At 71.6% G+C, this 57,671-nt stretch carries 50 protein-coding genes (2 of these 50 cut by a window edge); 27 read left to right on the top strand and 23 right to left on the bottom strand.

Features of this window, described 5'->3' with window-relative positions; genetic code table 11:
- The 9 genes from add to U870_RS0116935 all read left to right on the top strand — a co-directional run.
- Positions 1–856 carry the 3' portion of an adenosine deaminase gene (gene add, locus U870_RS0116975; RefSeq protein WP_025158571.1) on the top strand. It extends 263 nt beyond the left edge of the window, so 856 of the gene's 1,119 nt are visible here — the last part of the coding sequence; its start codon lies off the left edge, out of view; it ends in the stop codon at positions 854–856.
- 10 nt (positions 857–866) lie between these two features.
- On the top strand, positions 867–1,580 hold the full coding sequence (locus U870_RS0116970) for a GntR family transcriptional regulator (protein ID WP_025158570.1): 714 nt from the start codon (positions 867–869) through the stop codon (positions 1,578–1,580).
- Between the two features lie 142 nt (positions 1,581–1,722).
- On the top strand, positions 1,723–2,745 hold the full coding sequence (locus U870_RS0116965) for a BMP family ABC transporter substrate-binding protein (RefSeq protein ID WP_025158569.1): 1,023 nt from the start codon (positions 1,723–1,725) through the stop codon (positions 2,743–2,745).
- A 25-nt stretch (positions 2,746–2,770) separates the two neighbouring features.
- Positions 2,771–4,300: an ATP-binding cassette domain-containing protein gene (locus U870_RS0116960; RefSeq protein WP_025158568.1), complete on the top strand. Its 1,530-nt coding sequence runs from the start codon at positions 2,771–2,773 to the stop codon at positions 4,298–4,300.
- Positions 4,297–5,385, top strand: coding sequence for an ABC transporter permease (locus U870_RS0116955; RefSeq protein WP_025158567.1), 1,089 nt, complete (start codon positions 4,297–4,299; stop codon positions 5,383–5,385). The genes U870_RS0116960 and U870_RS0116955 overlap by 4 nt, the downstream gene beginning before the upstream one ends.
- Positions 5,382–6,383, top strand: coding sequence for an ABC transporter permease (locus U870_RS0116950; RefSeq protein WP_025158566.1), 1,002 nt, complete (start codon positions 5,382–5,384; stop codon positions 6,381–6,383). Before U870_RS0116955 ends, U870_RS0116950 begins: the two co-directional genes overlap by 4 nt.
- Positions 6,380–7,588, top strand: a complete 1,209-nt coding sequence (locus tag U870_RS0116945; RefSeq protein ID WP_025158565.1) for an acyl-CoA dehydrogenase family protein — start codon at positions 6,380–6,382, stop codon at positions 7,586–7,588. Before U870_RS0116950 ends, U870_RS0116945 begins: the two co-directional genes overlap by 4 nt.
- A gap of 2 nt (positions 7,589–7,590) precedes the next feature.
- On the top strand, positions 7,591–8,964 hold the full coding sequence (locus tag U870_RS0116940) for an NtaA/DmoA family FMN-dependent monooxygenase (protein WP_025158564.1): 1,374 nt from the start codon (positions 7,591–7,593) through the stop codon (positions 8,962–8,964).
- A gap of 157 nt (positions 8,965–9,121) precedes the next feature.
- Complete coding sequence (locus tag U870_RS0116935) at positions 9,122–9,577, top strand: iron chaperone (RefSeq protein WP_025158563.1); 456 nt, start codon at positions 9,122–9,124, stop codon at positions 9,575–9,577.
- A gap of 39 nt (positions 9,578–9,616) precedes the next feature.
- Here the strand turns inward: U870_RS0116935 and U870_RS0116930 are convergent, their stop codons facing one another.
- Positions 9,617–11,155 (bottom strand): DUF7059 domain-containing protein, encoded by a 1,539-nt coding sequence (locus U870_RS0116930; RefSeq protein ID WP_025158562.1) that lies wholly within the window; start codon positions 11,153–11,155, stop codon positions 9,617–9,619.
- A 31-nt stretch (positions 11,156–11,186) separates the two neighbouring features.
- Here U870_RS0116930 and U870_RS24930 point away from each other — a divergent pair, with 31 nt between their 5' ends.
- Both U870_RS24930 and U870_RS0116920 read left to right on the top strand, forming a co-directional pair.
- A complete protein-coding gene (locus U870_RS24930) occupies positions 11,187–11,462 on the top strand; it encodes an acylphosphatase (protein ID WP_025158561.1) in 276 nt (91 codons plus the stop codon).
- A gap of 342 nt (positions 11,463–11,804) precedes the next feature.
- Positions 11,805–12,722, top strand: a complete 918-nt coding sequence (locus U870_RS0116920) for an aminodeoxychorismate lyase (RefSeq protein ID WP_025158560.1) — start codon at positions 11,805–11,807, stop codon at positions 12,720–12,722.
- Positions 12,723–12,881: 159 nt separating this feature from the next.
- Here U870_RS0116920 and U870_RS24445 read toward each other — a convergent pair whose 3' ends face one another.
- Positions 12,882–14,021, bottom strand: a complete 1,140-nt coding sequence (locus U870_RS24445) for a hypothetical protein (RefSeq protein ID WP_162819173.1) — start codon at positions 14,019–14,021, stop codon at positions 12,882–12,884.
- Positions 14,022–14,520: 499 nt separating this feature from the next.
- Between U870_RS24445 and U870_RS0116910 the strand changes: the two genes are divergently transcribed.
- The gene (locus tag U870_RS0116910) at positions 14,521–14,856 is read left to right on the top strand and encodes a hypothetical protein (protein WP_025158558.1); all 336 of its coding nucleotides are present in this window, start codon (positions 14,521–14,523) and stop codon (positions 14,854–14,856) included.
- 178 nt (positions 14,857–15,034) lie between these two features.
- Here U870_RS0116910 and U870_RS0116905 read toward each other — a convergent pair whose 3' ends face one another.
- The gene (locus U870_RS0116905; protein WP_025158557.1) at positions 15,035–16,924 is read right to left on the bottom strand and encodes a thioredoxin domain-containing protein; all 1,890 of its coding nucleotides are present in this window, start codon (positions 16,922–16,924) and stop codon (positions 15,035–15,037) included.
- A 54-nt stretch (positions 16,925–16,978) separates the two neighbouring features.
- Between U870_RS0116905 and U870_RS0116900 the strand changes: the two genes are divergently transcribed.
- Positions 16,979–17,812: an aldo/keto reductase gene (locus tag U870_RS0116900; RefSeq protein ID WP_025158556.1), complete on the top strand. Its 834-nt coding sequence runs from the start codon at positions 16,979–16,981 to the stop codon at positions 17,810–17,812.
- 37 nt (positions 17,813–17,849) lie between these two features.
- Positions 17,850–18,266: a hypothetical protein gene (locus U870_RS0116895; RefSeq protein WP_240183739.1), complete on the top strand. Its 417-nt coding sequence runs from the start codon at positions 17,850–17,852 to the stop codon at positions 18,264–18,266.
- A gap of 146 nt (positions 18,267–18,412) precedes the next feature.
- On the opposite strand, the gene U870_RS0116890 is transcribed toward U870_RS0116895, so the two are convergent.
- Genes U870_RS0116890 through U870_RS0116880 form a run of 3 tightly spaced genes read right to left on the bottom strand, consistent with a single transcriptional unit; the run spans position 18,413 to position 20,939 of the window.
- On the bottom strand, positions 18,413–19,978 hold the full coding sequence (locus tag U870_RS0116890) for a long-chain-fatty-acid--CoA ligase (RefSeq protein ID WP_025158554.1): 1,566 nt from the start codon (positions 19,976–19,978) through the stop codon (positions 18,413–18,415).
- Positions 19,979–20,034: 56 nt separating this feature from the next.
- Complete coding sequence (locus U870_RS0116885) at positions 20,035–20,325, bottom strand: transcriptional regulator (protein ID WP_025158553.1); 291 nt, start codon at positions 20,323–20,325, stop codon at positions 20,035–20,037.
- Between the two features lie 5 nt (positions 20,326–20,330).
- Positions 20,331–20,939 (bottom strand): hypothetical protein, encoded by a 609-nt coding sequence (locus U870_RS0116880; protein ID WP_025158552.1) that lies wholly within the window; start codon positions 20,937–20,939, stop codon positions 20,331–20,333.
- 76 nt (positions 20,940–21,015) lie between these two features.
- On the opposite strand from U870_RS0116880, the gene hrpA reads away from it, so the two are divergent.
- Positions 21,016–24,888, top strand: coding sequence for an ATP-dependent RNA helicase HrpA (gene hrpA, locus U870_RS0116875; protein ID WP_025158551.1), 3,873 nt, complete (start codon positions 21,016–21,018; stop codon positions 24,886–24,888).
- A gap of 98 nt (positions 24,889–24,986) precedes the next feature.
- Here hrpA and U870_RS0116870 read toward each other — a convergent pair whose 3' ends face one another.
- The 4 genes from U870_RS0116870 to U870_RS0116855 form a co-directional block, all read right to left on the bottom strand.
- The gene (locus U870_RS0116870) at positions 24,987–25,775 is read right to left on the bottom strand and encodes an SDR family oxidoreductase (protein WP_240183738.1); all 789 of its coding nucleotides are present in this window, start codon (positions 25,773–25,775) and stop codon (positions 24,987–24,989) included.
- A gap of 82 nt (positions 25,776–25,857) precedes the next feature.
- Positions 25,858–26,664 (bottom strand): amino acid ABC transporter ATP-binding protein, encoded by an 807-nt coding sequence (locus tag U870_RS0116865; RefSeq protein ID WP_052357781.1) that lies wholly within the window; start codon positions 26,662–26,664, stop codon positions 25,858–25,860.
- Positions 26,661–27,659, bottom strand: a complete 999-nt coding sequence (locus U870_RS0116860) for an amino acid ABC transporter permease (protein ID WP_025158548.1) — start codon at positions 27,657–27,659, stop codon at positions 26,661–26,663. The genes U870_RS0116865 and U870_RS0116860 overlap by 4 nt, the downstream gene beginning before the upstream one ends.
- 5 nt (positions 27,660–27,664) lie before the next feature.
- Positions 27,665–28,573: an ABC transporter substrate-binding protein gene (locus tag U870_RS0116855; protein WP_029947760.1), complete on the bottom strand. Its 909-nt coding sequence runs from the start codon at positions 28,571–28,573 to the stop codon at positions 27,665–27,667.
- A gap of 218 nt (positions 28,574–28,791) precedes the next feature.
- On the opposite strand from U870_RS0116855, the gene U870_RS0116850 reads away from it, so the two are divergent.
- Positions 28,792–29,340, top strand: a complete 549-nt coding sequence (locus tag U870_RS0116850) for a GNAT family N-acetyltransferase (RefSeq protein WP_025158546.1) — start codon at positions 28,792–28,794, stop codon at positions 29,338–29,340.
- Between the two features lie 109 nt (positions 29,341–29,449).
- Here the strand turns inward: U870_RS0116850 and U870_RS0116845 are convergent, their stop codons facing one another.
- The 4 genes from U870_RS0116845 to U870_RS0116830 all read right to left on the bottom strand — a co-directional run bounded on the left by U870_RS0116845 (position 29,450) and on the right by U870_RS0116830 (position 34,177).
- Positions 29,450–30,931 (bottom strand): aromatic amino acid ammonia-lyase, encoded by a 1,482-nt coding sequence (locus tag U870_RS0116845; RefSeq protein ID WP_025158545.1) that lies wholly within the window; start codon positions 30,929–30,931, stop codon positions 29,450–29,452.
- Complete coding sequence (locus tag U870_RS22730) at positions 30,931–32,130, bottom strand: NtaA/DmoA family FMN-dependent monooxygenase (protein WP_275886607.1); 1,200 nt, start codon at positions 32,128–32,130, stop codon at positions 30,931–30,933. Before U870_RS22730 ends, U870_RS0116845 begins: the two co-directional genes overlap by 1 nt.
- Positions 32,131–32,241: 111 nt before the next feature.
- The gene (locus U870_RS0116835; protein WP_025158544.1) at positions 32,242–33,264 is read right to left on the bottom strand and encodes a PLP-dependent cysteine synthase family protein; all 1,023 of its coding nucleotides are present in this window, start codon (positions 33,262–33,264) and stop codon (positions 32,242–32,244) included.
- A gap of 79 nt (positions 33,265–33,343) precedes the next feature.
- A complete protein-coding gene (locus U870_RS0116830; protein ID WP_025158543.1) occupies positions 33,344–34,177 on the bottom strand; it encodes a sulfurtransferase in 834 nt (277 codons plus the stop codon).
- Positions 34,178–34,239: 62 nt separating this feature from the next.
- Here U870_RS0116830 and U870_RS0116825 point away from each other — a divergent pair, with 62 nt between their 5' ends.
- Positions 34,240–34,791: a TetR/AcrR family transcriptional regulator gene (locus U870_RS0116825; protein ID WP_025158542.1), complete on the top strand. Its 552-nt coding sequence runs from the start codon at positions 34,240–34,242 to the stop codon at positions 34,789–34,791.
- 87 nt (positions 34,792–34,878) lie between these two features.
- Complete coding sequence (locus U870_RS0116820; protein WP_025158541.1) at positions 34,879–36,318, top strand: DHA2 family efflux MFS transporter permease subunit; 1,440 nt, start codon at positions 34,879–34,881, stop codon at positions 36,316–36,318.
- A 150-nt stretch (positions 36,319–36,468) separates the two neighbouring features.
- Here U870_RS0116820 and U870_RS0116815 read toward each other — a convergent pair whose 3' ends face one another.
- Both U870_RS0116815 and U870_RS0116805 read right to left on the bottom strand, forming a co-directional pair.
- On the bottom strand, positions 36,469–37,458 hold the full coding sequence (locus U870_RS0116815; protein WP_025158540.1) for a ribonucleotide-diphosphate reductase subunit beta: 990 nt from the start codon (positions 37,456–37,458) through the stop codon (positions 36,469–36,471).
- Between the two features lie 125 nt (positions 37,459–37,583).
- A complete protein-coding gene (locus U870_RS0116805) occupies positions 37,584–40,058 on the bottom strand; it encodes a ribonucleoside-diphosphate reductase subunit alpha (RefSeq protein ID WP_025158539.1) in 2,475 nt (824 codons plus the stop codon).
- Between the two features lie 309 nt (positions 40,059–40,367).
- On the opposite strand from U870_RS0116805, the gene U870_RS0116800 reads away from it, so the two are divergent.
- Entirely contained in the window at positions 40,368–41,579 is a 1,212-nt protein-coding gene (locus U870_RS0116800) for an MFS transporter (RefSeq protein WP_025158538.1), read from the top strand.
- Positions 41,580–41,821: 242 nt separating this feature from the next.
- On the top strand, positions 41,822–42,592 hold the full coding sequence (locus U870_RS0116795; RefSeq protein WP_240183737.1) for an endonuclease domain-containing protein: 771 nt from the start codon (positions 41,822–41,824) through the stop codon (positions 42,590–42,592).
- Positions 42,593–42,672: 80 nt separating this feature from the next.
- Here U870_RS0116795 and U870_RS0116790 read toward each other — a convergent pair whose 3' ends face one another.
- Both U870_RS0116790 and U870_RS0116785 read right to left on the bottom strand, forming a co-directional pair.
- Positions 42,673–43,653 (bottom strand): aldo/keto reductase, encoded by a 981-nt coding sequence (locus tag U870_RS0116790; protein ID WP_025158536.1) that lies wholly within the window; start codon positions 43,651–43,653, stop codon positions 42,673–42,675.
- A 59-nt stretch (positions 43,654–43,712) separates the two neighbouring features.
- Positions 43,713–44,882 (bottom strand): hypothetical protein, encoded by a 1,170-nt coding sequence (locus U870_RS0116785; RefSeq protein ID WP_025158535.1) that lies wholly within the window; start codon positions 44,880–44,882, stop codon positions 43,713–43,715.
- A 97-nt stretch (positions 44,883–44,979) separates the two neighbouring features.
- Here U870_RS0116785 and U870_RS23275 point away from each other — a divergent pair, with 97 nt between their 5' ends.
- A complete protein-coding gene (locus U870_RS23275; protein WP_025158534.1) occupies positions 44,980–45,579 on the top strand; it encodes a TetR/AcrR family transcriptional regulator in 600 nt (199 codons plus the stop codon).
- Between the two features lie 42 nt (positions 45,580–45,621).
- On the opposite strand, the gene U870_RS0116775 is transcribed toward U870_RS23275, so the two are convergent.
- Together U870_RS0116775 and U870_RS0116770 are read right to left on the bottom strand one after the other, a co-directional pair.
- Positions 45,622–46,416, bottom strand: coding sequence for an alpha/beta fold hydrolase (locus U870_RS0116775; protein ID WP_052357794.1), 795 nt, complete (start codon positions 46,414–46,416; stop codon positions 45,622–45,624).
- 8 nt (positions 46,417–46,424) lie between these two features.
- Positions 46,425–47,120 (bottom strand): TetR/AcrR family transcriptional regulator, encoded by a 696-nt coding sequence (locus U870_RS0116770; protein WP_025158532.1) that lies wholly within the window; start codon positions 47,118–47,120, stop codon positions 46,425–46,427.
- Between the two features lie 58 nt (positions 47,121–47,178).
- On the opposite strand from U870_RS0116770, the gene U870_RS0116765 reads away from it, so the two are divergent.
- From U870_RS0116765 to U870_RS0116750, 4 genes are all read left to right on the top strand, one after another.
- The gene (locus U870_RS0116765) at positions 47,179–47,934 is read left to right on the top strand and encodes an SDR family NAD(P)-dependent oxidoreductase (RefSeq protein WP_025158531.1); all 756 of its coding nucleotides are present in this window, start codon (positions 47,179–47,181) and stop codon (positions 47,932–47,934) included.
- A gap of 51 nt (positions 47,935–47,985) precedes the next feature.
- Complete coding sequence (locus U870_RS0116760) at positions 47,986–49,143, top strand: acyl-CoA dehydrogenase family protein (RefSeq protein ID WP_025158530.1); 1,158 nt, start codon at positions 47,986–47,988, stop codon at positions 49,141–49,143.
- Positions 49,144–49,248: 105 nt separating this feature from the next.
- Positions 49,249–50,361 (top strand): aminopeptidase P family protein, encoded by a 1,113-nt coding sequence (locus tag U870_RS0116755; protein ID WP_025158529.1) that lies wholly within the window; start codon positions 49,249–49,251, stop codon positions 50,359–50,361.
- Positions 50,358–51,644: a DUF445 domain-containing protein gene (locus U870_RS0116750; protein WP_025158528.1), complete on the top strand. Its 1,287-nt coding sequence runs from the start codon at positions 50,358–50,360 to the stop codon at positions 51,642–51,644. The genes U870_RS0116755 and U870_RS0116750 overlap by 4 nt, the downstream gene beginning before the upstream one ends.
- Before the next feature lie 109 nt (positions 51,645–51,753).
- On the opposite strand, the gene U870_RS0116745 is transcribed toward U870_RS0116750, so the two are convergent.
- Complete coding sequence (locus U870_RS0116745) at positions 51,754–52,137, bottom strand: DUF3054 domain-containing protein (RefSeq protein ID WP_025158527.1); 384 nt, start codon at positions 52,135–52,137, stop codon at positions 51,754–51,756.
- A gap of 102 nt (positions 52,138–52,239) precedes the next feature.
- Between U870_RS0116745 and U870_RS0116740 the strand changes: the two genes are divergently transcribed.
- A complete protein-coding gene (locus U870_RS0116740; protein WP_025158526.1) occupies positions 52,240–55,122 on the top strand; it encodes an aminotransferase in 2,883 nt (960 codons plus the stop codon).
- A gap of 24 nt (positions 55,123–55,146) precedes the next feature.
- Here U870_RS0116740 and U870_RS0116735 read toward each other — a convergent pair whose 3' ends face one another.
- A complete protein-coding gene (locus U870_RS0116735) occupies positions 55,147–56,028 on the bottom strand; it encodes a LysR family transcriptional regulator ArgP (RefSeq protein WP_025158525.1) in 882 nt (293 codons plus the stop codon).
- Positions 56,029–56,099: 71 nt separating this feature from the next.
- Between U870_RS0116735 and U870_RS0116730 the strand changes: the two genes are divergently transcribed.
- Positions 56,100–56,699: a LysE/ArgO family amino acid transporter gene (locus U870_RS0116730; RefSeq protein WP_025158524.1), complete on the top strand. Its 600-nt coding sequence runs from the start codon at positions 56,100–56,102 to the stop codon at positions 56,697–56,699.
- Positions 56,700–56,766: 67 nt separating this feature from the next.
- Here the strand turns inward: U870_RS0116730 and U870_RS25070 are convergent, their stop codons facing one another.
- Positions 56,767–57,671 carry the 3' portion of an Ig-like domain-containing protein gene (locus U870_RS25070; protein ID WP_025158523.1) on the bottom strand. It continues 1,015 nt past the right edge of the window, so 905 of the gene's 1,920 nt are visible here — the last part of the coding sequence; its start codon lies off the right edge, out of view — the gene reads right to left on this strand; the stop codon is at positions 56,767–56,769.

Genomic DNA, 57,671 nt, shown 5'->3' with positions numbered 1-57,671 from the left:
TCTCGGAGCGTTCCTGCGCTTCCTGGACTGGGAGTGCGGGCTGGTGCGCACCCCCGAACAGGCGGCGCGGCACGCGTACACCTTCGCCGCCCGGCAGACCGCCTCCGGCATCCGCTATACGGACGCGATCATCAATCCGACGCACTGGAGCGCGTGGGAGGGACGCATCCCCGCGCTCTTCGACGCGCTGGCGGCGGGCATCGACGAGGCGGAGCAGGACGGTCTCGCGCCCGTGCGGCTGGCCTACTCCCTGCTGCGGCAGCAGTCGGCGAGCGCCGGCCGGGAGGCGGCGGAATGGCTGGCGTCCACCCACCCCCGGCACGTCGTGGCGCTGTCGATCGACGGCGACGAACGCGACTCCGGACGGGTGAGCGCCCGCTTCGCCGACGCGTTCGCGATCGCCCGCGACGCCGGGTTGCGACGCACCGTCCACGCGGGCGAGTCGAGCGGGCCGGAGGGCGTCAGGGACGCGCTCGACCTGCTGCACGCCGAGCGGATCGACCACGGCATCCGCGCGGTCGAGGATCCGGAGCTGCTGCGTCGGCTGGCGGACGAGCGCATCCCCGTGGGCGTGTGCCCGCGGTCGAACATCGTGCTCGGCATCTACGACGACTGGGCGCAGCACCCGCTGCTCGTGCTGCGCGACGCCGGTGTGCACGTGACGGTCAACACCGACGACCCCGGACTGCTCGGCACCACCCTGGAGGCCGACTGGGCCGTCTGCGCCGACGCGTTCGGCCTCGGTCGCGACGACCTGGCGGGCTTCGCCGCAGCGTCGATCACCTCCTCCTTCGCCGACGACGACACGAAGCGCCGAATGACGGACGAGCTGGCCGCGACCCTCGCCGCCGGATAGGTTCGGGACCGTGACCGACCGACGACTGCACAACGAGCTGCTGCGCGAGGTGCGGGAGGCGGCCGCCGCGAACGCCCCGCTGCCCGGCGAGCTGGAGCTGACCGCGCGGCTCGGCTGCACCCGCCAGCAGCTGCGGAACGCGCTGGCGGAGCTGGAGCGGCAGGGCATCCTGCGCCGTCGGCAGGGGGCCGCGACCACGGTCGATCCCGTCGCGCTGCGGATGAGCGTGCGGCTCGAGGACCAGTTCGAGCACACCGTGCTGCTCTCCCGGATGGGGTACCGCGCCGACGTCGAGATCCTCGACTCCGCGATCGTGCCCCTCCCGGAGCGGATCGCCGCGCTGCTCGATGTGGAGTCCGGCCATCCCGCGCTGCGGAGCGTCAAGCGCTGGCGGGCCGACGGCGAGCCGGCGATGCTCGCCTCCGGATACCTGCTGCTTCCCGACGCGACCGAGCGCGAGCTCGACGAATCGGTGTTCACCGCGGTCGGACAGGTCTGGGGCGAATCGCTGGTGTGGGAGGTCGCCACGCCCGGCGCCGCCGCCCTCGGCGGCCGGGAGGCGGAACTGCTCGGGCGGCCAGAGGGGACGCCGGTGCTCACCTTCGAGCTGATCGGCGTCTCGGTGAGCGGCCGGAGGCTGTTCTACGCGTTCGAGCACCACCTCCCGGAGGTCGTGCGCTATTCGTTCGCGCGCACCGTGCGACCGCCGTGGGACGCCGTCTGACGTCTGCCGACGGGCTCTGTGGCGTTTCGTTACGCGGCGCATCGCGGTCGGAGCGGGCAGCCGTGCACACTTATCGACAAGTTGCACCGCACCCGTCCCGCGACCTCGCTCCCCCGCGATCCCCGAAAGGCTCTCGACCCCCATGAAGCTGCGCTCCCTGCTCGCCCCGCTGCTCGCCGTGCCCCTCGTGGCCGTGCTCGCCGCCTGCTCCTCCGGCGCCAGCGCCGGCTCGACGTCCGCCGCCGCGGACAAGCCCAAGGTCGCCGTCGTGCTCGGCGGCCTCGCCAACGACGGCGGCTTCAACCAGTACGCCGCCGACGCGGCCCACGCCCTCGAGAAGAAGGGCGAGATCACCGCTCAGATCCGCGAGTCGGTCACCAGCTCCTCCGACGCCGAGGCGGCCTTCCGCCAGTACGCCTCGCAGGGGTACGACCTGATCATCGGCTGGGGCCTCGACTTCAGCAACTCGGTGTTCACCGTCGCGAAGGAGCTGCCGAAGGCCCACTTCGTCGCCACCGGATCCGCCGACATCCTGGACAAGGCCACCGCCAACGTCGAGACCTGGACCTACGCCAGCGACCAGCAGGGCTACCTGACCGGCTGGGTCGCGGGAAAGACCGGCCTCTCCCCCCTCGGCGTCGTCGACGGCCAGCTCGCGCCGTTCAACGAGACCTCCTACAAGGCGCTGTCGGTCGGCCTGAAGGCCGCCAACCCGGAGGCCACCGAGCTGAAGCCGATCTTCACCGGCAGCTGGGAGGATCCGACCCTCGCGAACCAGGCCGCGAAGGCCCAGATCGCGGCCGGCGCCAAGCTCATCGTCACCGGGGCCGAGGGCTACACCTCGGGTGTCCTCTCTGCCGCAAAGGCCGGCGGCATCGCCACCCTCGGCGCCTCCAGCACCTCGTCCTCCGACGCGAAGGCCGTGAACGTCGGTCTGGTGAAGCTGGACTTCACCCCCACCCTGGAGGAGATCGTCGGGCACCTGAAGAAGGGTGACTTCGGCACGCACTCGTACACCTCCACCATCGCCAACAGGGGCCTGATCTTCGCCGACATCAACGCGGTCGACGCCGCTCCCGGCCTGCCCACCGACATCGCCGCGCAGGTCGACGACCTGGCGAAGAAGCTCGCCAGCGGCGAGGTCACCATCCCGGCCATCGGCTGACGACCAGGCAGACCGCAGCCACACGATGACCACCTCCCTCGCCCTCCTGGGCGCCTCCAAGTCGTACGGAGGCGCCCAGGTGCTGCATGCCGTCGACCTGACCGTGCAGCCCGGCAGCATCCACGCCCTCGTCGGCGAGAACGGCGCGGGCAAGTCCACGGCCCTCAAGATCCTCGCCGGTCTGGAGCAGCCGACCGCGGGCACGGTGACCGTGGACGGCGAGGCCGTGGCCTTCTCCGGACGTGCCTCGTCGATCCGACACGGGATCGGTCTCGTGCCGCAGCAGCTCAGCCTGATCCCCGAGCTCACCCTCGCGGAGAATCTCATCCTCGGGCAGCCGGAGCGACTCGCCCGACGCGGTCGCGCCGCCCGTCTGCTGCGGGAGGCCGCGGGCTCGGCGGGACTCGCCATCGAGCCCGACGTGCGCGTGCGCGAGCTCGGCCTCGCGCAGCGCCAGCTCGGCGAGCTCGCCATCGCACTGGCCCAGGGGGCACGCATCCTGCTCCTCGACGAGCCGACCTCAGCGCTCGGCCCGTTCGAGACCGCCGCGCTCTTCGACCGCGTGCGCTCGCTCGCGTCCGCCGGCTACGCCGTGCTGCTGATCACCCACCGGCTCGACGAGGTGCGTCTCGTCGCCGACACCGTGACCGTGCTCTCGCACGGTCACGTCACCCTCTCCTCCCCGGTCGCCGACGTCTCCGACGACGACCTCGTCCGGGCGATGGTCGGCAGCGTTCCCCCGGTGCCGCGCCGCGCGCACGCGATCACCGGCACGGCGCGTCTCGAACTGACCGCGGCGACGACGGGAACGGCGGGCAGCGGTATCGACGGCGTCAGCCTGACCGTGCGCGGCGGCGAGGTCGTCGGTGTGCTCGGCGTCGCCGGGAACGGTCAGACCGCGCTCGCGGAGACCGCCGCCGGAATCCTCCCCCTCCGCTCCGGTGCGGTCGCGGTCGACGGCGCCGCGATCGCCGGCCGGCCGGACCGCGCCGCCCAGGCCGGCCTCGCCTACGTGCCCGAGGTCCGCATCGACGCCCTGCTGCCCGACGCCCCGCTCACCCGCTCCGCGGTGCTGCGCAGCCTCGGGCTGCGCGGCCGGTTCCTGCGGCGCGGACGCATCGACACCCGTGCGGTGCGCAGCTTCACCACGGCGCTCCTCGAACGCCACGATGTGCGCCCCCGCGACCCCGACCTCCCCGCCGGCGCGCTCTCCGGGGGCAACCAGCAGAAGCTCCTCGTCGGACGGGAGCTCGACGGAGCACCCGCCGTCGCCGTGCTGCACGGCCCGACGCAGGGTCTCGACCTGCACGCCAGCGCCGTGATCCGCGGCGAGGTGCGGGCGGCGGCCGCGGCAGGGACCGCCGTGCTGCTGGTCAGCGCCGACACCGACGAGATCCGGGATCTCGCCGACCGCATCCTCATCCTCTCGAAGGGACGCATCGTGGACAGTCTCGACGCCGCCGACTTCGACAGCGCCCGCGTCGGGCGCGGCATGGCCGGACTCGGCACGGTCGGGCCCGGGACGACCGGCACCGGCGGGGAGGCCACGACGTGACCGCCCTCGTCCCGTGGCTGCGCCGCCGCCGTGAACCGATCGTCGCCGCCCTCTACATCGTGTCCGGCTTCGCCATCGTGCTCGTCCTGGTCGTCGCCACCGGCGGGGACCTCGGCACGGCGCTCGGCGGCTGGTTCACCGGCGCCTTCGGTGATGGCTACAACCTCACCCAGACCCTCTCGAACGCCACCCCGCTCACCCTGGTCGCCATCGGCGTCTCCGTCGCCCTGCGCGCGGGCGTCGTCACCGTCGGAGCCGAAGGGCAGCTGATCGTCGGCGCCATCCTCTCGACCGTCGTCGCCCTCCTGCTCGGCCCGGAGGCCAGCCCCGCCCTCGCGCTGCCGCTCGGCGCGGCCGCGGGCGTCGTCGGCGGGATGCTCTGGGCGCTCCCGGCGGCCGTCGCGAAGATCCGCTGGAACGTCAACGAGATCCTCTTCACCCTGCTCGCCAACTACCTCGCCGTCTCGCTGCTGACCTACCTGCTGCGCACGGCGCTGCGGGACCCGGCGACCAACGCCAGCCCGCAATCGCCGCCCCTGCCGCTGCCGTCGCAACTCCCGCAGCTGCCGGTGAGCGGACGCATCCACGTCGGCATCGTCATCGTCGCGCTGATCCTGCTCGGCGCCTGGTGGTGGTCGCGCACGCGGCAGGCGTTCGTGCTCGAGGTCTACGGGTCGCGCCCGGTGCTCGCCGCGCGACTCGGGCTGACGCCGCGCTCCGCCGTGCTCATCGCCCTCCTCGTCTCGGGCGCCGCCGCGGGCCTCGCGGGATGGATGCAGGTCGCCGGCGTCACCCAACGGCTCGAACCCTCGGTCTCGGGAGGCATCGGCTTCGCCGGGCTCGCCGTCGCCGTGCTCGGCCGGGGCAACCCGCTCGGGATCGCGCTGGCCGCCATCGTGTACTCCGCGCTCGGCACCGGGGCCGCCGGCGTGCAGATCGCCACCGGGACGACGCCGACCGCGATCGGCACCGTCACCCAGGGCATCCTGCTGCTGACGGCGGCCCTGGCGCTCGCGGCGCTGCACCTCGGCCGGCGCGAGAAGGCCGCGACCGTCGCCGCCCGGGCGGAGAAGGTGGCCGCATGAGCGCCGTCGAGTTCTGGACCGTCGTGCTCTCCGGCGCGCTCGCGCTCTGCGCGCCGATCGTCATCGCCGGGCTCGGCGAGATCTTCCTGGAACGCACCGGCGGCTTCAACGTCGGCATCGAGGGGATGATGCTCGTCGGCGCGGTGTTCGGTGTGCTCGGAGCCCACCTCGGCGGCGTCTGGGTGGGGGTGCTCGCGGGGATCCTCGCCGGCCTCCTCCTGGGGCTGCTGATGGGGGTCGCCTCGGCCGTCGCGAAGGCCGACATCGTCATCGTCGGCATCGCGATCGGGCTCCTCGGCGCGGGGCTGAGCGTGTTCCTCTACCAGGCGCTGAATCCGGCCGGCTCGACCAACCAGACCGTGGAGACCCAGCCGCCGCTGCACCTGCCGCTGATCGAGGCCCTCCCGGTCATCGGTCCGGGGCTCGCCCACGCCGGCGTCTTCTTCTACCTCTCCCTGGTGCTCGTCGTGCTCTCCTGGCTGGTGCTCGACCACACCCGGTTCGGGCTGCGGCTGCGCGCGGTCGGCGATGACGAAGGGGTGGCGCGCACCCGCGGCATCTCGCCGACGGGCTTCCGGCTCGGCGCCGCCGTCATCGCCGGCGGGTTCGCGGGGCTGGCGGGCGCGACCGTGCCTCTCGCCGGCATCGGGACCTTCTCGCCCGGGATGACCGGAGGCGCCGGCTTCGTCGCGCTCGCGGTCGTGATCATCGGCCGCCGCACTCCGTTCGGCCTGGTCGCCGGCGCGCTGCTGTTCTCGTTCTTCAACTCGCTGGCGCTGCTCGCCCAGACGCAGAGCCTCGGCCTGCCGGTCGAGCTGTTCCAGGCGCTCCCCTACCTGGCGACCCTCGTCGTGCTCTGCGTCGTGTCCCGCCGCGTCGGGCGGCGTCGCCGCGCCGTCACCCGCGGCACCCCGGCCACCGCGGCCGCGGCGACCACCGTCGTCGACGCCTCCGCCCCCACCCCCGAAACCGCACCCGAGCCCGAAGGAGCCCGATGACCGCCCCGACCACCGCTACCCCGAGCGATCCCGCCCTAAACAGCCCGATCCCGAGCCGCCCGGCCCCGACCGGCCTGTACGACCTCCCCGACGCCGAGCGCGACCTGCTCGATCGGATCGGAGCACTCGCCACCGGCTTCGAGGCCGAAGCGGCCGAGCACGACGCGCGCGCCGAGATCGCGGTCGACAGCCTCGCCGCCCTGCACGAGGCCGGCCTCAGCCGGGCGACCCTCCCGGCGCACCTGGGCGGCGAGGGGATCAGCTACCAGGCGTTCGGCGAGGTCGTCCGGGTGCTCGCTGCGGCCGACCCGTCGATCGCCACCATCGTGACGATGCACACCGGTGCGGGTGTCGGACTCGCCGAGCTGACCCGCGAGAAGAAGGGCTCGTTCTTCGCCGACGAGTTCCTCGCGGGCAAGCGCTTCGCCAACGCGCTCTCGGAGCCGACCAGCGGCAACCGCTTCCTGAACCCGCAGCAGGCCGCGCGACCGACGGAGGGCGGCTGGCTCCTCGACGGCGCCAAGCGCTTCGTCTCCGGCAGCGAGATCGCCGACTACCTGCTGGTCAACGCCCTCGTCGACGACGCCCCCACCTTCTTCGCCGTCGTGCCCGACGAGACGGTGACCATCATCCCGATCTGGGACACCCTCGGCCTGCGCGGCACCCGCAGCCAGCTCCTGTCGTTCAGCGACACGCTCCTGAGCGAGGAGAACCGCGGCCGTGCGCCCGGACCCGGCGACTTCGCCGCGGTCCCTGCCGGGCTGCCCGCGATCTCCCTCGGCATCGCCGACGCCGCCCTCGCCGCACTGGTCGATCACGCGAAGAACCGCTCGATCCTCGGCCGGCCGCTCTCGCACCAGCAGTGGATCCAGCACGAGGTCGCCGATGCCCAGTCGCGGCTCGAGGCGGTGCACGCCTTCTTCCAGCGCACGCTCGCCGAGGCCGACGCCGGCCGCCCGCAGTTCTTCCCGAACCTGTCGCGCTCCAAGTACCTGGCGAACAAGATCGCGGTCGAGGTCGCCCAGCTCGGCGTCCGAGTCGGCGGCGCCTCCGGCTACCTCACGCAGTCGCCGATCCAGCGCCACCTGCGCAACGCCCAGGCCGGACAGCTCATGGCGTACTCGACGGAGGTGCTCGCCGGCGAGATCGGCAAGGAGGTGCTCGGCGTCGTCGAGACCCCCGCCGAGAACGACGAGGTGGCCTGACCATGGCCGACCGGCAGCGGATGATCTTCAACGCCTTCAACATCTTCTCCGTCTCGCACCACGACCAGGGGATGTGGGCCTGGCCGGGCAGCAAGCAGCTGGACTACAACTCGGTCGACTACTGGGCCGACATCGCCCGGCTGCTGGAACGGGGGCGCTTCGACACCCTGTTCTTCGCCGACGTGCTCGCGCCCTACGAGGCGTTCGAGAACTCGCGCGAGCGCGCGGTCTACAGCGGCATGCAGTTCCCGATCAACGACCCGGGCGAGCTCATCCCGGCCCTCGCGTACGCGACCGAGAATCTCGGCTTCGTGCTCACCCAGAACATCCTCCAGGAGCCGCCATACGCGTTCGCGCGCAAGATGTCGACACTCGACCATCTGACCCGCGGCCGCATCGCGTGGAACATCGTCACCACCTTCCTTCCCGGCGCCGGCCGCAATCTCGGCCTCGCCGGCCTCCCGGAGCACGAGGACCGCTACGCCCGCGCCGACGACTACGTCGACGTGGTCTACAAGCTGTGGGAGGCGAGCTGGGAGGACGACGCCGTCGTGCGCGACCTCGCCCGCAAGCAGTACTCGGACCCGGCGAAGGTGCACGAGATCAACCATGTCGGCCCGTTCTACGACGTGGTCGGCCCGCACCTCACCGAGCCGTCGCCGCAACGGACGCCGTTCCTCATCCAGGCGGGGGTCTCGCCGCGCGGCCGCGACTTCGCCGGGCGCAACGCGGAGGGCCTGTTCATCAACGCGCTCAGCCCCGCCGAGGCCGCGCCGGTCGTCGCCGACGTGCGCGCCGCCGCCGTGCGGCACGGACGGCGGGCGCAGGACGTGAAGCTGTTCGGCATCCTCGGCTTCGTCGTCGGGAGCACCGAGGAGGAGGCGAAGCGCCTCCACGAGGAGATCACCGACTTCCAGAGCATCGACGCCAACCTCGCGAAGCAGAGCGTCTTCCTCGGCTACGACTTCGGGCAGCTCGACCCGAAGGAGCCGATCGGCGAGATCGCGAAGCGGCCGGAGGGCCAGGAGGGGATCGTCGCCAAGCTGATCGCGATGTCCCCGCGATCCGACTACACGATCGGGGAACTCGTCCGCTGGTTCGGCAACCTGCGGGTCGTCGGCACCCCGGAGCAGATCGCCGACCACGTCGAGGCCTGGCAGGACGCCGGAGTCGACGGGATGAACGTGCAGTACGTCGTCTCCCCCGGCTCCTTCGAGGACTTCGTCGGCCACGTGACGCCCGAGCTCCAGCGTCGCGGCATCATGCAGTCCGAGTACCGCGCGGGCACGCTGCGCGAGAAGATCTTCGGCAACGGCCCCTACCTGCCCGAGGAACACCGCGCCCGCGGTTTCCGCCGCGCCGCCTTCGGCGCCTGACCCCACCCGATTTGGACCGAATGTCGAGTATCGCGCGCCGAAACCCGACATTCGGTCCACATCGCAGGGGGTGTGGAGGTGGTGAGCAGGATCCGAGAAGCGGAGCGCGCTCGGATGCGGGAGGCTGGGGTCACCAGAACCCGCAGGAGGAGACACCATGAGCCCCGCACAGTCCGACGACGACGGCTTCACCGCCGAGGAGCGCGCCGCCATGAAGGAGCGCGCCCAGGAGATCAAAGCCAAGCGCGCGTCGAAGAAGCTCTCGAAGGAGGAACAGGCGGCCGCCGACGCCGCCGAGGTCCAGGCGAAGATCGCCGAGATGACACCCGAGGAGCAGGTCATCGCCCGGCGGTTCCACGAGCTGGTCGCCGAGCACGCGCCCGCGCTCGTACCCAAGACCTGGTACGGGATGCCGGCCTATGCCAAGGACGGCAAGAACATCGTCTTCTTCCAGCCCGCCACAAAGTTCAAGGCGCGCTACTCGACGATCGGTTTCAACGACCCGGCGCAGCTCGACGAGGGGACGATGTGGGCGACCGCATTCGCGGTCGTCGAGCTGACCCCGGCCGACGAGAAGATCATCGCCGCGCTCCTGGAGAAGGCGGCCGGCTGACGGTCAGCGTTCAGCCCTCGGCCCGTGCTGCTCGGCAGGTCACCCCTCGGCCGGGAGCGTGAGCAGGCCGTCGACCAGCATCCCGCGCACCGCGGGCAGCAGGTCGTCGCGGAGGTCGGCTTCGTCCACCTCCAGCAGCTGGGCGAGGGCCGCGACGATCGCGGCGACGCTCAGCTCGCCGTCGCTCGCGCCGACCAGAGCCGCGAGGCCGGTGTCGGCCGAGACGGTGCGACCAAAACCGCCGCCCTGGCGGAGCAGGATCGCGGTGGGAGCGTCGGAGCCGGGCCAGAGGTGACGTTCCTCGGTCACATCGCCCGCGACCACCAGTCTCAACGCGGCGAGCGTGTCGTCGTCGAGCGCGGACTGGAGGTCGTGGGCCGCGAGCGCCGCATCCAGCGCCACCCCGAGGCCGGCCTCGTTTGCGCCCAGCGAGCCGTGGATGCGCTCGAAGCGCCGCAGGGTCGGCACCCCGTCCGAGCGGCGCAGGAGCAGGTAGCCGAACCCGACCTCACGCACTCCGCGCGTCTCGAAGTCGTCGAGCCAGGCGCCGAGCAGCGTGTCGAACGCCTCGGTGCCGGGCCGGGTGCCGCCGTCACGGATCCAGGTCTCGGCATAGCCCGGTGCGTCCTCCGTGTCGCGCTCGATCACCCACGCGTCGAGCGGTGTCTCGGAGGCATCGATCCAGCCGCGCACCCGGTCGAGCGCGTCGGCGAAGCCGTGGTACTCCCAGTTGCCGAGCAGCTGCGCGACCCCGCCAGGCTCCAGGTGGGCGCCGCACCCGTCGATGAACGCGGCCACCAGCGCATCCCCGACCATCCCGCCGTCGCGGTACTCGTACGCCGGAACGCCGTCGACCCGCGGTGTGATGACGAACGGCGGATTCGACACGATGTGATCGAACCGCTCCCCCGCGACCGGCTCGAACATGCTGCCGAGCCGGAAATCGATCCCCTCGACCCCGTTGAGCTCCGCGTTCAGCGCCGCGAGCTCGAGGGCGCGGGGAGAGATGTCGGTCGCGACCACGCGCTCCGCGTGCCGGCGGGCGTGCAGGGCTTGGATTCCGCACCCCGTGCCGAGGTCGAGGGCGCTCCGGGCGGGTCGCTGCAGCATCAGGCCGCTCAGGGTCGTGGAGGCGCCTCCCACCCCGAGCACGTGATCCTCGGGGAGCGCGTGGCCGAGGGCCAGCTCGCCCAGGTCGGAGACGATCCACCACTCGGCCGGCCCGAGCGCGTCGACGAACGCGTACGGGCGCAGGTCGACGGCGGGAGCGACGCGGCCGCCGTCCCGGCGCAGCAGCCCGAGGGCCGCGGCTCCGGCGACGCCGAGCGACGGAAGCGCGGCCTCCGCCTCCGGCTCCGGCACGGCGCGACCGAGGACGAAGAGCCGCGCGAGCGTGCCGAGCGGCGACGGCTCGCGGCGGCCGAGCATCCGTTCCGGCGGGACGCGCTGGCCGCGGTGCAGAGCCTCCGCCGCCTCCTCGCCCCAGAGATCCGTCAGCTCGGCGACGCCGAACCGCGCGCCGGTCAGGTCGGAACGGAGTGCCGCAATCTCTGCGGCGCGGTCGGCGGGTGACGTCACCGCACCATTCAAGCAGGAGCAGAATGAGCGTGTGATCCGCAAGAGAGCGATCGTGAACGGGACCGTGCAGGGCGTCGGCTTCCGCTGGGCGGCGCGCGAGCAGGCGCAACGCCTCGGCGTCGTCGGCTGGGCGCGCAACCGCGCCGACGGCAGCGTCGAGGCGGAGGTCGAGGGCGCCCCCGAGACCGTCGAGCGGATGCTCGCCTGGCTCCGCCAGGGTCCGCCGGGCTCCGCGGTGACGGGCGTCGCCGTCACGGACGCCGCGCCCGAGGGCGACGACGGCTTCCGCATCTGCCACACCGTCTGACCGCGCCGCCCGCGCCGCGCGAGCGCGCGCCGCGGTCGCTGCGCGCGCGACCGCTGCCGTTCGGGACATCCACGGCGCGGCGCCGCACCGCGCTCGTCCCGAACCGCCGCGTTCGTCCCGAACCGCCGCGCTCGTCCCGAACCGCGCGCGACCGCGCGACGCGGTCGCTGCGCGCGCGACTGCTGCCGTTCGGGACATCCGCGGCGCGGCGCCGCACCGCGCTCGTCCCGAACGGCAGCGCTCATGTGCGACGGCGCCGCGGGGGGTGGGGTGGGGGGTGGCCACACGGCGCGCGCCCCAGGGCGCCCTGGCGCACGCGGCGGAGCGGTGGACAATGTATGCATGACCCGTGCGACCCTCCTGACCGTGACCGCGCCGACCCGTGCCGCCTCGGCGGACGAGCACGGGGCGGACCGTGCCGCCGGCGACGCCGGCTTCGTCCTCGCCGACTTCGGCGCACCACAGGTCCGCATCACCGACCTCGGCATCACGCGCGGCGACGGGGTGTTCGAGACCATCGCCGTGATCGACTGGCACCCGCAGGCGCTGGAACCGCACCTCGGACGGCTGGCCCACTCGGCGGCGCTCCTCGACCTCCCCGAACCGGATGCGGCGGTGTGGCGGGAGGCCGTCCTCGCGGGCGTGGCGGACTACCGGTCCCGCAACGGTGACGGCGGCGAACTGTTCGCCAAGCTCATCCTGACCCGCGGCATCGAGGGCGAGGGCCGGCCGAGCGGGTGGGTGTTCGTGGACGAGGGCGAGGACTTCTCGCAGCAGCGCCTCGGCATCCGCGTCGTCACGCTCGACCGCGGCTACCGTCACGACGTGGCGGAGACGTCCCCGTGGCTGCTGGCCGGAGCGAAGTCCCTGTCGTACGCGACCAATCGCGCCGCCGGCCGGGAGGCGGTCCGCCGGGGCGCCGACGACGTGATCTTCGTCAGCTCCGACGGATACGCGCTGGAGGGGCCGACCTCGAACGTCATCGTGCTCGCGGACGGCGTCGTGCGCACCCCGCAGACGGACCAGGGCATCCTGGCCGGCACCACCCAGGCGGCCGTATTCGACTTCTTCGAGGAGCGGGGCCACCCCACCGAGTACCGCCGCATCTCCGCGGACGAGCTGCGCGACGCGGAGGCGCTGTGGCTCGTCTCCAGCGTGCGCCAGGCCGCACCGATCACGGCGCTCGACGACCGCGAGTACCCGGTCGACGCGGCGCTCACGGCCGACCTGAACGCGTACCTGCTCTCCCGCACCGACTGACGCGGCTGCCCGCACCCCGCGGTACGCCGCGCCGTCGCACTGTGACTGCGCCGTCGCGGTACGTCCGCGCCGCGTCGCCACGCAGCAGACGCGCCGAGGCACGGCAGTCGCGCCCCGATCCCGGCACGGGAGCAGGACGGCCCGGGAGCGGCCCGGCTCTCAGGCGGGCGGCACCGGCGGAGCGGGTGGCACCGACGGAGCGGGCGGAGGTTCTGTCGACGGCGCCAGACCCGGCGCCGATTCCGCCGGCGCGGGCGGCGCCGACGCGGGCGGCGCCGACGCGGGCGGCGCCGGCGCGGGCGGCGCCGGCGGAACAGGCGGCTGCTGTCCGGCCGGAGGGTGCGCCGGCAGTGAGGGACCCGGCATGCCTCCCGGCCATGGTTGCCCAGGCGCGGGAGAGGGGAAGCCCGTCGCGGAGACACCCGGCCCCGTGGCTCCATAGCCCGGCAAACCGTGTCCTGGAGCTCCGTGACCTGGAGTCCCCTGAACGGACGCCCCATATCCCGGCGCACCATACCCCGGTGCGCCATGCCCCGGTGCGCCATACCCGGGAGCGCCATACCCGGGAGCACCCTGAACGGGCGCCCCATACCCCGGCGCCCCGTACCCCGGCGCCCCATACCCGGGTGCCCCATACCCCGGCGGCGGGGCTGGACGGCGCTCGCGGGGCGCACGCGGCTCGAAGGCGCGGACGACGATCGGGATGACCGCCATGACGACGGCGACGAGTGCGGTGGCACCTGCGGCGCGCGACCACCAGTCCGGCCACTCCGGCTCGGGGAACGCCGCCAGCGCGGCCAGGAGGAGCGTGGTGAGCCAGACGAACGCCAGGGTGACGATCGCCGAGACTCGCGTGACGGTCTTCGTCGCCGCGGCGACGAAGCGATGGCCGTACAGCTGGGTGATCAGCACGGCGGCGCGCAGGAGGACCACCACGGCGAGGAATGCGAAGAACTGAAGGGTCCAGACCCGGCCGCTCGCCGTGTCCGCAGGCTGAAGCCAGCCGTTCCAGATCTTGAGGAGCCCGATCGCGACGAGCACGACGTTGACGATCACGGATACGGGCAGATACCACGCGTTCGGCCCGTCGCCGACGGCCGCGTCCAGCATCACAGCACCGGCGAACGCGGCGACGAGGAACAGCGTGAGCCAGGCCCGCCCTGCGACGTTCGCTTGATCCCCCACGATGATGAAGAAGCCGCCGATCACGGCGGCCGCGACGAGCATGGCGATCGTGAGCAGGAGCGCGAGCGTCCTCGTGCGCGAACGGCCGCTCGTGGGCGTCTCTGTCGTGGTCATCATCTCTCCCTGCGAGGACGGGCGCCCTCTTCCCGTGCACATGCCTGTCGAGCACGCGTCGCCCCGGGCGCGTATCGCGCACGGTGCGCCCGAGGATCCGGCATCGCCGAGGATCCGGGATCGCCGGGATTCCCGGGATTCCAGCTTCGGCGACGGATCAGCGCGCGCGATCCCGAGCCGCCGATGTTGCGTAGCGGCGCCCAGGGAAGCCGTACCCCCGGCGGTCGCGCTCAGCACGCTCCGCCGCCGCCGGCGCGCGGATCCCGCTCCGCAGCCGGCCGCACGACGCCCGGGAGCGGCCACGTCCGCCTGATCGCCCGGGTCCCAGCCCGGGAGCAGCCTGGCCCGGAAGCGTCCCGGCCCGGGAGCGGCCCGGCCCCTTTCCGCGAGGTAGACCCCTCGTTACGCCCCGATTCGCGAGCGTCGTCGGCGCCGTCTAGGCTGAACCCACCGTTCCGGCGAGGAGGCCGGATCCACCGTCAGCGGAGGGAGGTCGCCCGTGACCGAGCATGTGCCCCGGAGCATCGAAGTGCTGCGCCAGCAGGCGCGCGACGAGCTCTCCGCGATCATCGAGCACCGCTGCCGGGCCGGGGAGGATCCCTGGCATTTCATCCCGGACCTGCCGAGCGTCGACGAGCAGGTCGTCATCTCATTGCGGGCCACGGCGATCGAGGCGTTCGACCTCGGCGAACAGCAGTCGAGGGCGCACCATCCCGCGGCCGGGCGCGACACCTTCACGCGGTTCGAGTACGGGGTGCTGCGCCGCATCGCCCTGGAGCACCCGGAGCTGAGCGAGGCCGTGTGGGGGATGCTCGACAAGCTCGAGCGCGCGTGACGGGCGCCGGCACGACCTCCCGCACGACCTCCCATGCACGGCCTCCCGCTGATTCCGGAGCGGAACCGGGACACGCCGCTCCGTTCGCCGTCGTTCCGGCGTTCCGGAGCCGATCGGCACAGATCTCCGGAATCACTCCACCGCGCGCGGACGGACGGGCGCCCTCGGGCGCGGCCGCTCAGCGACTGAGGGCCGCGGGTGTCGTGGTGGGCAGGCGGCAGACGAAGTCGCGGCACAGGTAGGCGGTCGGCAGGCCGTCGCGGGAGGTGCGGCCGGCGAAGAGGTCGAAGCCCTCGGCGGCGAAGGCCGCGGCCCCGGGTTCGTCGACGAGCGCGACGACCGCGGCGGGATGCGTGCGGACCACCCGCAGCAGACCCTCCGGATCGGCAGGCCCGGACGGATGCGCGCCCGGGTCCTCGCCCGCCGGGAGCACCGCCACCAGCTGCACGGCGTCGGCGGCGAGTCGGGACATCAGCGCCAGGGCGGCGCCGAAACCGCTCGGGGTGTGCACCGCCTGCCCGGCGACCAGCCGCATCCCCTCGCGCGCCGCGCGCTCGTACCGCCGCTCGCCCGTGAGCAGGAACAGTGTGTGCGCGGCGCCCGCCACCGCGGACAGCCCGGAGGGATAGGCGCCCTCGGACGGGTCGACCCGCACGGCCAGGCCGGTCGCGGCGAGCACCGGGTCTCCGCCGCCGGGGGCCTCGAACGGGCAGGAGGCGTCGCCCGACGCCCTCGGCGAGGCGAGGCACAGGTCGACGAGGTCGCGCGCGGCGACCGCCGGAGCGACCGCCCCCGACGCGAGGGATAGTTCCAGCAGTCCCGCCGCCAGCGCGCCGTAGTCCTCGAGGGTCGCCTCCGCGTCGGAGAGCCGGTCGCCCAGCGACACGCGCAGCAGGGTTCCGTCCTCGCGACGGTGGCGGTGCAGCAACAGGGTGGCGGTCTCGGTCGCCGCGACGATCCAAGCCGGCCGATTGAGGATCCGCGCTGCGCGGGCCAGCGCACCGATCACCAGGCCGTTCCACCCGGTCAGCACCTTGGCGTCGACCGGGGGCGCCTCCAGCCGTCCCCGCTCTGCGGGAGGCCGACGGTAGTACTCCCCCTCCACCCGTGCGCCGTCGATCACGCTCTCGGAGTCCTGTGCCGACGCGAAACCGCCGCCGGGCCGCCGCAGCACGCCGAGGAGGAAGGCGGCGATCCCGTCGGCCGTGCGTTCGGCCCAGGCCTCGCCCGTCTGCTGCCAGGCCGTCGCGTACGCGTCGAGCAGCAGGGCGTTGTCGTAGAGCATCCGCTCGTAGTGCGGATCGCTCCAATCGCGCCGGGTCGCGTAGCGGAAGAACCCGCCGTCGACCGGATCGCGCAGCGGCGACTCCGCCATCCGCCGCAGCGTCCGGTGGGCGAGCGCCTGCCCCGTCGGACGTGCGAGCAGGAAGCCGAGCACCGGGGCCACCGGGAACTTCGGGGCAGTGCCGAACCCGCCGAACAGCTCGTCCTCCGCGTGGGCCAGCAGGCCCACGGCGGCATCGAGCTCGTGATCCCCCGGCAGGTCGTGCACCGTCGTCGCGGCCTCCGATGCCGCGACGAGCGCCGCGACCACCCGGCCGGCGTCCGTCTCCACCTGCTCCCGGCGCTGGTCCCAGGCGTCGGCGACCGCATCGAGCACTTGCCGGAACGAGGCCCGGTCGCCGACCGGCAGCGGGGGGAAGTACGTGCCCGCGAAGAACGCGCGCCCGGCCGGGGTGGCGAACACAGTGAGCGGCCAGCCGAGGTTGTCGGTGAAGGCGCTCGCCGCCGAGAGGTAGGCGGCATCGACCTCGGGATGCTCCTCCCGGTCGACCTTGACGGGCACGAACCGCGCGTTCAGCTCGGCTGCGAGGGCCGGGTCGGAGAAGCTCTCGCGCGCCATCACGTGGCACCAATGGCAGGTGGCGTACCCGATGGAGAGGAGCACGGGGACGTCGCGGCGCCGCGCCTCGGCGAACGCCTCCCCACCCCACGGCCACCAGTCCACCGGGTTGTCCGCGTGCGCGCGCAGGTAAGGGCTGATCGCGTCCTGCAACCGATTGGCCATGGGCACACCCTACGACCGGTGACCGCGCTCCGTGTGGCTGGTAGCGTTGTCGATATGGTTGCAAACGCAAATACTCCGACCCTGACCCTCAACAACGGCACCACCATCCCGCAGCTGGGCTTCGGTGTCTTCAAGGTCGACCCGGCCGAGACGACGCGGATCGTCACCGACGCGCTGGAGGTCGGCTACCGCCACATCGACACCGCCGCGATCTACGGCAACGAGAAGGGCGTGGGCGAGGCGCTCGCCTCCTCCGGCATCGCCCGCGACGACCTCTTCGTGACCACGAAGCTCTGGAACGACCGCCAGACCGACGCCCAGGCCGCGTTCGACGAGTCGCTGGAGAAGCTGGGGCTCGACTACGTCGACCTGTACCTCATCCACTGGCCGACCCCCGAGAAGGACACCTTCGTCGAGGCCTGGAAGTCGCTCGAGACCATCTATGCGTCCGGCCGCGCCAAGGCCATCGGCGTCTCGAACTTCCTGGTCCCGCACCTGGAGAAGCTGCTGGCGAACACGGAGATCGTGCCGGCCGTGAACCAGATCGAGCTGCACCCGGCGCACCAGCAGCCGGCCGTCACGGCCTTCGCGCGGCAGCACGGCATCGAGATCGAGGCCTGGGGCCCGCTCGGCCAGGGCAAGTACCCGCTGTTCGAGCTGCCGGAGGTCGCGGACGCGGCTGCCGCCCACGGCAAGACGCCCGCTCAGGTCGTCATCCGCTGGCACCTGCAGACCGGCAACATCGTCTTCCCGAAGTCGAACCGCCGCGAGCGCATGGCCGAGAACTTCGACGTCTTCGACTTCGAGCTCACCGCCGCCGAGGTCGCCGCGATCACCGGTCTCGAGCGCGAGGGCCGCGTCAGCGCCCACCCCAACGAGGTCAACTGACCCCGGCCGCGCGATCCTCGGCGGATAGGCTCTCCTCGTGAAGCTGAGGATAACCACGGTCACGGGCAAGGTCGCCTACATCATCGGCGGCTACGGCCTGCTGCTGGCGCTGAACGTGTTCCTGTTCCAGCAGCTCGTCGACGCGACCCTCGACGTGCTGATCGTGGCCGTCCTCAACCTGGTCTACGTCGGGTTCGGTGTGCGCGTCTTCCGCGGAGCGGGCGAGAACCGCGACGACCCGCGACCGTGGTGGCGCGCCACCGCCCGGCCCGCCGCCGGCTTCTGGCTCGGCGGCGCGCTGGCGGCGGGCGCCTTCGTCTCGTGCGTCGGCGCCCTCGCCAGTCGCCCGGAAAACTCGTTCGTCCCGACGGTGGCGTGCGTCTGCTACGCGGTGCTGGCCGCGTTCTACCTGCACTCGTCCGTGCGGCTGCGCACGATGGACACGGCCGCCTAGCGCCGGGGCCGACGGAGGAGATTCCGCCGGGCGCACCGCGCCGGGGCAGGCAACGGAGGAGTCAGCGGCCCGAGGGCGGACGATCTCCTCCGCTGCCTGCGCTTCGGCGCGCGACGGCGGCGATCTCCTCCGCTGCCTGCTCCGCCTCACACGGTCGCGGCGGCCTCGTACCGGGCGACCAGTTCGCGCTTGAGCACCTTGCCGCTGGGGCCGAGCGGCAGCGCCTCCAGGATCTCCACCCGGCGCGGGAACTTGTAGGCGGCGACGTGCTCCTGCGCGAACGCGACCAGCTCGTCGCCCGTCGTCTCGGTGCCGGGCATGAGCGTCACGGCGGCCATGACCTCCTGGCCGTGCGTGTCGTGGGCGACGCCGAACACGGCGACCATCGCGACGGCGGGGTGGGTGGAGAGCACCTCCTCCACCTCGCGCGGGTACACGTTGTAGCCGTTGCGGACGATCATGTCCTTCTTGCGGTCGACGATCGTGATGTAGTCGTCGTCGCTCTTTGTGCCGAGGTCGCCGGTGCGGAACCAGCCGTCGACGACGGCCTCGGCGTTCGCCTCCGGCAGGTTGAGGTACCCCTTCATCAGGTTGTGCCCGCGCACGACGATCTCGCCCAGCTCGCCGCGGGGCAGCAGGTCGATCCGGTCGTCGACCTCGGCGTCCGCGATCTCGACGTCCACACCCCAGATCGGCGTGCCCACGGTCCCGACCCGGGTGGGGCGGCCGCGGTGGTTGAACGAGGCGACGGGCGAGGTCTCGGTGAGGCCGTATCCCTCGTGCACGTCGATGCCGTAGACCTCCTTCATCCGCTCGATCACCGCGACCGGGATGGCCGCGCCACCGCTCATCCCGTAGCGCAGCGGCGGCCGCTCCGGGTTGGTCTTGGCGGCCTCCAGCAGCGCGATGTACATGGTCGGCACGCCGGTCATGATCGTGCAGCCGTGCTCGTTGAGCAGGCGGAGGGCGGTGGCGGGATCGAACTTGGGCACGAGGACGACGGTGGCCCCGGCACGGAAGCCGAGGTTCATCACACAGGTCTGGCCGAAGGTGTGGAAGAGCGGCAGGCAGCCGAGGATGCGGTCGCTCGGGTCGACGTCCAACGTTCCCGCCAGGAGCACGTTCACCTGCTCGATCAGCGAGAAGTGGCAGCCCTCGGCGCCCTTGGGCTTGCCCGTGGTGCCGCTGGTGTACAGGATCGTCGCGGTGTCGAGCGGGTCGCGCGGCACGTAGGTCGTCACGGGCTCGACAGCGGCCGCCTCCACCTCGAGCCGCGGGAACGGCAGCTGCTCCGCCAGCTCGTCCGGGACCAGCACCGACAGCACCGGGATGTCCACCAGGGCCGCGCCCTTCGCCCCCTCGCCGAGCAGCGGCGCCGCGCACACGAGCAGCGCCGCCCCCGAGTCGCGCAGCACGTACGCGATCTCCTCCGCCTTCAGCAGCGCATGGATGGGCACGACCGTCGCCCCCAGCGCCAGCGCACCGTAGTAGACGCGCGGGAAGTCGGGCACATTGGGGATCATCAGGGCGACCCGGTCGCCCGGCCCGATCCCCCGGTCGCGCAGGGCGGCGGCGTACCGCCGGGTCTGCTCCCAGAGATCGCCGTAGCTGATCTCCGCCCCGTTGAAGATCAGCGCGACGCTCTCGGGACTGCGGTGGGCGGTCTCCGCGAGGATGCTCGCGACGGACATGGTGGCGAAGCCGTGGGGCATGGGGTGGTCTCCTTCATCGTCGTTGACAAGGACCGGGTGAGGGCAACCTACCCCATTCAGCTCCCCAGGATGCTGCGAAGTGCCGCTGTGTAGTCTTCGAACGCCCGCCGCCCCGTGGTGGTCAACGCCAGGTAGGTCACAGGGACGCGACCGCGATGCGCTTTCTCGACGGCGATGTAGCCGGCGTCCTCCAGTTTGCGCAGGTGGGTCGCGAGGTTGCCCGCCGTCAGGTCGAGCAGCTCCTGGAGCCGCAGGAAGGACATGCTGCCGTCCTCGGGGACGGTGGCGAGGGTGGCCGTGATCTTGAGTCGCGCGGCCGCGTGGATGACGGGGTCGAGTTCGTCCACGCCCGTCACCGTCGCAGCGAACGGGCCGTGATGACCGCGCCGGAGCCGAAGACGACGGCGCCCGCGATCGCCATGAGCAGGAGGTTCGGGCCCAGGCCGAGGAACGGTGCGATGGAGCCGACGACCAGCAGCGCGAGTCCGAGGACGAGCTGCACCCGGTCGTGCCAGAGCGCGGCGCCGGCGAGGTACAGCGTGCCGCACATCAGGGCGTACGCACTCGGGTAGTAGATGCCCGCGAGGTCGTCCGGCATCCCCTGCTGCAGGAGCCCGCCTCCGAGCAGCGCGAACGCCACCGAGCACACCGACCACGAGATGCCGTAGACCGTGCCCGCGAACTGCGACTGCCCGCGCAGACCGCGGCCGATCCGGGACCCGATGACACCGGAGGCGACGATGGAGGCGACGATCAGCACGCCGAAGACGATGCCGGCGGCGACGGGGTCGAAGACACCGAGCACCGCGAGGTAGAGCGCGAGGAACCCCACCAGCCAGGCGAATGCCCAGATGGAGTAGAGCCACACGACGGGGAGGCGCAATCCGCGGTCGACGCGCTGCTGCTGACCATCGATGAGGTCGAGCATCTCCCGGGCGTCGCCGGTGCTGTTCTCGTTCATGGTTAACTTTGTAGCACAAAGTGCTCTGCGTTCACAACGATTTTGTGATTGCCGAAACCGATAGACTGAAGGGCTCATGTCTGAGACCTCCACCCTCCCCCGCATCACGTTCCCGCCCGAGCTGCCGGTCAGCCAGAAGCGGGACGACATCGCGCGCGCCATCCGGGAGAGCCAGGTCGTGATCGTGGCCGGAGAGACCGGCTCGGGCAAGACGACGCAGCTGCCGAAGATCTGCCTGGAGCTGGGCCGCACCTCCATCGGCCACACCCAGCCGCGGCGCATCGCCGCGCGCACCATCGCCGAGCGCATCGCCGAGGAGCTGGGGCAGTCGGTCGGCGAACTGGTCGGCTACCAGGTGCGCTTCACCGACCGGGTCTCCGCCGACACCCGCATCAAGCTGATGACGGACGGCATCCTGCTCAACGAGATCCACCGCGACCGGCTGCTGCGCAAGTACGACACGATCATCATCGACGAGGCGCACGAGCGCAGCCTCAACATCGACTTCCTGCTCGGGTATCTGCGGGAGCTGCTGCCGAAGCGTCCCGATCTGAAGGTGATCATCACCTCGGCCACCATCGACCCGGAGAGCTTCGCTGCGCATTTCGCGGCGGCCGACGGCACGCCCGCGCCGATCGTCGAGGTGTCGGGACGCACGTTCCCGGTCGAGGTCCGCTACCGGCCGCTGGTCGCCGAGGCGATGGAGGACGAGGACGACCCGGATCCCGTCCCCGGCGCCGACCGCGACTACCTGCAGGGCATCAACGACGCGCTCGACGAGCTCGCCCGCGAGGCCCCCGGCGACGTCCTCGTCTTCCTGTCCGGCGAGAACGAGATCCGGGACGCGGCCGACGCCATCGGCGGCCGCCACCTCCCGGGCACGGAGGTTCTCCCGCTGTACGGCCGGCTCTCGGCGGCCGAGCAGCACCGGGTGTTCCAGCCGTCGTCGTCGCCGGGCGTGCGCCGTCGGGTCGTGCTCGCCACCAACGTCGCCGAGACCAGCCTCACGGTGCCCGGCATCAAGTACGTGGTCGATGCCGGAACCGCGCGCATCAGCCGCTACAGCACGCGCGCCAAGGTGCAGCGCCTCCCGATCGAGGCGGTCTCGCAGGCCAGCGCCAACCAGCGCTCCGGGCGCTCCGGCCGCACGAGCGACGGCATCGCGATCCGCCTCTACTCGCAGGAGGACTTCGAGAAGCGTCCGGAGTTCACCGAGCCGGAGATCCTGCGCACCAACCTCGCCGCTGTCATCCTGCAGATGATCTCGCTCGGGCTCGGCGACATCGCGGCCTTCCCGTTCCTCACGCCGCCGGACTCGCGCGGCATCAAGGACGGCCTCGACCTGCTGGCCGAATTGGGCGCGATCACGACCGCACGCGCGGGTGACCCGGCGCTCACGAAGGTCGGCCGTTCCCTCTCCCTGCTGCCGATCGACCCGCGGTTCGCCCGCATGGTCGTCGAGTCGAAGCGGCACGGCACCTCCCGTGAGGTGATGGCGATCGTCGCCGGGCTCACCATCCAGGACCCGCGCGAGCGCCCGGTCGAGAAGCGCGGCAGCGCCGACGAGAAGCACGCGCGCTTCGCCGACCCGACCAGCGACTTCCTCACCCTGCTGAACCTCTGGAACTACCTCGAGGAGCAGCAGAAGGAACTGTCGTCGAGCGCGTTCCGCCGCCTCTGCAAGGCCGAGTACCTCAACTTCCTGCGCGTGCGCGAGTGGCAGGACGTCTACCGGCAGCTGCGCCAGCTGGCCAAGCCGTTCGGGCTGACGATCGGCGAGGCGTCGGTGAATCCGGACGGCATCCACCGCTCGCTGCTCGCCGGGCTGCTCTCGCACATCGGGCTGAAGGATCAGCGGGAGAGCGGCAACAAGGGCGGAGCCCGCACGCGCCAGTCCGAGTACCTCGGCGCCCGCCAGGCCCGGTTCGTGATCTTCCCCGGCTCCACCCTGGCCAAGAAGCAGCCCAACGCCCTGATGAGCGCCGAGCTGGTCGAGACCAGCCGCCTGTTCGCCCGGATGAACGCGTCCATCGATCCCGCCTGGGCCGAGCCGATCGCCGGCGACCTGTGCAAGCGGCAGTACAGCGAGCCGCACTGGGAGAAGGGCCAGGGCTCGGTCGTCGCGTACGAGAAGGTCACGCTGTTCGGCGTGCCGATCATCCCGCGCCGGCGCATCCAGTACTCCCGCATCGACGCGCCCCTGTCGCGGGAGCTGTTCATCCGCCATGCGCTCGTCGACGGCGAGTGGGACTCCCACCAGGCCTTCGACCGCGCGAACCGGAAGCTGCGCGCGGAACTGCGCGAGCTGGAGGAGCGCACCCGCCGCCGCGACATCCTGAACGACGACGAGACGGTCTTCGAGTTCTACGACAAGCGCATCCCGGCCGAAGTCGTCTCCACCCGCACCTTCGAGGGCTGGTGGAAGACGGCCAGGAACCAGACGCCGGACCTCCTGACCATGACCCCGGAGTCGCTCCTCTACGAGGAGGCGGCCGAGGTCGACGAGGAGTCCTTCCCGCCGGTGTGGCGCCAGGGAGACCAGCGGCTCACACTGCGCTACCGCTTCGAGCCCGGCGCGGAGGACGACGGCGTGACCGTGCAGGTCCCGCTGCCGCTGCTCGCCGGGCTGCTGCCCGACGGCTTCGCCTGGCAGGTCCCCGGGCTCCGGCACGAGCTGGTCACGGCGCTGATCAAATCGCTGCCGAAGGCGATCCGCCGACAGGTGGTTCCCGCGGCCGACTGGGCGCAGCGCCTGCTCGGCGAACTCGCGAACACGTCCGGGATGCGTGCCCACGAGGGCGAACGCCCGGCGGCCTCCCTCGCCGACACCCTCGCGGCGACGATCTCGCGCCTCACCGGCTCGCGCGTCAGCGGGACCGACTTCGACACCGAGCGGCTCCCGGCGCACCTGCGGTCCACGTTCCAGGTGATCGGCGAGCGCGGTCGGCCGCTGGCGAGCGGCAAGGACCTGGGTGCGCTGCAGGACCGGCTCCGCTCCCGCGCCCGCGACTCGGTGGCCCGCGTCGCCGAGGCGCGGACGCCCGACGCGATCGAGCGCGCGGGCCTGACCGCGTGGGACTTCGACGAGCTGCCCCGGCATCTCGACAGCACCCACGAGGGCCCGGGAGGCTCCACCAATACGATCCGCGCCTACCCGGCGCTCGTCGACGACGGCCAGAGCGTGTCCATCCGGCTCATGAGCACGCCCGCCGACCAGGCCAAGGCGATGCCGGGAGGCGTGCGACGCCTGCTGCTGGCGAGCATCCCCTCGCCGGTCGCGTACGTGCAGCAGCACCTGACCGCGAACGAGAAACTGACGCTGGCCGCGAGCCCCTACCCGAACACCAAGGCGCTCTTCGACGACTGCCTGCTCGCCGTCATCGACTCGGTGCTCTACCGGATGAAACCCGACGGCCAGGTCTTCATGCGCGCCGAGTTCGAGGCGGTGCGCGACCGCGTCTCGGGCATCGTGATGGACTCGATGTTCGAGACCGTCTCGCTGGTGACCCGCATCCTCACCGCCGCCCGCGCGGCCGAGAAGGCGATCGGCGGGGCCACCTCGCTGGTGTTCCTCGCGTCCCTCAACGACGCGAAGGCGCAGCTCGCCGGGCTGGTCTGGGCGGATCGCTCGGGAGGGCCGGGCTTCGTCTCGGCGACCGGGCTGGAGCAGCTGCGGCACCTGCCGCGCTACCTCTCCGGCATCAGCCAGCGCATCCAGGCACTGCCGGTCAATCCGGGGCGCGACCGCGCGTGGCAGACCCAGGTGGAGACCGCCGTGGCGCTCTACACCGACGCCGGCGGCCGCATCCCGCTCGCGCCGAACAGCCCGCCGAACCTCGTGCACGCCCGCTGGATGCTCGAGGAGTTCCGCGTCTCGCTCTTCGCCCAATCGCTCGGGACCGCCGAGAGCGTCTCAGTGCAGCGCATCCGCAAGGTCATCTCCGGCTGACCCGCTTCTCTCTTCCCAAACCGCCGAGTGGTCGAAATGTGCACGTTGAGTCCGGTCACACGCGTACTTTTCGACCACTCGGCGGTGGGTGACGGGGGCTAGACGCCGAGGTGGAAGCCGCCGTTGGAGTGGAGCAGCTGACCGTTGATCCAGCCGCCGGCATAGGACAGCAGGAAACTCACGAGGTCGGCGGTGTCCTGCGGCGTCCCGAGTCGGCCGAGCGCAGTCTCGGCGGCCAGCTCGGTCGCGAGCTCCGGCGTCATCCACCCCGTGTCGATCGGGCCCGGGTTGACGAGGTTCGCGGTGATCCCGAGGTGCGCGAGCTCGACCGCCGCCGCTTTCACGATGCGGTCGAGCGCTCCCTTGCTCGCGCCGTACGCGAGGTTGTGGGCGGTGTGGTCGCTCGTCAGCGCGACGATGCGCCCCCAGCCGTGCGGCCCCTCGTACGCCTCGGCGAACGCCTTGATCACGAGCCAGCTCGACCGGGTGTTGACGGCGAAGTGGGCGTCGAAACTCTCGACCGAGGTGTCGAGGATGCCGCTGTCGACCGAGTGCGCGTGGCTCAGCACCAGCGCCCGCACCGGGCCGAGCTCGTCGCGCACCCGGGCGATCAGGGCGGCGGGCGTCTGCGAGTCGGCCAGATCGGCCTCGATCGGCAGCACGCGGGCGCCCGTCGCGCGCATCCGCTCGGCCAGCTCCTCGTGGAATGCCGGCTCGCTGCCGAACGGCATCGACGCGTCGTAGCCGTCCCAGTACGAGAACGCGACATCGGAGCCGAAGGCGGCCAGCCTCCCGGCGATCGCGGCGCCGATGCTCCGCGCCCGCCCCACCCCGGTGATCAGGACCACCGGTCGTCGCTGGTCGTCCCGCATCGCCTCGTCGCTCATCCCGCGATGCTATCCGTCCCGGACTTCTGTACGCGACACGCCGTGCGCGAGCGTACAGAAGTCCGGAACGGATGGCGGGAGGTCAGAGCACCTTCGAGAGGAAGGCCTGAGTGCGCTGGTGCTGCGGGTTCGCGAGCACCTCGCGCGGGTCGCCGGACTCGACCACGACGCCGCCGTCCATGAATACCAGCTCGTCCGCGACCTCGCGGGCGAAGCCCATCTCATGGGTGACGACGACCATCGTCATGCCCGACTGGGCCAGGCCCTTCATCACGTCGAGCACCTCGCCGACGAGCTCGGGGTCCAGAGCGGACGTCGGCTCGTCGAACAGCATCAGCTTCGGGTCCATCGCCAGCGCACGGGCGATCGCCACGCGCTGCTGCTGACCGCCGGAGAGCTGCGACGGGTAGTGGTCGCCCTTGTCGCTGAGACCGACGCGGGCCAGCAGCTCCCGCGCCCGCTCGACCGCGCGGGCCTTGGGCAGGCCCTTCACCCGGATGGGCGCCTCGATGATGTTCTCGAGGGCGGTCATGTGCGGGAACAGGTTGAAGCGCTGGAACACCATGCCGATCTCGCGGCGCTGCTTCGACGCCTCCTTGGGCTTCAGCTCGTAGAGCTTGTCGCCGTGCTGCCGGTAGCCGACGACCTGGCCGTCCACAGAGAGCCGGCCCGCATCCACCCGTTCGAGGTGGTTGATGCAGCGCAGGAAGGTGGACTTGCCGGATCCGGACGGCCCGATGATGCACAGCACTTCGCCGGGCTTCACCGAGAGCGAGATGCTCTTGAGCACCTCGTTGGAGCCGAAGCTCTTCGAGACGCCCTCGGCGAGGACCATGGGGGTGACCCCGGTGGCCGGCGTCGTGTTCGTGGCTCCGTTGATGTCGGTCATCCCTTTCCTCCACTGTGCAGACTGCTGTCGGCATTCCCCTCCGGTGCTCCCGCGGCCGGCAGCGCGCCGGTGGCGAGCGTCGGCTCGCGGTCCGGCCGGCGCGCGTTGACGCCGCGCGAGAAGCGCTTCTCGAGGAAGTACTGCCCGACCATCAGGATGGACGTGAACAGCAGGTACCACAGCGAGGCGACGATCAGCAGCGGCACCGGGGTGTACGTCACCGCCGAGATGTCCCGGGCGACGCCGTAGAGGTCGGTGGTGAGCGGGATCGCCGCCACCAGCGAGGTGGTCTTCAGCATCGAGATGACCTCGTTGCCGGTCGGCGGGATGATCACCCGCATGGCCTGTGGGATGACGATGCGGCTCATCGTCTGCCACCACGACATGCCGAGGGCGGTCGCCGCCTCCTCCTGGCCTTCGTCCACCGAGAGCAGCCCGGCGCGGACGATCTCCGCCATGTACGCCGCCTCGTTCAGCGCGAGGCCGATGATCGCGATGATGAACGCGTTCTGCATGAAGCCGAGATCGAACGCGACGTGGAACTGCGTCCACGGCACTCCGAGCACGATCTGCGGATAGATCAGGGAGAACAGGCCCCAGAAGACGAGCTGGACGTAGACCGGCGTCCCGCGGAACACCCACAGATAGAGCCAGGCGATCGACTTGACGACGGGGTTCGGAGACAACCGCATCACCGCCAGCACGAGGCCGAGGACGACGCCGATGATCATCGAGTAGATGGTCAGCTGGAGGGTGACCAGCGCGGCAGCACTGATGCGCTTGTCGAAGACGTACTTGCCGACGTACTCCCAGCCGTAGGCGCTGCGCTGCGCCGCATCGACCAGGAACCAGACGAGCACGAGGATGAGCACCACGGCGAAGACGATCCGCCACGGGTGCTTGAGCTTGATGGCCTTGATGGGCTCGGAGACCGGGGCGCCGGCCGGCGGCGGGGTCTCCCCCGCCACCGGTCGGCCAGGGGTGCCCTGGGACATGCGGATCAGCCCTTCGAAGCGGCGTTGACCTCGGCGGTCGTGACGGCGCCGTCGGCGACCCCCCACTTGTCCAGGATCTTGCCGTAGGTGCCGTCGTCGATCAGCGCCTGCACCGTCTTCTGCAGCACGGTCGTCAGCGCCGAGCCCTTCGCGACCGGGAGGCCGTACGGGGCGACGTCGAAGGTCTTGCCTGCGGCCTGCAGCTTGCCGTCCGTCTTCGAGATGGCGTACGAGGTGACCGGCGAGTCGGCGCTGAGGGCGTCCGCCTTGCCGAGGATGACGGCGTTCGTCGCGTCGTCCTGGGTGTCGTAGCGGAGGATCTGGATCGCAGCCTTGCCGGCGTCGGTGCACGCCTTCGACTTCGCAGGGACCTCGTCGGTGTCCTCGACGGTGGTCGACTGCACGGCGACCTTCAGTCCGCAGGCGTTGTCGGGGTCGACGGTCTTGCCCTTGGCGGAGGCCCACGAGATGCCGGCGGTGTAGTAATTCACGAAGTCGACCTGCTGCTCGCGCTCGGTCGTGTCGGTGAACGACGACATGCCGTAGTCGTCCTTGCCGCCGACGATCGAGGGGATGATGTTGTCGAACTTGGCGATGGCGAACTGGGTCTTCACGCCGAGCTTCTGGCCGATGGCGTTGGCCAGGTCGACCTCCCAGCCCACGGGCTGGCCGTTGTCGTCCTTGTACTCGTTCGGCGGGTAGGTGTTGTCCATACCGACGACGATGGTTCCGGCCGACTTGATCTTCTCGGGCAGCGAGGCGGCGAGAGTGTCGTCCTTCTTCACGTCGATGGCGGCGGCGCTCGTCGTCGAGGTGCCGGATCCGGACGGGGTCGAGTTGTCGACGCAGCCGGTGAGGGCCAGCGCTGCGACAGCGGCGAATGCGGCCACGGGGGCCACGGATCGGATACGCATGATGGTGTTGGTCCTTCTTCCTGGGTGCAAGGGTTGCAGGAGGTATGGGGAGCATACCTCAGCGCTCACGCGCATCCCCCACACTAATTTGCGCGTGAAACGGCACTTTTCCTGCAGGTTTCGATTTGATTTCGCGTTTCATTGCGTGGATTCCGTTGCGAATGACGATCTGTGACCACGAGCCCGCGCGTGTCGGGCCGCTGTCGTAGGGTCGATGCGTGACCGAACCGAGATCCGGCGACGCGCCGGGGCCGTCCCTGGCCCAGTCCGCCCGTGTGCTCGTCACGCGCCCCGACGATCCGCGCGCCGCGCCGCTCGTGGACGAGCTCTCCCGCGAGTACGACGAGCGGTACGGGCTGAACGACGGGATCCCGTCCTCGGCCGAGCTCAGTCGCTACCCCGCCGAGCGGTTCACCCGCGAGGAGGGCGGCACCTTCCTCCTCCTCCTGGACGCCGACGACCGGCCGGTGGCCGGCGGCGCGTTCATGCGCGCCGATGCCGACGCCGCCTCCCACGCCGTCGAGGTCAAGCGGGTGTGGACGCACTCGGGGCATCGACGTCAGGGCCTCGCGCGCCGCGTGATGGCCGAGCTGGAGGCGGAGGCGGCACGCCGCGGCGTGACGTCGATCGTGCTCACCACCGGCGCGCGACAGCCCGAGGCCGTGGCGCTCTACCTGTCGCTCGGTTACGCGCCGCTCTTCGACCTCGACGACGACTGGGAGACGGTCTCGTACCTCGGCTTCCGCAAGGACCTCACCGCGACCTGACCTCCGTCGCGATCTGCGCGATGTGCACTACATGTGGGGAATGGCGCGCGCTTTCCCCACATGTGGACCACAACGCGGGCGCGGTGGTGAGCTAGGCGTGGACGCTGTCTCAGGAGGCTGCGGTCCCGAGCAGACGCGCGGCGTCCTGCACCAGCAGCCGGGCGGGCACTCCCGACGTGATCAGATCGTCGAGCCGCTGGGCCAGCGGGCCGGTGAGGGCTCCCGCCGGGCGAGCGCCGGTCACATGCAGCAGATCGGCGGCGTGCAGCGCCTCCGCCGCGAGCACCTCGTCCGTCAGCGCCAGGGAACGTTGCGCAAGTCGCAATGCCAAAGGCGCGAGGGAGGCGTGGTCCTCGACGCCGGACAGCGTGGTGCTGCCGAGCGTGGCCGGCACGGCGAGCTGTTTGAGCTCGGCGGCGGCGGAGGCCGCGGAGTACAGCAGCAGGCCGGGGACGCGCGTGCACCCCTCCGCCCGGGCGGAGGCGAGCGCCACGGACAGCGCGGCGGTGCGACGCTCCGACGCCGCCGCCACGTGGGCGAGCGCGAGCCGGAGCCCCTCGAAGGCGAGCGCCAACGGCAGCGCCTGGAAGTTGCCGCCCGACACCAACCGACCCGACGCGATGTCGACGACCGGGTTCTCGCTGCGCGCGGCGAGTTCGATCGCGAGCTCCGCGCGGACGCGTGCGACGGCCTCCCGCAGTGCACCGTGGAGCTGTGGAGCGCTGCGGAACGCGAGCGGGTCCTGCACGGTGACCGCGCGCGCCGGGTCGTGCAGCGCGCTGCCGTCGAGAGCGCCCCGGATGGCCGCCGCGGAGTCGATCTGACCACTCCCGCCCCGCGCCTCGGCCACGACGGCGGTGTACGGGCTGGGGTTGCCCGCGGGCCCGGCGGCGGCCACCGCCTCCAGCGACAGGGCGACAGCGCGATCGGCCGCACCGGTCTGCGCTTCGGCGTCGAGCAGGAGCAGGGAGCCGACCCCGATGCTGTAGGCGTTGGAGCTGAGGGAGGCGAGTGCCTCGTGCGGCGCGAGCTCGATCGGCTCCAGCCCGGCCGCGGACAGCGCGTCCCGCGCGGGGAGCACGGTGCCGGGCATCGCTGCGTCGAACACGGCGCCGTCGCCGATCGCGACCGCGGCGACCTCCGCCAGCGCCGTCAGATCGGCGGCGCCCACGGACCCGCGGGACGGGATGACGGGCACGACGCCCGCATTCAGCAGGTCCGCGTAGGCCTGCGCGAGAACCGGCCGCACGCCGGCTCCCCCACGGGTGAACCCGGCGAGGCGGGCGGCCACGACCGCGCGCGCCTCCCGCTCCGGCAGGGGATCGCCGACACCGCCGCGGTGGTTCGCGATGGTGCGGCGCTGGAAGGCGGCGAACTCGTCCGCGTCGACGGCGTCATCGCGTCCCGCGCCCAGCCGCCGGTTCAGCCCGTACACCGGCTCCCCCGCCTCGATCGCCCGCTCGACCACGGCCCGCGACGCCGCGAGCGTCTCCCGCACCTCCGGCGTCAGCTCCGCCGGCGCGCCGTCCGCGACGGCCGCGATCTCCTCCGGGAGCGGCGCAGCCGCACCGAACCGCACGGCGGCGACCATCAGAAGTCCTGCAGATTGCGCCGCAGGCCGCCGTCGCCGAGCTCGGTGCGCAGCAGGCCGCGGCGGCGCAGCGCGGGCACGAGCGGATCGAGCGTGCGGTGCACGTTCGCGGGATGCACCTGACCGGTGAACAGGAAGCCGTCGCCGCCTGCGGCCTCGCCGAGCTCGCCGAGGTGGTCGGCGATCTCGTCCGCGGTGCCGACGATCGCCAGACCGTCCTTCTTCGCGCGGGTCTGCAGGATCTCGCGGAGGGTCGACCCGGCGGGCGCCGACCGGACGAAGTTGTCGAGCGTGCCCTGGTTGCTGTTCGTCGTCAGATCCGGGAGCGGGGCGTCCAGGTCGAAGGTCTTGAAGTCCACGCCGCTGAGGTACGAGATCGACTGGAGCTGCTCGTCGATCGCGGCCTGCGTCAGCTCGGCGCGCGCGGCCTTCACGGCGGCGGTCTCCTCCGCGTTCGCGGTGACGATCGGCTGGACGACGAACAGCACCGTGATCGCGTCGGCGTCACGGCCGTTCTCGACCGCCACGGTGCGGATGCTGTCGCGGTACTCGCGCATCCGTTCGGGCGTCGAGGCCAGGGCGAGCACGACATCGGAGTTCTTGCCGGCGAAGTCACGGCCGCGGCCCGAGGCGCCCGCCTGGACCATCACGGGCTCCTCGGCGGCCGGGGCCGTGTTCAGCGGTCCGCGCACCCGGAAGAACCGGCCCTCGTGGTCGATCGTGTGCACCTTGCGGAAGTCCGCGTACACCCCGTTGACGGCGTCCTCGACGATCGCGTCGGGCTCCCAGCTGCGCCAGAGCTTGCGGACGACGTCCACCCACTCGTCGGCACGGTCGTAGCGCAGATCGTGCTCGACCTGCTTGTCGAGCCCGTAGTTCTGGGCGGCCAGGTCGGATCCGCTGGTCACCACGTTGAAGCCGAGACGGCCTCCCGCGAAGTGCTGCAGCGTGCTCAGCAGGCGGGCCGCCGTGAACGGCTCGTAGAAGCTGGCGCTCAGGGTCGGGACGATGCCGAGCCTGCTCGTCGCGCCGAGCAGGTACGGCACGAGCGGCAGCGGGTCGTGCTTCGGCACGAACCGGGCCGCCGAGAGGTTCACCTCGGCGCTGCCGCCGTAGGTGTCGGGAACGGCCACGCCGTCCTCGATGATGAACAGGTCGAGCCCGCTCGCTTCGAACGTGCGCGCCGCATCCTGGTAGATCGGCGGCTGACGCTAGTCGTAGCCGATGCCGTACGTCGGGTCGCCCCAGCCCTGCACGCCGAAGCCCGCGCCGAGGAACCAGCCGAAGTGGAGGAGTGCCATGTCTCTCTTTCAGTCCGCGTCGACGCCGGAGGCCTGCAGCCACAGCGGGTCGAACGCCTTCGTGAGGTAGTTGATGCCGCCATCCGGGGCGATCGCCACGACGACCGAACCCGCCGGAGCCCGCTCCGCGACGCGCAACGCGGTCGCCACCGCCAGACCGGACGACGGGCCGAGCAGAAGGGCCTCCTCGGCCGCCAGGCGGCGCACCGTACGGTACACCTCGGCGTCGTCGATCGTGTGCACCTCGTCGACCACCGCGTGGTCGAAGGTCTCCGGCCAGAACTCGCGCGGCCACGCCGTCCCGACCCCGTCCACGAGGATGCGGCCGGACGGCCCGCCACCGTAGGTCGAGCCGACCGGATTCGCACCGTGCACACGCACGGCGCCCCCGGTCACGTCCTTGAGGAAGCGGCCGGTGCCGCTCACGGTCCCTCCGGTGCCGATCGAGGCGACGAAGTGGGTGACCTGGCCGCCGGTCTGCCGCCAGATCTCCGGCCCGGTGCCACGGTAGTGCGCGTCGGGGTTCGCGGTGTTCGCGAACTGCGCCGGACGCCAGGCCCCTGGCGTCTCCGTAGCGATCCGGTCGGCGACGGCACGCGGGTTCGCCGGGTCGTCCGGCGCGGCCTCCCAGTCGGCCTCGACCAGTCGCGCTCCGTAGGCGGCCAGCACCTTGCGCTTCTCGTCCGAGATGTCGGCGGCGTGCACGATGACGACGGGGTGGCCGGTCAGCCGGCCGATCAGGGCCAGGCCGATCCCGGTGTTGCCGCTGGTGGCCTCCACGATCGTCGCGCCGGGGGCCAGCGCGCCCGACGCCTCGGCGGTACGGATCATGTTGAGGGCGATCCGGTCCTTCGACGAGCCGCCGGGATTCCGGCCCTCGAGCTTGACCAGGACCCGGGACGACAGCCCTCGCGTGAGGGTGTGCAGTTCGACCACGGGGGTGTTCCCGATGAGCGCGGCGACCGAGTCGCACACCTCGACCTCCGGCAGCGCGCCGGGGAGGTCGGAGGGGCGGACGTCGAGCGTGGTCATGCAGGGAGACTAGGCGTTCTGCGCGGGCCGTGCACGCCTGTTGCCGCGTATTACAGGCGCCACCCGCTCGCAGGCGAGCTCAGGCACCGGTGGCCACCGGACGGGCGGGGTCGTTGGACCACGCGGAGAACGACCCCGGGTACAGCGCCGGGGTGGGGAGGCCGGCGACCTCCATCGCGAGCACGGTGTGCGCGGCCGTGACGCCCGATCCGCAATAGACGGCGACCGCCGTGCCCGGGCCGGCGCCCAGCGCCGCGAACCGCTCGGCGAGCCGGTCGGCGGGCAGGAGCAGCCCGTCGGCGTCGAGCGACTCGACCGTCGGCGCGCTCACCGCGCCGGGGATGTGTCCGGCGCGCGGATCGACGGGCTCGACGTCGCCGCGGAAACGCTCGCCGGCCCGCGCGTCGAGCAGCACCCCGCGGTCGGGGAAGGTCGCCGCACGGTCCGCGTCGATGGTGGGGAGGGCGCCGGAGTCGAGCGTGACGGTGCCCGGCTCCGCTGCGGTCGGACCCGTCTCCCGTGCACCGCCGGAGGCCGTCCACGCGGCGAGGCCGCCGTCGAGCACGCGAACCTCCCGCACGCCGGCGTAGCGCAGGAGCCACCAGGCGCGCGCGGCCGAGGTGCCGGAGACGTCGTCGTAGACGACGACCGCGTCGCCGTCGTTCAGGCCCCACCGGCGGGCAGCGGCCTGGAGGTCGCCGACGGCGGGCAGAGGATGACGGCCGTCGGTGGCCGCGCCGTGACCGGCCAGTTCGGTGTCGAGGTCGACGTATACCGCTCCGGGAATGTGGCCGCGCTCGAACTCCTCTGCGCCGGGAGGACCACCGAGCTTCCAGCGGACGTCGAGCAGTCGGGGCGGGGTGGGGCCGGCCAGATCGGCGGCGAGATCATACGCGGAGACGAGAGGACCCATGTCTCGATTCTCGCATCGGCGGACGCTTGCCCGATCCAATGAGTGAGTGTACAGTCACTCACATGGCACGAATGCTCTCCACCGCCGACGACCGCCGCTCCGCCGTCCTCGCCAGCGCGATCACGGTCTTCGCCCGCACCGGCTACCTCGGCACGCCGATCGCCGCGGTCGCGACCGACGCGGACATCTCCCCCGCGTATGTCTTCAAGCTGTTCCCCGGCAAGGAGAGCCTCTTCGTGGCCGCGCTCGAGCGCTGCTTCGAGCTCATCGAGCAGGCGCTCGAACGAGGCGCCCGCACCGCCGACGGCGGCACCCCGGACGAGATCCTGGACGCGATGGGTCTCGCCTACGCCGAGCTGATCGCGGACCGTTCGCTGCTCATGCTCCAGGTGCACGCCCAGTCCGCCGCCGACGTTCCCGAGATCCGCGAGGCGCTGCGGCGCGGCCTCGCCGGCATCACCCGCTTCGCCGGGATCCGCTCCGGCGCCGACAGCGATGCCGTGCAGCGCTTCATCGCCTACGGCCAGCTGTGCCACCTCATCGTGACCCTCGGGCTCGACGAGGTCCCCGACGCCTGGGCGCGTTCGATCACCCGCGGCATCCGCCACTTCTGACCGTCTCTGTCCCTGCGTCACCCTGGCAGCACATTTTCTGCACCCTCAAGAGTGATTGATCGATCACTCACATGAAAGGACACTCCGATGACCACCACCCGCTCGTCCTCCTCCACGTCGGTCCGGCCCGCGACCGCGTCGTCCGCACGCTCGGCCCACCCGTGGTGGGCGCTCACCGTCCTCGCCCTGGCCCAGTTCCTCGTGGTGCTGGACGCGTCCATCGTGAACATCGCGCTCCCGAGCGTGGGCGCGGCCCTCCACCTGGACACGCCCTCCCTCGCCTGGGTCGTCACCGCGTACGTGCTGCCGTTCGGCGGCCTCCTCCTGCTGGGCGGACGGCTCGCCGATCGTTTCGGCCACCGGCGGATCTTCCTGATCGGCGTCGCCGGATTCGCCGCATCCTCCCTGCTCGCCGGCCTCTCCGTGAGCGGTGGGATGCTGCTGGCCGCGCGGGCGCTGCAGGGCGGGTTCGCCGCACTGCTCGCCCCCGCCGCGCTCGCCCTGCTGACCCTCCTCTTCCCCGACGGCGGATCGCGCGGCACGGCCCTCGGCGTCTGGGGAGCCGTCGCGGGCATGGGCAGCGCGGCCGGAGTCCTGCTCGGCGGCGTGCTGACCGCGTCGTTCGGCTGGCCGTCCGTCTTCTTCGTCAACGTGCCCGTCGGTCTCCTGGTGCTCCTGGTGCTGCCGCGGCTGCTGTCGCGCGATCCGCGGCTGCAGCCCGAGCGCATCGACACGATCGGTGCGGTGACCGCCACGCTCGGGCTGGCGTCCGCCGTCGCCGCGCTCAGCGAGGGCGGAACCCTCGGATGGGCGCACCCGATCGTCCTCGGACTGATCGCGGCCGCCATCCTGCTGCTCGGCGCCTTCGTGCTCGTCGAGCGCCGCGCTGCGCACCCTCTGCTGCCCTTCGCGTTCTTCCGCAACCGCGACGCGGCCGCGGGCAACCTGGTGATGCTCCTCGTCGGCGGCTCGACAGTGGCGCTGTTCTTCGCCCTGTCCGTCTACCTCCAGGAGGTGCTCGGGCTCGACGCCCTGGGCGCCGGCCTCAGCCAGCTGCCGCTCGCGCTCGCTCTGGTCGCGGCCGCCGGAACCGTGCCGGCCGTGGTGGCGAAGGTGGGGCTGCGCCCGACGCTGACCGGAGCACTCCTCCTGCTCACCGCGGGCGTCGCCTGGTTCGCGATCGCCGGCCGGACGGGCCTGGTGACCGGATTCCTCCTGCCGAGCGTGGTGATCGGTGTCGCCCTCGGCACGACCTTCGTGACCGCCACCCAGCTCGCCGTCCGTGGAGCGGGCGAGGCGGAGTCGGGCCTCGCGAGCGGACTGGTCAACACCAGTCAGCAGATCGGCGGCGCGCTCGGGCTCGCGATCCTGGGCGGGATCGCCGCCGCGCAGACCGCCGCGCTCACCGCATCCGGAAGTGCCCCCGTGGACGCGACGGCCGGCGGGTTCCAGCTGCTGTTCCTGGGCGTCGCGGCGTTCGCCCTGATCGGGGCGGTCGCGACCGTCGTCGTGCGACGCCGCGGCTGAGCCCTCGGCCGACGCACGGCCCGGAGGAGCGGCACGAGCAGCGCGAGCGGCACGAGCAGCGCGGGCGGCACAGGCGGCGCACCGCCGGGAACGCCGAAGCGGCCCCGGGTGATCCCGGGGCCGCTTCGGCGTTGTCGTTCTGCGAGAGGCTCAGTGACCGCTCGACGCCTTCGCGTTCGACTCGTACGAGGTGTTGGTCGACTCGAAGAAGTTGACCAGCTCGAGGGTGTCGTTGGCCGTCGCCATCCACTTGGCCGGGTTCGAGACCTTGTACTCGGCCTCGAAGCCCAGCTCCTCCAGGCGGCGATCCGCCAGGTAGCGGACGTACTGGTTGATGTAGTTGGCGTTGAGGCCCAGGATGCCGCCCGGCAGGAGGTCGCGGTTGTATTCCTCCTCCATCGCGACGGCGTCGAGGATCATCTGGCGGATCTCGTTGGCGAACTCCGGCGTCTGCAGGTCGGGGTTCTCCTCGAGGACCGTGAGGATGAGGTTGATCCCGAACTTGAGGTGCAGCGACTCGTCGCGGACGACCCAGTCGATCAGCGAACCGAAGTTGCGCAGCAGGTTCCGCTGACGGAACGAGAGCGCGACCATGAAGCCCGAGTAGAACCAGATGCCCTCGAGAATCACGTTGTACGCGACGAGGTTGCGGATGAAGTCCTGCTTGCCCTCGGTCGTGGTGATGTCGAGCGTCTGCTCGGTCATCCGCTTGATGAACTGGACCTCGAACTCCTCCTTGCGGGCCATCGACGGCACGTCGACGTGGGAGTTGTAGGCCTGTTCGCGGTCGATCGGGAACGTCTCGAGGACGTACTCGAACGACATGCAGTGGTTGGCCTCCTCCCACATCTGCTTCGCGAGGTAGAGGTGCGCCTCGGCCGCGTTGATGTAGGGGTAGACACCGAAGGCGAGCGCCTTGTTGACGAGGAGCTCGTTCGGGTTGAAGTAGCTCATCAGGAAGGTGACCGCGTGACGCTCCTCGTCGGTCATCTTCTTGAAGTCGGCGATGTCCTCGCCCAGCTGGATCTCGTTCGGGAACCAGGTGTTCGCGACGGCCTGGTCGTACAGGTCCATCGCCCACTGGTACTTCACCGGCTTGAGCAGCAGGCCCTCTTCGATCCCGGTACCCAGGATGCCCATGTTCTCTTTCTCCTCTTCAGACTCGACGGCTCGCGCGGCGCGGGACTACTGGCAGGACTCGCACTGCAGGTCGTCCATCGGGTCGACCGGCACGTAGTATTCCTCGATCTTGGTGGCGGTGTTCATTACTTGTCACCCCCCGAGAGTCCTCCGAAACCGAACCCGCGGCGAGCGGGCGCGGCGGGAGCCGGGGCAGCGGCGGGCTGGGCCGCGGCGGCGGGAGCGCCCGCGCCGACGGTGGCGAAGCCCGTGCGGCCGCCCGAGATCTCCTCGGCCTTGTTGACCTTGACCGTCGACTGCTCGGCCTGGTGACGCGGCTTCATGTGCAGGTAGTAGGTCGTCTTGACGCCCTTCTCCCAGGCCGCGTAGTAGATGTCCATCATGTCGCCGATATCCCTGGTCTCCAGGTACATGTTGCGGCTGATGGCCTGGTCGATCCACTTCTGAGCGCGGGCCGCGACCTCGATGAAAGCGTGCGGCGAAAGCTGGAAGCTGGTCTTGAACGTCGCCTTGATCTCGTCCGGGATCGCCTCGATGCCCTGGATGTCACCCTGCGAGCGCAGGATCGACTCGCGCACGTCCTCCCACAGCCCGCGCTCCTGCAGAGCGGCGACGAGGTTGCGGTTGACCTCGAGGAACTTGCCCGACGAGGTGGACCGGCTGAAGATCTGCGAGAACTGCGGGTCGAAGCCGGGGGTCGTGCCTGCCACGAGGCCGATCGACGCCGTCGGGGCGATCGCCATCAGGGTGGCGTTGCGCATGCCGCCCTTGACCTTCTCGCGCAGGTGGTCCCAGTCGAGGCGGATGGTGCGGTCGACCGTGATCGGGATGCCGCGGTCGGCCTCGGTGAGCGCGATCGAGTCATAGGGCACGAGACCCTTCGACCAGCGCGAGCCCTCGAAGTTCGGGTACGCACCGCGCTCCTGGGCGAGGTCGGCGCTCTCATCGATCGCCGCGTACGAGACGTGCTCCATGATCTCGTCGATCAGGGCGTACGCCTCCTCGCTCTCGTAGCTGAGACCGAGACGCTCGACGATATCGGTGAAACCCATCACGCCGAGGCCGATGGCACGGTTCTGCTGGTTCGAGAAGTCGGCCTCGTCGACGCTCGACACGGTGATGTCGATGAGGTTGTCCAGCTGGCGCACCGCCTGGCGGGCGCTCTCCTCGATGCGGGCGAAGTCCATCTTGCCGTCGACGATGTGACGGGAGAGGTTGATCGACGCCAGGTTGCAGACCGAGACGTTGTCGCGGTCCTGCGGCAACGTGATCTCGGTGCAGAGGTTCGACAGGTGGATGGTGCCGGTGTTGTTGTTGAGGGCACGGTTGTTGATCGTGTCCTTCCAGGTCAGCCACGGGTGGCTGGTGGTCTGGAGGCTCATCAGGATGTCCTTGAACTGGGCGCGCGCGCTCATCTTCTTGAACATCGTGATGCGACCGGCCTCGGCCTCGTCGATGTAGTGCTGGTAGCGCTCTGAGAACGCCTTGCCGTAGAGCTCGTTGAGGTCGGCGACCTCCAGCGGGTCGAACAGATACCAGTCCTGGTCGTTCTGGACGCGCTTCATGAACTCGTCGCTGATCCACACCGCGGTGTTCGCCGTACGGGTGCGACGGTAGGGGTCGCCCGAGTTCTGGCGCAGGTCCAGGAACTCCGGGAAGTCCATGTGCCAGTTCTCCATGTAGAAGCACAGGGCGCCGAACTTCTTGCCGCCACGGCTCACCGCGCGCAGCACCGAGTCGATCGTGTGCATGAACGGGATCGGGCCGGTGGAGGTCGTGTTGTTCGAGCGGATCGGCGAGCCCTGGGCGCGCAGCTTGGTGACCGACAGGCCGATGCCGCCGGTGCCCTTGGTGAGCCACATGACGTCACGCACCGACTTGGCGATGTGCTCGATGTCGTCCTGCATCTCCATCACGAAGCAGTTGGAGAGCTGCGGGTAGGCGGTGCCGGCGTTGACGAGCGTGGAGCCCGCGGCCAGGTACTCGAGCTTCGACATCTTCTCGTAGAAGGCGAGGGCGTGGCTGGTCGGGTCGGCCTCGTTCAGGGAGAGGCCCATCGCGATCCGCATCCAGAAGTACTGGGGGACCTCGAGGGAGTCGCCGTTGCGGGCCTTGATGCCGTAGCGGTTGTTCAGCGTGACGACGCCGATGTACTTGAGCAGCTCGTCGCGCGACGGGTCGAGGGCCGCGGCGAGGCGGTCGAGGTCGAAGAGCTGCGTGAAGCGCGAGTCGAGAAGGGTCTCGGAGACGCCGCGCTCGATGTAGCCGCGGAAGTGCGAGCCGTGCAGGGCGAGCAGCTCTGCATCGTCGGCGTAGTCGCCGAGCACGCGCTTGTAGATCGTCTTGAGGAGGAGGCGCGCGGCGACGGTGTCGAACGCCGGGTCGTCCTTGACGTTCTGCAGGGCGACCTGGATGACCGCCTCGTCGAGCTGCTGGGTCGTGATGCCGTCGAAGAGGGTGAGCTCGAGTTCGCTCGCGATCTGGGTGACCCACGTGATGTTGTCGTCAAGACCCTGGGCCGCCGTCTCGATGGCCAGGTTGATCTTGTTGGCGTCGTACGGCTCGCGCTCTCCGTTGCGCTTCACGACGGTGATTGCCACGTTCTCTCCCTCTTCGCACTGCCCTCAACCCGAGTGACGGCATGGTCGTGCACCGGCTGCCTCGAAGGGCTGATCCGGCGCTGTTTCCCCGTGGATCGAGCCGGCGCGAGACGATTTCCGTGCGCTCCGGCGATCCGTGTGTGACCACTATATAGCGGGGCTCCGACATTTCCATCCCCCCACATCTAGTGGGCGTGTCGTCCACAGATGTGCATGAGTTATGCACATTTCCACAGCCCCGAATGCGGGCCACGACCTCCCTGTCGACCCTCGTGGAACGTCGGCCCCGACCGATAGAGTGAATATCTTGTGAGCAGTTACTCCAGCCTTCTGAAGACCCCCGGCGTCGCGCGGATCATCGCCGCGCAGCTGACCGCGCGGTTCCCCTTCGGCATGCTCTCGCTCGCCTTCCTGCTGCACATCGAGCGCGTCCACCACTCGTACGGCGCCGCCGGGCTCGTGCTCGCCGCGATGAGCATCGGGCAAGCCATCGCCGGACCGATGACGAGCCGGCTCATGGGCGTGCTCGGGATGCGGGTCGTGCTGTGGACGACGCTGTCGTTCTGCGCGGTCGCCGTCGCCGTGATCGGACTGCTGGTCATGCCGATCCCCGTCACCATGGCGGTCGCCTTCTTCGCCGGCCTGAGCATGCCGCCGATCCAGCCCGCCGTACGCACCATCTACCCCAAGATGGTCAACTCCCGGCAGCTGACCCCGCTGTTCTCGCTCGACGCGTCCGCTCAGGAGATCATCTGGATCGCCGGGCCGGTGGCGATCACATTCGTGTCGACCCAGATCGGCACCGTCGAGGGCATCCTGATGTCGGTGGCGATCATGCTGCTCGGCGGGTTCTGGTTCATCGCGTCCCCCGAGGTCGGGCGCGTGCGCATCCCGCGCAGCAAACGCCGGTTCGGGGTCGTGCTCGGGCGGCCTCCCGTGCTGCTGGCGACCGTCGTCGGCTTCCTGCTCATCGGCTCCTGCGCGGCGGTCGAGGCCGGGGTGGTCGCGACGTTCGACGAGGGCTCGCCGCTCTCCGGGATCGTGCTCGCCATCTGGTCGGTCGGCTCCCTGGCCGGCGGCCTCGCGTTCGGCCATGTGCCGATCGGCCCGTGGGCCACCGCCCGCCGCATGCTGCTCGTCTTCATCGGCGTCGCCCTGTCGAGCTTCATGCTCTGGTCGCCGTGGGCGCTGTCGGCCACCCTCCTCATCGCCGGTGTCGGCATCGCCCCGGCGCTCGCGGTGCTGTTCGCCATCGTCTCGGCCAGCGTGAAGTTCTCCGACACGGCCGAGGCGTACGGGTGGGTCGGCACCGGCCAGCTCATCGGCGCCGCGCTCGGCTCGGCCCTCGCCGGATTCCTCATCGACGGCTTCGGCGCGATGGGCGCCTTCTGGGCCGCCGCCCTCTTCGCCCTGGTCGGCTTCGTCGTCGCCGCTCTGGCCCACCGCGTCCACCCGGACCTCCGCGGTCGCGACGCCTCCCCCATCCCCGACACCGAGCCCGTCCCCGTCGTCCCCTCCTGACCCGCGAGACTCCCGCCGAAGTTCACGTAGTTGCGCCCATTTCGCGCTTTTGAGGGCAACTACGTGAACTTCGGCGGCGCGGGCTGTGGATAACGTGGGAGGCTCGGTGCCTGGGCTGGCAGAGTGCGGTGATGGCACGACAGCACAGCGCCCTTCCGTCCCCCCTCTCGGACTCCCCATTCCTCGTCCGAGAAGCGCTCGATCAGGGTCTGTCACGGTCTCGCCTGCGGAGCAGTGACCTGGTGCGACCGTTCCGAGGAGCGCGCCTCGCCGTCGGCGCGGACGGACTGGTCGAGAGATGCCGCGCCTACGCCCGGCACCGGCGCCTGGATTTCGCTTTCAGCCATACGACAGCGGCGCTGCTCCTCGGCGTTCCCCTTCCGCCGGGGATCGATCCCGCGATCCATGTGAGCGTCCCGGCTCCCGGCCGCGCTCCCGAGATCGCCGGATTCGTCGGCCACAAACTGACGGACTGGGCGACGACGGAGTTCGACGGTCTTCCCCTCACCACTCCCGCGCAGACGTGGATCGATCTGGCATCGCTCCTACCGGTGCGCGCACTCGTCGTCGCCGGCGACCATCTCGTCGCCGGCGGTGCGCCATTGTCCACCCGGGAGGCGCTCGCGCACCGGATCGCGGCGTCGGCCGGCCGTCGCGGAATCGCTCGCGCGCGCCAGGCGATCGAACAGGTCCGCGCGGGGTCGGAGTCCCCCGGGGAGACACGGCTCCGGCTGCTGCTCGTCGAGGCCGGGCTGCCGATGCCCCAGCTCAACCGGGAGATCCACGACGGCGACCGCTTCATCGCGCGGGTGGATCTCGCGTACCCGAGCGCCAGAGTCGCGCTCGAGTACGAGGGCGACATCCACCGGGTGGACCGCGATGTCTGGCGCAAAGACATCCGTCGCCGCGAACGCCTGGAGGACCTCGGCTGGCGCATGGTGCGTGTCACCGCCGACGACATCGCGCACCCCGCCGAGCTGCTCACTCGCCTCCGCAGGCTCCTCCGCGCCTGAATCGCCATCCGAAGTTCACGTAGTTGCGCTCAAAACGCGTGAATGAGCGCAACTACGTGAACTTCGGGTGGTGCGGCGGGCTACCAGCGGGGGTGGATGGCGGCGCGGAAGTGGGTGTCGTAGATGGCGCGGACGGCGGGGTCGAGGTCGGGGAGGCGGGGGAAGCGCGCGGCGGCGGCGTTGGCGCGCGCCTGGTCCGCCGAGCGGGCGCCGGGGATGACGGTCGAGACGCCGGGCTGCGCGATGATCCACGCGAGGGCGGTCTGGGCGGGCGTGAAGCCCTCGGGGGCGAGCGCAGCGAACTCGCGGGCGGCGAGCACGCCCTCCGCGTAGTCGACGCCCGAGAACGTCTCGCCCACGTCGAAGGCCTCGCCGTGCCGGTTGAACGAGCGGTGGTCGTCGGCGGCGAACGCGGTCTGCTCGGTGTAGCGGCCGCTCAGCAGGCCGGAGGCGAGCGGGACGCGCGCGATGATCCCGACCCCGGCGGCACGGGCCGCGGGCAGCACCTGGTCGAGAGGCTTGAGACGGAAGGCGTTCAGGATGATCTGCACGCTCGCCGTGCCGGGCCGCGCGATGGCGGCGAGGGCTTCGTCGCAGGTCTCGACGCTGACACCGTAGTTCGCGATGGCGCCGTCCGCGACCAGGGTGTCGAGGGCGTCGTAGACGGCATCGCTCGAGAACACCGGGGTCGGCGGGCAGTGCAGTTGGACGAGGTCGAGGGTGTCGACGCCGAGGTTGCGGCGGGAGCGGTCGGTCCATTCGCGGAACTTCGCGAGGGTGAAGTTGGCCGGGTCCTGCTCCTGCCGACGCCCCATCTTGGTGGCGACGGTCAGCGGGAGGTCGGGGCGGGCGGCGCGGAACCGGCCGATGAGCTGTTCGCTGCGGCCGTCGCCGTACACGTCGGCGGTGTCGAAGAAGGTGACCCCGGCGGCGGACGCGGCGTCGAGCACCTCGAATGCCGCGTCCTCGTCGACGTCGCCCCAGTCGGCGCCGAGCTGCCAGGTCCCGAGTCCGACGACCGAGACCTCGCGGCCGGTCCTTCCCAGCGCCCGTTGCTCCATGCGCCCCACCCTAGCCGGTGGCCGGGATGGGACCCAGGGGCCGGCGGTCAGGCCGGTGGTCAGGCCGCCGCCGCGACCACGCGCTGGTTGCGGAAGTGCCCGAGAAGCATCCCGACCAGCCCGAGCGCCGCCCAGCCCAGCAGCACCAGCCACGGTCCGGAGGCGTCCGCGTCCGGGAAGTAGGAGAGGTCGCGCAGCAGGGTGACGGAGGCTCCGGGCACGAACCACTGCCCGATCTCGCCCCACGGCCCGGTGATGAACTGCAGCGGCTGTGCGGCCGCGGAGAGCGGGTTGCCGACCAGCATCGTGAGCACCGCCCCGACCGGGATGCCCGCACGCCCGATCAGCGCGTTCATCCCGACGATGAAGCCCGCGGTGGCGAACATGGAGAGCCCGACGGCGAGGGAGTTGACCAGGAAGCCGCCCTGCAGGATGCCGAACCAGCCCTGCATCACGGCGGTGACGCCCAGCCCGCCCGCCGCCGCGTAGACGACCACGGCGACGAGTCGGCGCCAGCTGCCGGCGACGAGCAGGGAGATGAGGATGCCGCCGATCATCCCGCCGAGCACCAGCGGGAACGAGGAGGCCGAGAGGCCGAGGCCGCGGGCGTCATCGGACGAGAGCGGGACGACGTCGGTGACCGTGACCGTGATGGTCGGCGCGACCGTCCCGGCCGGGGCCTTCCCTGCGGCGATCGCCTGCTGCACGGCGGCGGCCGCCTGTGCGTTCGCCTGAGCCTGGATCGTGGTCGCCACCTGGCCGAGCAGCTGCGTGACGGCGGCGCCGTTCGCGGAGGCCGTGAGGACCTCGGGCTTGTCACCCAGGACGATGGCTCCGTAGACCTGGCGCGTCTCGATGAGGTGGACGGCGTCGGCACGCGTCGCGGTGGTCGTGAGGTCGAAGACGCCGTCGGCCGCGCTGTCGAGCTGCTTCTCGACCTGCGTCGCCTGAGCGCTGTCTCCGGCGATCGCGATCGGCAGATCCTTGACCGAGGAGGTGACGGTCGGCCAGAGGAAGGCGAGGAGGACGACCAGCACCGCGGCGGCGGCGGCGATCGCGAGCAGGACCGAGCGCAGCCAAGGCGTGTGGGCGACCGGTCCGGCGGTGTGGGCGACGGGCCCGGCGGTGTGGGCTCCGTGCCCGGTCGTGCGGCCGGCCGCGTCGGCGTCGCGGGAGGCGTCGATGTCGGGGGCTGCGGGCGGGCTCGGGACGAGGGTGTTGTCGGGCATGGGTACTCCACTGAAAACGAATGATCGTTCTTTATGGTGAACCTGCAATCGGGTATTGTCAAGAACGGTCGTTCGTTTTTTGTGCAGGGAGGCCGCGATGCCCAAAGTCACCGAGGAGCACAAGGCTGCCCGGCGCCAGCAGATCACCCGGGCCGCTCTGCGCCTCTTCGCCCGCTCGGGCTTCGCGGCGACCTCGATGGCCGACATCATCGAGGAGTCGGGCCTCTCCGCCGGCGCCATCTACGGCCACTACAAGAGCAAGGACGAACTCATCCGGCTCGCCGTCGCCGAGATCATGGACGCGCGCTTCCTCGACGTCGCCACAGCCCGCGAGCGCGACCCGCTCCCCACTCCCGGTGAGGTCGTCCGCCTGCTGGTCACGGGCCTCGCGGACCAGGTCGGCGAGCTGCAGCTGCTGCTCCAGGTCTGGGGCCAGGTGCCGATCAATCCCGAGCTGCGGGAGGTCGCGACCGAGATCGGCACCCGGGTCACCGACATGTTCTGCGGCTATCTGACCCAGTGGTACCTGGACTCCGCCGGTCTCGACCGAACCGCCGCGACCGCGCTGGCCCAGCGTCACGTCCCCCTCTATGTCGGGATGGTGCACGGCTACGTCACGCAGTCGGCGCTGTTCGCCGGTTTCGACGGTGAGGCCTACCTCGCCGTCGTGGACACCGTGCGGCTCCCGACCTCCTGAGCGGACGCACCCCAGCGGGCGCCCCCAGTGGGTACCTGGGGCTCAGCCGCACGCCGCGGCGACCACCCGCGCCAGCCGCTTGCGGATGATGTGGTCGTTGGCCTCCACCCGGTGCATGGTGACGCTGCGCATGGCCTCGATCACGGCGAGGCTCCCCGGCGCGATGAACGCGTCGAGCGTCCCGTAGACCACGTGCACCGGGACGCGGACGCGGGCGAGGTCGCTCACCACCGTCTGCTTCTCGATGCAGTTCTCCAGAGACAGGACGAACGGCGTCCAGGTGCGCTCGGTGATCTCGAAGACACCCTTGATGGGCAGCATCCGCGCGAGCACCGTGGCGTTCATCATGGTGAACTCCTTGTTCGCCCGCAGGAACTCGTAAGCGCGCAGGTAGGCGCTGACCCGGGTGCGCACCCGGCGGTCGCCGATCGCCTCGGGCCGGCCGTAGACCGGTGGCCCGACCAGCACGAGCCGGGTGACGGCGGCGGGATGATCGGCGGCGTAGCGCGCAGCGATCAGGGCGCCGAGCGAGTGCCCGACCAGCACGAACGGGGCGCGGAGCCGCAGCGAGCGGAGGGTGCGGTGCAGGGCGTCGACATGCTCCTCGAGTGTGTAGGTCGCGTCGGCCGGTGCCGGCGATCGCCCGAAGCCGAGGATGTCGACCGAGACGACCCGGTGGCTCGGCTCGAGCAGGGGCACGAGGTTCTGGAACGTCACCGACGACGAGGCGATCCCGTGGACGAGCACGACGACCGGGCCGTCGCCCTCGTCTCCGGCGATGTTGAGGAGCGGCGCGCGGCGGAACCAGCTGTCGAAGACGTTCCGCAGCCGGCCCATGGCTCCCATTATGGGCGGCGCACCTCCACGGACGCCGAGGTCGGCGTCGGGGACGACGCTGCGGACGGCGCTCCGGGCGGCACCGGGGACGACGCTGCGGAGGAGATCGGGGAGGGCGATGCGGGCGCCGTCGCCCGATCCGGCCACCAGGCCGGCGTCAGCCGCCCGATCAGGGCGAGCAGCCCGTCCACATCGCGCGGTCGTGGGCGGCTGAGCCAGACGTCGATCGCGCCGATCGTCCCGTCGGCCAGGTAGCGCGCGATGGTGCGGCGCTCGACCGCGTCGGCGGCGGGGACGTCGACGCTGTGCTGCTCGAGCAGCAGTTCGATGGACCCCTCGAAGTGCTCGCTCAGCAGAGCGTGGAGGCTGGAGCTGCCGCTCTCGGCTCCGAGCCCGCGCCGATAGATGACGTCGTGCGCGTCGACGTGCTGGAGCACCGCGCGGGTGACCCCGCTCACGGCGTCCGCAGCCTCCTCCGGTGCGACACCGACGAGGTACGCGGCCCGCAGGTCGTCGAGTTCCGTGCGCAGCACCCGCTGCAGCAGCTCCACCGGCGAGGCGGCGTAGGTGTACACGGTGGAGCGGTGGACACCGGCGGCCGCGGCGAGCGCCGACACCGACACATCGGCGACCGGCCCCGCGGTCGCGAGGTCCAGGATCGCCGCGGTCAGTCGGGCGATCGTCTTCTCCTGGCGGGCATCCACTTTTCGATCGTACAATGGAGTTATCCGACAGGTGTCGGATATCTGAAGGGAGATTTTCATGGCTCAGTACGACGTCGCCGACCGGTCCGCGATCGTGACCGGAGGCGGCTCGGGCATCGGGCGCGCCGTGGCGCTCACCCTCGCGGCCAGCGGCGCGGCGGTCCTCGTGACCGACCTGAACGAGGAGCACGCGCAGGCCGTCGTGGCCGAGATCGAGGCCGCGGGCGGAACGGCCTCCGCGCTCGCGGGCGACGTGACCGACCCCGCGTTCGGCGAGGCCAGCGTCGCCGCAGCGAACGCTCTGGCGCCGCTCAAGATCGCGGTCAACAACGCGGGCATCGGCGGCGAAGCCGCCACCGTCGGCGACTACTCGCTCGACAGCTGGCGCAAGGTCATCGAGGTCAACCTCAACGCCGTGTTCTACGGCATGCAGCCGCAGCTGAAGGCCATGGCCGCGAACGGTGGCGGTGCGATCGTCAACATGGCGTCCATCCTCGGCAGCGTCGGCTTCGCCAACTCGTCGGCGTACGTCACCGCCAAGCACGCGCTGCTCGGCCTCACGCAGAACGCCGCGCTCGAGTACGCAGCCGAGAAGGTGCGCGTCGTCGCGGTCGGCCCCGGCTTCATCCGCACCCCGCTCGTGGAAGCCAACCTCTCCGCCGACGCGCTCGCGTTCCTCGAGGGCAAGCACGCCCTCGGTCGCCTGGGCGAGCCCGAGGAGGTCGCCGCACTGGTCGCCTTCCTCGCATCGGACGCCGCGAGCTTCATCACGGGCAGCTACCACCTGGTGGACGGCGGCTACACCGCTCAGTGAGCGCCGTCTCCCCCGTGTCGTGCGCGGTCCCGCTCCCGTAGGCTGAGGAGCGTGACCGAGCACGAGCTGTTGGGCGACGACCTCCTGGAGCGGTTCCGGGGCCGTGCGGCCGTCTACGACGCCGAGAACCGCTTCTTCGACGAGGACTTCGCCGAGCTGGCCGAGATCGGCTACCTGCGCGCGCTGGTCCCGATCGAGTTCGGCGGGCTCGGACTCGGCCTCGAGCAGACCGCGCGACTGCAGGCTCGGCTGGCGGGCGCCGCTCCCGCGACCGCCCTCGCCGTCAACATGCACCTGGTCTGGACCGGCATCGCGAAGACGCTGCACGACCGCGGCGACGACTCGCTCGACCTCGTGCTCCGGGAGGCCGGAGCGGGCGAGGTCTTCGCCTTCGGCCTGAGCGAGGCGGGCAACGACCTCGTGCTGTTCGGCTCGACCACGGAGGCCCGCCCCGCGGACGACGGCTCGTACACCTTCCACGGCCGCAAGATCTTCACCTCCCTCTCCCCCGCGTGGACGCGCCTCGGCACCATGGGCCTCGACACCGCGAGCGCCGACGCACCGAAGATCGTCTACGGCTTCATCGACCGCGACGGCGGCGGGTTCGAGATCCGCGACGACTGGGACAGCATCGGGATGCGCGCCACGCAGAGCCGCACAACCGTGCTCGACGGCGCCCGCTCCCCGGCCGACCGGATCGTGCGGCGACTCGATCCCGGGCCCAACCCCGATCCGCTGGTGTTCGCGATCTTCGCCAACTTCGAGATCCTGCTCGCGTCCGTCTACACCGGCATCGGCGCTCGCGCGCTCGATCTCGCCGTCGCCGCGGCCCACCGGCGCACCAGCCTGAAGGACGGCGGCCGCAGCTACGCGAGCGACCCGGACATCCGCTGGCGGGTGGCCGAGGCGGCGATCGATCAGGACGCCCTGCTCCCGCAGCTCGACGCGCTCGCCCGCGACGTCGACATGCGGGCGGACCACGGCGCGCTCTGGTTCCCGAAGCTCGTCGGCCTCAAGGTCCGCGCCACCGAGACGGCCCGGCGCGTGGTCGATCAGGCCGTGCGGGTCTCGGGAGGCTCGACCTACTTCTCCGGCAGCGAGCTCGGGAGGCTGTACCGGGACGTGCTGGCGGGCATCTTCCATCCGTCCGACGCGGAATCCGCGCACAGCACGGTCGCTTCTGCCTGGCTCGGCCCGGCGGACGGCTGACCGGGCCCACCCGGCGAACGGGTACCCGGCGCCGGCGCTCCGCTCCGGCGCTCCCGGCTCCGGCACCCGCGCACACAGGCTCCATCCCAGCGAATCGGAGGCACCATGCAGCAGATCACGGCGCAGCACTACGCGGAACGACTGCGGCGGGGAGCAGCGCAGGCACGCGCGGCAGGCTTCGACGCCCTGCTGGTGGCGCCCGGACCGGACCTCGCGTACTTCGCCGACTACCTGCCGATCGCGACCACCGAGCGGATCACCCTCCTCGTCGTCCCGACGGCGGGCGAGCCGACGATGATCGTCCCCGCCCTGGAGCACGGCAGCGCCGCCGCCACCCGCGCATCCGGCGCGTTCCGGATCGTCGACTGGTCCGACGGCGAGGACGAGTACGTGCCGACCGCGGCACTGTTGGCGGAGGACGGCCGGTACGCCGTGTCGGACGCGCTCTGGGCGATGCACCTCCTGGGCCTGCAGCAGAGGCTCCCCCGGGCACGGTTCGCCTCGTTCTCCCGCGCACTGCCGATGTTGCGCGCGGTGAAGGGCGCCGACGAGATCGATCGGCTCGCCGCGGCGGGCGCTGCGGCCGACGCGACGTTCGAGGACATCCTCGCCGTCCGCTTCTCCGGGCGCACGGAGCGGGAGGTCGCCGCCGATCTCGACCGGCTGCTGCGGGAGCACGGTCACAGCCAGGTCGACTTCACGGTCGTCGGCTCCGGCCCGAACGGAGCGAACCCGCATCACGAGGCCGGCGACCGCACGATCCTCGACGGCGACATGGTCGTCCTCGACTTCGGCGGGCTGATGGACGGGTACGGGTCCGACACGACCCGCACCGTGCACGTGGGCGAGCCGACGGATGAGGAGCACGAGGTCTTCGAGGTCGTGAAGCGCGCCCAGCAGGCCGCGTTCGACGCGGTCGCCGTCGGCGTCCCGCTGCAGGAGATCGACCGCGTCGCCCGTGCCGTCATCAGCGACGCCGGCTATGGCGAGCGGTTCATCCATCGGGTGGGCCACGGCATCGGCACCACGACGCACGAACCGCCCTACCTCGTGGAGGGCGAGAAGCTGCCGATCGAGGCCGGGATGTGCTTCTCGATCGAACCGGGGATCTACCTGCCCGGCCGGTTCGGCGTGCGGATCGAGGACATCGTGGTCGCCGCGGAGGATGGCGCGCACCGGCTGAACAACACCAGCCGCGAGCTGCACCTGGTCCGATGACGTCGGCACCCGAGGTCCTCTCCCCGGCGGAGGAGCACGATGCCGAACGGCGGCGCGCCCTGCGCCGGATGAAGGTCCTCGCGACATCGCTGCTGATCGTCGCCGCCGTGATCTTCGCGGTCGCCTTCGCGCTGCAGACCCGCTACCCCTGGCTCGGCTATGTGCGCGCGGCCGCCGAGGGCGCCATGGTCGGCGCGCTCGCGGACTGGTTCGCGGTGACCGCACTGTTCCGTCATCCACTCGGACTGCGCATCCCGCACACGGCGATCATTCCGACCCGCAAGGATGAGATCGGCGAGAGCCTGGGCGAGTTCGTGGAGACCAACTTCCTCGCCGACGACGTGGTCGCCGGCAAACTCGGCTCGATCGACATCGCGGGCGCCCTCGGCGGCTGGCTCGCCGACCCCGAGAACGCCCGACGGGTGGTGGCCGAGGGGTCCGCCGCCCTCGTCGGGCTGGTCGGACTGCTCGACGACGAGCGGATGCGCGAGGCGCTCGAAGCGGTGGTCCGCACCCACCTGATCGAACCGGAGTGGGGGCCTCCCCTCGGGCGTCTGGGAGAGAAGGTGCTCGCGTCCGGCGGGCAGCGCGAGGTCGTCGACCTGGTGCTGGACCGGGTGGACGACTGGCTCGCCGCCCATCCCGACGCGTTCGCCACGCTGGTCTCACGTCGGCTGCCGTCGTGGGTGCCCTCGTTCGTGGACCGGATGGTCGACGATCGGCTGCACGCGGAGGCGCGCCGCTTCCTGTCGGACGTGCGGCGCGACCCCGAGCACCGGATGCGCCACGCGATCGACGACGCCCTCGGGCAGCTGGCCGAGCGCCTGCAGCACGACCCCGACACGATCGCCCGGCTGGAGTCGGCGAAGGAGCGCGCCTTCGACGACCCGCGCATCCGGGAGCTCGCGGCGTCGGCGTGGGAGGCGGCAAGGAACGCGGCCGTGAGCGCCCTGTCCGATCCGGCGAGCGAGCTGCGCGGCCGGGCGGAGGTCGCCCTCGCCGACGCCGCCCGACGGGTCGCCGCCGACCCCGGGCTGCGCGCCTCGCTCAACGCCCGCATCACCGACGCCGCCCTCCACCTCGTCACCGCGTACCGGCACGACATCGCCGGCATCATCGGCGAGACCGTTCGCGGGTGGGATGCGGCGGAGACGACCGACAAGATCGAGACCCAGGTCGGCCGGGACCTCCAGTTCATCCGGATCAACGGCACCGTGGTCGGCGCGCTGGCCGGTCTCGCGATCTACACGGTCGCGACCCTCGTGGCCGCCGCCCTCCCCTGACCGCGACGCTCCAGCACCACAGCACCGCAGCACCGCAGCACCAGCGCGATGCGGACCACATGTGCGGTAGCGCGCCGCCATTCCCGCGATTCAAGGGATGGAGGCGGGGTCAGGCGGCGCGGCGGAGGGCGCGGCGGCGCACGAACGGGAGCGCCACGAGCCGCCAGCCGACGAGGAAGACGCCGAGCACGACGAAGGCGACCGCGATGAAGCTCGGCTGGACACCCTGCCCGGCCGAGGTGCGGATGAGCATCCCGAGCGCGACCGTCATCAGCCAGATCGGCACGCCGGGCCAGACCACAGCGAGCGGGCGGCGCCACGCCCAGGTCACCAGCCACCCGGCGACCAGCCCGAGCAGGAAGGGCCAGAGGGTCGTCACGAGCCCGCCGATCCCGGCGGACTCGCCGTGGCTGCGTCGGCCGACGAGCACGAAGAGCAGCACGAGGGCGGCGTCGATCACGAATGCCGCGACCGCCGTCCTCCAGGATTTCACGCGTTGATGCTACGCGCCGATGTCCGTGCGTTCGCTGGGTGCCGAGCGCGCCTGCGCGCTCAGTAGACTGGGCGCAGCCCGCCGACGAGCCCTGGAGCATCCGTGCCGAATTTCGACTTCCTCGACCAGCCCTCGCTTCCCCGACCGGACATCACCCCGGACGACGCCGGTGCGATCGCGGCCGAGCGGTTCGGCCTGGCCGGCACGGTGACGGAGCTCGGCAGCCAGCAGGATCGCAACTTCCTCATCGACACCGGCGAGAGCCGGTACGTGCTCAAGATCGCCAATCCCGTGTTCTCGGCCGACGAGCTGCTGGCCCAGAACGCGGCCCTCGGCGCCCTGGCCGGTTCGGGCATCCGTGTCCCCGCCGTGGTCACCGCGACCGGTGGCGACGAGCTCGCGGCCGTCGACGTGCGCGGGGTGGAGCTGCACGCCCGCGTCCTCAGCTTCCTGGACGGCGACCCGCTCACCGACGTCGCCCACCCGAGCAGCGAGCAGTTGCGCACCCTGGGCGGTCTCGCCGGCGGGATCGCCGCCGGCCTCGCCGGGCTGCGGCATCCGGGCCTGGATCGGACGACCCAGTGGGACTCCCGCATCGGGGGCGAGGTCGTGGACCTGCTGCTCGACCACGTCGAGCAGCCCGCCAAGCGCCGCGTGGTGCGGGCCGCGACCGATGCCGCGCTGGCCCGGCTGGAGCCGCTGCGCTCCCGGCTGCGGGTGCAGGCGACCCACGGCGACGTGACGGACGACAACATCGTGCTCGGCGCCTCCGGCCCGGGCGTCATCGACTTCGGCGATGTGGCCGACGGTTGGCTGGTCGGCGAGCTGGCCGCCACGGTGACCAGCGTGCTGCACCACGTACCCGAGGAGCCGTTCGCTGCGGTGCTGGAGGTGGTGGACGCGTTCCACGAGCGCTCCCCCCTCGACGACGCCGACCTCGCCGCCCTGTGGCCGCTCGTCGTCCTGCGTGGGGCGGTCCTCGTCGTCAGCGGGGAGCAGCAGGTGGCGCTGGACGGCGACAACGCCTACGCGGACGAGAACCGCGCCCACGAATGGCTGGCCTTCGACGTCGCCCGCCGCATCGACGCCGACGAGATGGAGGCGCTGCTCCGGCACCGGCTCCGCGGTGTCGTCGGTGCCGGTTCGGCGGTGGCCGGCCTCGGCCGGCTGGTCGATCTCGCCAGCAGCGCCGACAACCTCGTCGACCTGTCGGTCCTCGGCCGCGATCAGGACGCGGGAGCGTGGACGGAGCAGGCGGCGGAGGATGAGGCGCTCGCCCGCGTCTGCCGCGCGGCCGGCCACGCGATCACGCGATACGGCGAGGCACGGCTCACCCGCGCGGTGCGCGACCGCGCCGAAGCCACGGCCACGATCGCGCTCGGCGTCACGCTCGACGTCCCCGCCGGCGTCCCCGTGACCGCCCCGTTCGCCGGCGAGCTCGCGCTGGTCGAAGGCGCCTGGGTGCTGCGCGGCGACGACGCCGACCTGTGGCTGGACGGCCTGACGCGGCCGCTGACCACCGCTGTGGCGTCCGCCGGCGACGAGATCGGGACGACCATCCGCCTCACGGCGCAGCTTGGGCGCGCGGCCGGCCATCGTCCGCCGGCGTTCGTCACCCCGGCGGCGCCCTTCGCGCTGTGGGCGGCGGCCTCCCCCGACCCGTCCGATCTGTTCGGACTCGACGTGACGGCCCCCGTACCGGACCCGGCCGGCGCGCTCGCCCGCCGCGACGACACGTTCGCGCTGGTGCAGGAGCACTACTTCGCCCATCCCCCGCTCATCGAGCGCGGCTGGCGGCACCACCTGTTCGACACCGGGGCGCAGAGCTACCTCGACATGGTGAACAACGTCACGCAGATCGGGCACGGCCACCCGCGTCTCGTGGAGGCCGTGCGCGACCAGTGGGCCCGGCTCAACACCAACTCGCGCTTCCACTACGAGGAGCTGTCCCGCTACACCGAGCGGCTGGCCGAGCTGGCCCCCGACGGGCTCGACACCGTCTTCCTCGTCAACTCCGGCAGCGAGGCGGTCGACCTGGCCCTGCGCCTGGCCCAGACCCACACCGGCCGCCGCACCATCCTGGCGGTGAAGGAGGCGTACCACGGCTGGACCGTCGGCTCCGACTCCGTCTCGTCGTCGCTCGGCGACAACCCGCGCGCCCTCGAGACGCGTCCGGACTGGGTGAAGCTCGTCGCCGCGCCGAACGCGCTGCGCGGGGTGCACCGCGGACCGGACTCCGCCGCCGCGTACCTGGCCGACCTCGACGACGACCTCGCGGCCCTCGACGCGGAGGGGATCGACGTGGCCGGGTACATCGCCGAGCCGGTCTTCGGCAACGCCGGCGGCCTCATGCTGCCGGACGGCTACCTCGCCGGCGTCTACGAGCGCATCCGCGCCCGTGGCGGCGTCTGCATCGCCGACGAGGTGCAGGTCGGCTTCGGCCGCCTCGGCCACTACTTCTGGGGCGCGCAGCAGCAGGGCGTCGTGCCCGACGTCATCACGATCGCCAAGGCGGTCGGCAACGGCCAGCCGCTCGGGGCGGTGATCACCCGCCGGGAGATCGCCGAGTCGTTCGCCGCCGAGGGCTCGTTCTTCTCCTCGGCCGGCGGCAGCCCGGTCAGCTCCGTGGTCGGGCTCACCGTGCTCGACGTGATGCGCGACGAGCGGCTGCAGGAGAACGCGGTCGTGGTCGGCGATCACCTCGCCGCCCGGTTGCGCGAGCTCGGCGAGCGGCACCCGATCGTCGGCGCCGTGCACGGCATGGGGCTCTACCTGGGCGTGGAGCTGGTGCTGGACCGTGCGGCGATGACCCCCGCCTCGGCCGAGGCGACGCTGATCTGCGAGCGGATGCTCGCCGAAGGCGCCATCGTGCAGCCCACCGGCGACTTCAAGAACGTGCTCAAGATCAAGCCGCCGCTGTGCATCACCCGTGCGAGCGCGGATCGGTTCGCGGACGCCCTCGACCTGGTGCTGTCCACGCTCTGAGTTCTCCGGCGCCCGGGGCCGGACTCAGCGCCGCGACGGACGCAGGGACGTCGCGGCGGCCGCAGCGATCGCGTCCGAGACGGCGCCGAGTGCGGCGGAGCGCATCGACCATTGGTGCCAGTGCAGCTCCACCGACTCGGCGGCGTCGTCGAGCAGCACCAGCCGGCCGTCTGCCAGCGGGGCGACGGTCTGGAGATCGGGCAGCATCCCCCAGCCCAGGCCGAGCTCCGCGGCGCGCACGAACTCGGTCGACGCGGGCACGTACTGCCGCGGCGGTCTCGCCTCGGGCGCGAAGCGGGCGAGGTAGCGGTCCTGGAGGGCGTCCTTGCGGTCGTAGACGAGCATCGGGGCGGCGTCGGCCGCGCGCGGGTTCCAGCCGGCCGGCGCCCAACGGTCGACGAAGGCGGGGCTCGCGACTGCGCGATAGACCATCGCGCCCAGCGGTGCGACGGTGCAGCCCTGCACCGGATCGGGGTCCGAGCCGATCGCGGCCATCGCCGTGCCGTCGCGCAGCCGGTCGAGCGTGTGCTCCTGATCGTCGAGGGCGATGTCGAACACCAGCTCCGGCAGGCTCGCCAGGGCCGGGAGCACCCAGGTGGAGAGCGAGTCGGCGTTGACCACGAGCGGGATGCTGGTCAGCGCCCCCTCGGCGGCTGCGAGATCGCCGGCGGCCTCGGCCTCCAGCACCGCAACCTGCCGGGCGAGACGCAGCAGGACGCGCCCCGCCTCGGTCGGTTCGATCGGCTTGCTGCGACGCACGAGCACCCGGCCGGCCTGCTCCTCCAGCGCCTTCACGCGCTGACTGACCGCGGAGGGCGTGACGTGCAGCGCCGTCGCCGCTCGTTCGAAGGTGCCGTGGTCGACCACGGCGGCCAGAGTCTTCAGGTGTTCGAATCGCGCATCCATCAACAGCGATGCTAATGGTTCATCAGAAAAGCAAGCTGTACTGATGGCTATCCGGTCCGTAGTGTCGTCCCGTGCTCTCGACCTTCCTCACCGGACTCGGTTCCGGCGCCTCGCTCATCGTCGCCATCGGCGCGCAGAACGCGTTCGTGCTGCGTCAGGGGCTGCGCCGCGAGTTCGTACTCCCCGTCGTCGCCCTCTGCGTGCTCAGCGACGCCCTGCTGATCGCGGCAGGTGTCGCCGGGATCGGCGCGCTGGTGAAGGCGGCCCCGCTCGCCCTCGAGATCGTGCGCTGGGTCGGGTTCGCCTTCCTGCTCGGCTACGCCGTGTTCGCGGCGCGGCGCGCCCTCCGGCCTGCCGCCCTCGCCGCGGCGACGGGAGCGGCACCCTCCCTCGCCGCCACTCTCGGGATGTGCCTGGCCATCACCTGGCTCAACCCGCACGTCTACCTCGACACGGTGCTGCTGCTCGGCTCGCTCTCGGCCGACCACGGCGACCCCGGCCGGTGGGTGTTCGGGGCGGGCGCCGTGACGGCGAGCGTGCTGTGGTTCAGCGTGCTCGGGTTCGGCGCCCGCGTCGCCGCCCCGCTGTTCGCCCGGCCGGTGGCCTGGCGGGTCCTCGACGCGGGCATCGCCGTCCTGATGGTCGTGCTCGCGGTGCTCCTGGTCGTCTGAACGGAGCATTGCGAACCCGGAGCAGCGCGAACCTGGAAGCACCGCGAGCCCGGACCGGTCGGTACGGTCAGGCCGCCCGTCGTCCGCGCCGGGCCTGCGCGATCCACAGCGCCCCTCCGGCGCCGAGGAGCACCAGCACCAGCAGGACCGAGCCCAGCGGCTGGGGGTCGGAACCGGTCTGCGCCAGCGCCAGCGGCATCGCCGCGGCCGACACGGTGAGGGTCGCCTCCACGCTGCGCGACGCCGCGAACGCGGTGTCGCCGAGGTAGGCGGCCCGGATCGTGTGCGACCCCGCCGCAAGCCCCGCGAGAGTCACCGTCGTCTCGAATCCGGCCCCCGCCGGCAGGGGCGCACCGTAGGGTGCACCGTCCACGGTCAGCTGCACGGATCCGCTCGGGTCGATCGCCGCGGGTCCGTTCGGCGCCATCCGGACGGTCGCGGTCGCCTGCGCCCCCACCCGGATGTCGCCGACATCGAGGCTCAGCGAGGTCTGCGTGGGCGCCTTGGGGGTCACCAGGTCGAGCACGGCCGGGTCGGCCGCGGCATAGTTGGCGTCGCCGGCGTAGGCGAAGGAGAGCGGCAGCGTCCCCACGGACCAGGCCGGGGTGAACGTGAAGGTGCCGTCCGCCCCGATCGGTGCCGTGCCGAGGGTGCCTCCGCGCAGCGACACGACGACGTCACCGGTGGGCAGCGCCGAGCCGGTGCCCGGCGTCGTGGTCGGCACGAGGGAGCCGGTCACCGTCGCCGGAACGCCGGTCGACGCGGGCGTGGTGGCCGCGATGCCGGTGAACCGGGTCGGAGCGGCGGTCACCGTCTGCACGAACGGTGTGGTCGCCGAGGCGAACGGCTCCGTGCCCGGATCGTACGCGAACTCGAGGTCGTGCACTCCGACCGCCGTGACGAGGGCGGGGAACGACGCGGTGCCGTCGGCGGCCACCGCGGCCGATCCGAGGACCGTGGTGCCGTCGGTCA

Origin of the sequence: Leifsonia aquatica H1aii (genome assembly GCF_000633535.1) — a bacterium.
Classification (GTDB): domain Bacteria; phylum Actinomycetota; class Actinomycetes; order Actinomycetales; family Microbacteriaceae; genus Leifsonia; species Leifsonia aquatica_A.
Note: the sequence above shows the minus strand (reverse complement) of the source record. Positions and strands in the feature narration are given on the sequence as shown.

Excerpts from the sequence above, each read along its gene's own strand:
- U870_RS0116940 (WP_025158564.1), top strand. The coding sequence starts at position 7,591 with ATGGCCGACCGGCAGCGGATGATCTTCAACGCCTTCAACATCTTCTCC.
- U870_RS0116750 (WP_025158528.1), top strand. The coding sequence starts at position 50,358 with ATGACGTCGGCACCCGAGGTCCTCTCCCCGGCGGAGGAGCACGATGCC.
- U870_RS0116825 (WP_025158542.1), top strand. The coding sequence starts at position 34,240 with ATGGCACGAATGCTCTCCACCGCCGACGACCGCCGCTCCGCCGTCCTC.
- U870_RS0116785 (WP_025158535.1), bottom strand. The coding sequence starts at position 44,882 with ATGCCCGACAACACCCTCGTCCCGAGCCCGCCCGCAGCCCCCGACATC.
- U870_RS0116880 (WP_025158552.1), bottom strand. The coding sequence starts at position 20,939 with ATGAACGAGAACAGCACCGGCGACGCCCGGGAGATGCTCGACCTCATC.
- U870_RS24445 (WP_162819173.1), bottom strand. The coding sequence starts at position 14,021 with ATGACCACGACAGAGACGCCCACGAGCGGCCGTTCGCGCACGAGGACG.
- U870_RS0116860 (WP_025158548.1), bottom strand. The coding sequence starts at position 27,659 with ATGTCCCAGGGCACCCCTGGCCGACCGGTGGCGGGGGAGACCCCGCCG.
- U870_RS0116945 (WP_025158565.1), top strand. The coding sequence starts at position 6,380 with ATGACCGCCCCGACCACCGCTACCCCGAGCGATCCCGCCCTAAACAGC.
- U870_RS0116845 (WP_025158545.1), bottom strand. The coding sequence starts at position 30,931 with ATGGTCGCCGCCGTGCGGTTCGGTGCGGCTGCGCCGCTCCCGGAGGAG.
- U870_RS0116835 (WP_025158544.1), bottom strand. The coding sequence starts at position 33,264 with ATGACCACGCTCGACGTCCGCCCCTCCGACCTCCCCGGCGCGCTGCCG.
- U870_RS0116855 (WP_029947760.1), bottom strand. The coding sequence starts at position 28,573 with ATGCGTATCCGATCCGTGGCCCCCGTGGCCGCATTCGCCGCTGTCGCA.
- U870_RS0116775 (WP_052357794.1), bottom strand. The coding sequence starts at position 46,416 with ATGGGCCGGCTGCGGAACGTCTTCGACAGCTGGTTCCGCCGCGCGCCG.
- U870_RS0116765 (WP_025158531.1), top strand. The coding sequence starts at position 47,179 with ATGGCTCAGTACGACGTCGCCGACCGGTCCGCGATCGTGACCGGAGGC.
- U870_RS0116905 (WP_025158557.1), bottom strand. The coding sequence starts at position 16,924 with ATGGCCAATCGGTTGCAGGACGCGATCAGCCCTTACCTGCGCGCGCAC.
- U870_RS0116830 (WP_025158543.1), bottom strand. The coding sequence starts at position 34,177 with ATGGGTCCTCTCGTCTCCGCGTATGATCTCGCCGCCGATCTGGCCGGC.
- U870_RS0116920 (WP_025158560.1), top strand. The coding sequence starts at position 11,805 with ATGACCCGTGCGACCCTCCTGACCGTGACCGCGCCGACCCGTGCCGCC.
- U870_RS0116790 (WP_025158536.1), bottom strand. The coding sequence starts at position 43,653 with ATGGAGCAACGGGCGCTGGGAAGGACCGGCCGCGAGGTCTCGGTCGTC.
- U870_RS0116735 (WP_025158525.1), bottom strand. The coding sequence starts at position 56,028 with ATGGATGCGCGATTCGAACACCTGAAGACTCTGGCCGCCGTGGTCGAC.
- hrpA (WP_025158551.1), top strand. The coding sequence starts at position 21,016 with ATGTCTGAGACCTCCACCCTCCCCCGCATCACGTTCCCGCCCGAGCTG.
- U870_RS0116960 (WP_025158568.1), top strand. The coding sequence starts at position 2,771 with ATGACCACCTCCCTCGCCCTCCTGGGCGCCTCCAAGTCGTACGGAGGC.
- U870_RS23275 (WP_025158534.1), top strand. The coding sequence starts at position 44,980 with ATGCCCAAAGTCACCGAGGAGCACAAGGCTGCCCGGCGCCAGCAGATC.
- U870_RS0116820 (WP_025158541.1), top strand. The coding sequence starts at position 34,879 with ATGACCACCACCCGCTCGTCCTCCTCCACGTCGGTCCGGCCCGCGACC.
- U870_RS0116865 (WP_052357781.1), bottom strand. The coding sequence starts at position 26,664 with ATGACCGACATCAACGGAGCCACGAACACGACGCCGGCCACCGGGGTC.
- U870_RS0116965 (WP_025158569.1), top strand. The coding sequence starts at position 1,723 with ATGAAGCTGCGCTCCCTGCTCGCCCCGCTGCTCGCCGTGCCCCTCGTG.
- U870_RS0116870 (WP_240183738.1), bottom strand. The coding sequence starts at position 25,775 with ATGAGCGACGAGGCGATGCGGGACGACCAGCGACGACCGGTGGTCCTG.
- U870_RS0116950 (WP_025158566.1), top strand. The coding sequence starts at position 5,382 with ATGAGCGCCGTCGAGTTCTGGACCGTCGTGCTCTCCGGCGCGCTCGCG.
- U870_RS0116900 (WP_025158556.1), top strand. The coding sequence starts at position 16,979 with ATGGTTGCAAACGCAAATACTCCGACCCTGACCCTCAACAACGGCACC.
- U870_RS0116890 (WP_025158554.1), bottom strand. The coding sequence starts at position 19,978 with ATGCCCCACGGCTTCGCCACCATGTCCGTCGCGAGCATCCTCGCGGAG.
- U870_RS0116755 (WP_025158529.1), top strand. The coding sequence starts at position 49,249 with ATGCAGCAGATCACGGCGCAGCACTACGCGGAACGACTGCGGCGGGGA.
- U870_RS0116935 (WP_025158563.1), top strand. The coding sequence starts at position 9,122 with ATGAGCCCCGCACAGTCCGACGACGACGGCTTCACCGCCGAGGAGCGC.
- U870_RS0116815 (WP_025158540.1), bottom strand. The coding sequence starts at position 37,458 with ATGGGCATCCTGGGTACCGGGATCGAAGAGGGCCTGCTGCTCAAGCCG.